General features: G+C 37.6%; 55 protein-coding genes and 3 tRNA genes (1 of these 58 running past the window's edge). 26 read left to right on the plus strand and 32 right to left on the minus strand.

Features of this window, described 5'->3' with window-relative positions; translation table 11 throughout:
* The coding region (locus N9Y32_05350) for a 3-isopropylmalate dehydratase small subunit (protein MDB2590439.1) at window positions 1–210 on the plus strand (210 nt) is incomplete at its 5' end.
* A 6-nt stretch (window positions 211–216) separates the two neighbouring features.
* Window positions 217–807, plus strand: a complete 591-nt coding sequence (gene ruvA, locus N9Y32_05355) for a Holliday junction branch migration protein RuvA (GenBank protein ID MDB2590440.1) — start codon at window positions 217–219, stop codon at window positions 805–807.
* A 152-nt stretch (window positions 808–959) separates the two neighbouring features.
* On the opposite strand, the gene N9Y32_05360 is transcribed toward ruvA, so the two are convergent.
* Window positions 960–4016, minus strand: a complete 3057-nt coding sequence (locus N9Y32_05360; GenBank protein ID MDB2590441.1) for an efflux RND transporter permease subunit — start codon at window positions 4014–4016, stop codon at window positions 960–962.
* A gap of 77 nt (window positions 4017–4093) precedes the next feature.
* On the minus strand, window positions 4094–5899 hold the full coding sequence (typA, locus tag N9Y32_05365) for a translational GTPase TypA (protein ID MDB2590442.1): 1806 nt from the start codon (window positions 5897–5899) through the stop codon (window positions 4094–4096).
* 91 nt (window positions 5900–5990) lie between these two features.
* Between typA and rlmE the strand changes: the two genes are divergently transcribed.
* From rlmE to dinG, 3 genes are read left to right on the plus strand one after another with little or no spacing between them, the layout of a single operon-like run.
* Window positions 5991–6608, plus strand: a complete 618-nt coding sequence (rlmE, locus tag N9Y32_05370; protein ID MDB2590443.1) for a 23S rRNA (uridine(2552)-2'-O)-methyltransferase RlmE — start codon at window positions 5991–5993, stop codon at window positions 6606–6608.
* Window positions 6609–6612: 4 nt separating this feature from the next.
* On the plus strand, window positions 6613–7584 hold the full coding sequence (locus N9Y32_05375; protein ID MDB2590444.1) for a polyprenyl synthetase family protein: 972 nt from the start codon (window positions 6613–6615) through the stop codon (window positions 7582–7584).
* On the plus strand, window positions 7584–9644 hold the full coding sequence (gene dinG, locus N9Y32_05380) for an ATP-dependent DNA helicase DinG (protein MDB2590445.1): 2061 nt from the start codon (window positions 7584–7586) through the stop codon (window positions 9642–9644). The genes N9Y32_05375 and dinG overlap by 1 nt, the downstream gene beginning before the upstream one ends.
* On the opposite strand, the gene N9Y32_05385 is transcribed toward dinG, so the two are convergent.
* Genes N9Y32_05385 through N9Y32_05400 form a run of 4 tightly spaced genes read right to left on the minus strand, consistent with a single transcriptional unit; the run spans window position 9641 to window position 15238 of the window.
* Window positions 9641–11089: a TrkH family potassium uptake protein gene (locus N9Y32_05385; GenBank protein ID MDB2590446.1), complete on the minus strand. Its 1449-nt coding sequence runs from the start codon at window positions 11087–11089 to the stop codon at window positions 9641–9643. The two genes, dinG and N9Y32_05385, sit on opposite strands and share 4 nt — an antisense overlap.
* Window positions 11090–11102: 13 nt before the next feature.
* On the minus strand, window positions 11103–12476 hold the full coding sequence (gene trkA, locus N9Y32_05390) for a Trk system potassium transporter TrkA (protein ID MDB2590447.1): 1374 nt from the start codon (window positions 12474–12476) through the stop codon (window positions 11103–11105).
* Between the two features lie 2 nt (window positions 12477–12478).
* Window positions 12479–13063, minus strand: coding sequence for a response regulator (locus N9Y32_05395; protein MDB2590448.1), 585 nt, complete (start codon window positions 13061–13063; stop codon window positions 12479–12481).
* Window positions 13064–13078: 15 nt separating this feature from the next.
* Complete coding sequence (locus tag N9Y32_05400) at window positions 13079–15238, minus strand: ATP-binding protein (GenBank protein ID MDB2590449.1); 2160 nt, start codon at window positions 15236–15238, stop codon at window positions 13079–13081.
* A gap of 86 nt (window positions 15239–15324) precedes the next feature.
* On the opposite strand from N9Y32_05400, the gene N9Y32_05405 reads away from it, so the two are divergent.
* The 8 genes from N9Y32_05405 to N9Y32_05440 all read left to right on the plus strand — a co-directional run bounded on the left by N9Y32_05405 (window position 15325) and on the right by N9Y32_05440 (window position 23728).
* Window positions 15325–16368: a ribonuclease D gene (locus N9Y32_05405; GenBank protein ID MDB2590450.1), complete on the plus strand. Its 1044-nt coding sequence runs from the start codon at window positions 15325–15327 to the stop codon at window positions 16366–16368.
* Window positions 16352–16882 carry an inorganic diphosphatase gene (gene ppa, locus N9Y32_05410; protein ID MDB2590451.1) on the plus strand — a complete coding sequence of 177 codons (531 nt, stop codon included), beginning with the start codon at window positions 16352–16354 and terminating at the stop codon, window positions 16880–16882. Before N9Y32_05405 ends, ppa begins: the two co-directional genes overlap by 17 nt.
* Window positions 16883–16885: 3 nt before the next feature.
* Window positions 16886–17461, plus strand: a complete 576-nt coding sequence (gene rsmD, locus N9Y32_05415; protein ID MDB2590452.1) for a 16S rRNA (guanine(966)-N(2))-methyltransferase RsmD — start codon at window positions 16886–16888, stop codon at window positions 17459–17461.
* 24 nt (window positions 17462–17485) lie between these two features.
* Window positions 17486–17965, plus strand: coding sequence for a pantetheine-phosphate adenylyltransferase (gene coaD / locus N9Y32_05420; GenBank protein ID MDB2590453.1), 480 nt, complete (start codon window positions 17486–17488; stop codon window positions 17963–17965).
* Window positions 17966–18043: 78 nt separating this feature from the next.
* Complete coding sequence (gene dnaK / locus N9Y32_05425) at window positions 18044–19954, plus strand: molecular chaperone DnaK (protein ID MDB2590454.1); 1911 nt, start codon at window positions 18044–18046, stop codon at window positions 19952–19954.
* 82 nt (window positions 19955–20036) lie between these two features.
* A complete protein-coding gene (gene dnaJ, locus N9Y32_05430; protein MDB2590455.1) occupies window positions 20037–21146 on the plus strand; it encodes a molecular chaperone DnaJ in 1110 nt (369 codons plus the stop codon).
* Window positions 21147–21164: 18 nt separating this feature from the next.
* Window positions 21165–22445 (plus strand): phosphopyruvate hydratase, encoded by a 1281-nt coding sequence (gene eno / locus N9Y32_05435; protein MDB2590456.1) that lies wholly within the window; start codon window positions 21165–21167, stop codon window positions 22443–22445.
* Between the two features lie 35 nt (window positions 22446–22480).
* The gene (locus N9Y32_05440) at window positions 22481–23728 is read left to right on the plus strand and encodes a CNNM domain-containing protein (GenBank protein ID MDB2590457.1); all 1248 of its coding nucleotides are present in this window, start codon (window positions 22481–22483) and stop codon (window positions 23726–23728) included.
* Here N9Y32_05440 and asd read toward each other — a convergent pair.
* Both asd and N9Y32_05450 read right to left on the minus strand, forming a co-directional pair.
* A complete protein-coding gene (asd, locus tag N9Y32_05445; protein MDB2590458.1) occupies window positions 23720–24532 on the minus strand; it encodes an archaetidylserine decarboxylase in 813 nt (270 codons plus the stop codon). The genes N9Y32_05440 and asd overlap by 9 nt on opposite strands.
* Window positions 24533–24550: 18 nt before the next feature.
* A complete protein-coding gene (locus N9Y32_05450; protein MDB2590459.1) occupies window positions 24551–26233 on the minus strand; it encodes a proline--tRNA ligase in 1683 nt (560 codons plus the stop codon).
* Between the two features lie 57 nt (window positions 26234–26290).
* Here N9Y32_05450 and N9Y32_05455 point away from each other — a divergent pair, with 57 nt between their 5' ends.
* A complete protein-coding gene (locus tag N9Y32_05455) occupies window positions 26291–26920 on the plus strand; it encodes a site-2 protease family protein (protein MDB2590460.1) in 630 nt (209 codons plus the stop codon).
* 27 nt (window positions 26921–26947) lie between these two features.
* On the opposite strand, the gene gatB is transcribed toward N9Y32_05455, so the two are convergent.
* The 12 genes from gatB to N9Y32_05515 form a co-directional block, all read right to left on the minus strand.
* Window positions 26948–28378 carry an Asp-tRNA(Asn)/Glu-tRNA(Gln) amidotransferase subunit GatB gene (gene gatB, locus N9Y32_05460; GenBank protein ID MDB2590461.1) on the minus strand — a complete coding sequence of 477 codons (1431 nt, stop codon included), beginning with the start codon at window positions 28376–28378 and terminating at the stop codon, window positions 26948–26950.
* 1 nt (window position 28379) lies between these two features.
* Window positions 28380–29822 (minus strand): Asp-tRNA(Asn)/Glu-tRNA(Gln) amidotransferase subunit GatA, encoded by a 1443-nt coding sequence (gatA, locus tag N9Y32_05465; protein MDB2590462.1) that lies wholly within the window; start codon window positions 29820–29822, stop codon window positions 28380–28382.
* 7 nt (window positions 29823–29829) lie between these two features.
* A complete protein-coding gene (gene gatC / locus N9Y32_05470; protein ID MDB2590463.1) occupies window positions 29830–30117 on the minus strand; it encodes an Asp-tRNA(Asn)/Glu-tRNA(Gln) amidotransferase subunit GatC in 288 nt (95 codons plus the stop codon).
* 2 nt (window positions 30118–30119) lie between these two features.
* Window positions 30120–30704: a hypothetical protein gene (locus tag N9Y32_05475; protein ID MDB2590464.1), complete on the minus strand. Its 585-nt coding sequence runs from the start codon at window positions 30702–30704 to the stop codon at window positions 30120–30122.
* A 20-nt stretch (window positions 30705–30724) separates the two neighbouring features.
* Window positions 30725–31801, minus strand: coding sequence for a 3-dehydroquinate synthase (aroB, locus tag N9Y32_05480; GenBank protein MDB2590465.1), 1077 nt, complete (start codon window positions 31799–31801; stop codon window positions 30725–30727).
* On the minus strand, window positions 31801–34569 hold the full coding sequence (gene ileS, locus N9Y32_05485; GenBank protein MDB2590466.1) for an isoleucine--tRNA ligase: 2769 nt from the start codon (window positions 34567–34569) through the stop codon (window positions 31801–31803). Before ileS ends, aroB begins: the two co-directional genes overlap by 1 nt.
* Before the next feature lie 460 nt (window positions 34570–35029).
* On the minus strand, window positions 35030–35758 hold the full coding sequence (locus N9Y32_05490) for an rRNA pseudouridine synthase (protein MDB2590467.1): 729 nt from the start codon (window positions 35756–35758) through the stop codon (window positions 35030–35032).
* A gap of 30 nt (window positions 35759–35788) precedes the next feature.
* A complete protein-coding gene (locus N9Y32_05495) occupies window positions 35789–36988 on the minus strand; it encodes a tryptophan--tRNA ligase (GenBank protein ID MDB2590468.1) in 1200 nt (399 codons plus the stop codon).
* A gap of 44 nt (window positions 36989–37032) precedes the next feature.
* Entirely contained in the window at window positions 37033–37698 is a 666-nt protein-coding gene (locus tag N9Y32_05500) for a type III pantothenate kinase (GenBank protein ID MDB2590469.1), read from the minus strand.
* A gap of 29 nt (window positions 37699–37727) precedes the next feature.
* Window positions 37728–38528, minus strand: a complete 801-nt coding sequence (locus N9Y32_05505; GenBank protein ID MDB2590470.1) for a folate-binding protein YgfZ — start codon at window positions 38526–38528, stop codon at window positions 37728–37730.
* Between the two features lie 129 nt (window positions 38529–38657).
* A complete protein-coding gene (locus N9Y32_05510; GenBank protein ID MDB2590471.1) occupies window positions 38658–39620 on the minus strand; it encodes a hypothetical protein in 963 nt (320 codons plus the stop codon).
* Between the two features lie 524 nt (window positions 39621–40144).
* A complete protein-coding gene (locus N9Y32_05515; GenBank protein MDB2590472.1) occupies window positions 40145–40729 on the minus strand; it encodes a urate hydroxylase PuuD in 585 nt (194 codons plus the stop codon).
* An 87-nt stretch (window positions 40730–40816) separates the two neighbouring features.
* Here N9Y32_05515 and mutM point away from each other — a divergent pair, with 87 nt between their 5' ends.
* From mutM to N9Y32_05530, 3 genes are read left to right on the plus strand one after another with little or no spacing between them, the layout of a single operon-like run.
* Window positions 40817–41626, plus strand: a complete 810-nt coding sequence (gene mutM, locus N9Y32_05520; protein ID MDB2590473.1) for a bifunctional DNA-formamidopyrimidine glycosylase/DNA-(apurinic or apyrimidinic site) lyase — start codon at window positions 40817–40819, stop codon at window positions 41624–41626.
* Window positions 41623–42033 carry a S24 family peptidase gene (locus N9Y32_05525; protein ID MDB2590474.1) on the plus strand — a complete coding sequence of 137 codons (411 nt, stop codon included), beginning with the start codon at window positions 41623–41625 and terminating at the stop codon, window positions 42031–42033. The genes mutM and N9Y32_05525 overlap by 4 nt, the downstream gene beginning before the upstream one ends.
* Window positions 42033–42251, plus strand: a complete 219-nt coding sequence (locus N9Y32_05530; GenBank protein MDB2590475.1) for a DUF2798 domain-containing protein — start codon at window positions 42033–42035, stop codon at window positions 42249–42251. The genes N9Y32_05525 and N9Y32_05530 overlap by 1 nt, the downstream gene beginning before the upstream one ends.
* A gap of 129 nt (window positions 42252–42380) precedes the next feature.
* On the opposite strand, the gene pgeF is transcribed toward N9Y32_05530, so the two are convergent.
* The 3 genes from pgeF to N9Y32_05545 all read right to left on the minus strand — a co-directional run bounded on the left by pgeF (window position 42381) and on the right by N9Y32_05545 (window position 44357).
* On the minus strand, window positions 42381–43121 hold the full coding sequence (gene pgeF / locus N9Y32_05535; GenBank protein MDB2590476.1) for a peptidoglycan editing factor PgeF: 741 nt from the start codon (window positions 43119–43121) through the stop codon (window positions 42381–42383).
* Window positions 43108–44058: a 23S rRNA pseudouridine(1911/1915/1917) synthase RluD gene (gene rluD, locus N9Y32_05540; GenBank protein ID MDB2590477.1), complete on the minus strand. Its 951-nt coding sequence runs from the start codon at window positions 44056–44058 to the stop codon at window positions 43108–43110. Before rluD ends, pgeF begins: the two co-directional genes overlap by 14 nt.
* Window positions 44059–44279: 221 nt before the next feature.
* A tRNA-Glu gene (locus N9Y32_05545) sits at window positions 44280–44357 on the minus strand.
* Between the two features lie 105 nt (window positions 44358–44462).
* Between N9Y32_05545 and N9Y32_05550 the strand changes: the two genes are divergently transcribed.
* Window positions 44463–44858, plus strand: a complete 396-nt coding sequence (locus tag N9Y32_05550; GenBank protein ID MDB2590478.1) for a cytochrome c — start codon at window positions 44463–44465, stop codon at window positions 44856–44858.
* 140 nt (window positions 44859–44998) lie between these two features.
* Here the strand turns inward: N9Y32_05550 and N9Y32_05555 are convergent.
* Window positions 44999–45073: transfer RNA gene (locus N9Y32_05555), tRNA-Glu, on the minus strand.
* A 19-nt stretch (window positions 45074–45092) separates the two neighbouring features.
* Window positions 45093–45168 (minus strand) — tRNA-Ala (locus tag N9Y32_05560).
* A gap of 79 nt (window positions 45169–45247) precedes the next feature.
* On the opposite strand from N9Y32_05560, the gene N9Y32_05565 reads away from it, so the two are divergent.
* Genes N9Y32_05565 through N9Y32_05585 form a run of 5 tightly spaced genes read left to right on the plus strand, consistent with a single transcriptional unit; the run spans window position 45248 to window position 48096 of the window.
* The gene (locus N9Y32_05565; GenBank protein MDB2590479.1) at window positions 45248–45970 is read left to right on the plus strand and encodes an MBL fold metallo-hydrolase; all 723 of its coding nucleotides are present in this window, start codon (window positions 45248–45250) and stop codon (window positions 45968–45970) included.
* Entirely contained in the window at window positions 45967–46593 is a 627-nt protein-coding gene (gene nadD, locus N9Y32_05570; GenBank protein ID MDB2590480.1) for a nicotinate-nucleotide adenylyltransferase, read from the plus strand. The genes N9Y32_05565 and nadD overlap by 4 nt, the downstream gene beginning before the upstream one ends.
* The gene (gene rsfS / locus N9Y32_05575; GenBank protein MDB2590481.1) at window positions 46590–46928 is read left to right on the plus strand and encodes a ribosome silencing factor; all 339 of its coding nucleotides are present in this window, start codon (window positions 46590–46592) and stop codon (window positions 46926–46928) included. Before nadD ends, rsfS begins: the two co-directional genes overlap by 4 nt.
* Before the next feature lie 6 nt (window positions 46929–46934).
* Window positions 46935–47402, plus strand: coding sequence for a 23S rRNA (pseudouridine(1915)-N(3))-methyltransferase RlmH (gene rlmH / locus N9Y32_05580; protein ID MDB2590482.1), 468 nt, complete (start codon window positions 46935–46937; stop codon window positions 47400–47402).
* A gap of 25 nt (window positions 47403–47427) precedes the next feature.
* Entirely contained in the window at window positions 47428–48096 is a 669-nt protein-coding gene (locus N9Y32_05585; GenBank protein ID MDB2590483.1) for a glutathione S-transferase family protein, read from the plus strand.
* Window positions 48097–48105: 9 nt separating this feature from the next.
* Here N9Y32_05585 and arsC read toward each other — a convergent pair whose 3' ends face one another.
* Window positions 48106–48453 carry an arsenate reductase (glutaredoxin) gene (gene arsC / locus N9Y32_05590; protein ID MDB2590484.1) on the minus strand — a complete coding sequence of 116 codons (348 nt, stop codon included), beginning with the start codon at window positions 48451–48453 and terminating at the stop codon, window positions 48106–48108.
* Between the two features lie 15 nt (window positions 48454–48468).
* On the opposite strand from arsC, the gene N9Y32_05595 reads away from it, so the two are divergent.
* A complete protein-coding gene (locus N9Y32_05595; protein MDB2590485.1) occupies window positions 48469–48990 on the plus strand; it encodes a TlpA family protein disulfide reductase in 522 nt (173 codons plus the stop codon).
* Here the strand turns inward: N9Y32_05595 and N9Y32_05600 are convergent.
* Entirely contained in the window at window positions 48982–49926 is a 945-nt protein-coding gene (locus N9Y32_05600; protein ID MDB2590486.1) for a KamA family radical SAM protein, read from the minus strand. The genes N9Y32_05595 and N9Y32_05600 overlap by 9 nt on opposite strands.
* A gap of 48 nt (window positions 49927–49974) precedes the next feature.
* Entirely contained in the window at window positions 49975–50160 is a 186-nt protein-coding gene (locus N9Y32_05605; protein MDB2590487.1) for a hypothetical protein, read from the minus strand.
* 118 nt (window positions 50161–50278) lie between these two features.
* Here N9Y32_05605 and uvrD point away from each other — a divergent pair, with 118 nt between their 5' ends.
* Complete coding sequence (gene uvrD / locus N9Y32_05610) at window positions 50279–52444, plus strand: DNA helicase II (GenBank protein ID MDB2590488.1); 2166 nt, start codon at window positions 50279–50281, stop codon at window positions 52442–52444.
* Here the strand turns inward: uvrD and N9Y32_05615 are convergent.
* On the minus strand, window positions 52425–53348 hold the full coding sequence (locus N9Y32_05615; GenBank protein ID MDB2590489.1) for an AraC family transcriptional regulator: 924 nt from the start codon (window positions 53346–53348) through the stop codon (window positions 52425–52427). The genes uvrD and N9Y32_05615 overlap by 20 nt on opposite strands.
* A gap of 139 nt (window positions 53349–53487) precedes the next feature.
* Between N9Y32_05615 and N9Y32_05620 the strand changes: the two genes are divergently transcribed.
* Entirely contained in the window at window positions 53488–55008 is a 1521-nt protein-coding gene (locus N9Y32_05620) for an aldehyde dehydrogenase (GenBank protein ID MDB2590490.1), read from the plus strand.
* 60 nt (window positions 55009–55068) lie between these two features.
* Here N9Y32_05620 and N9Y32_05625 read toward each other — a convergent pair whose 3' ends face one another.
* The 3 genes in view from N9Y32_05625 to N9Y32_05635 are tightly spaced (at most 7 nt apart) and all read right to left on the minus strand, a layout consistent with a single transcriptional unit that may run on beyond the window.
* On the minus strand, window positions 55069–55350 hold the full coding sequence (locus N9Y32_05625) for a hypothetical protein (protein ID MDB2590491.1): 282 nt from the start codon (window positions 55348–55350) through the stop codon (window positions 55069–55071).
* A complete protein-coding gene (gene nagZ, locus N9Y32_05630) occupies window positions 55347–56333 on the minus strand; it encodes a beta-N-acetylhexosaminidase (GenBank protein MDB2590492.1) in 987 nt (328 codons plus the stop codon). Before nagZ ends, N9Y32_05625 begins: the two co-directional genes overlap by 4 nt.
* A gap of 7 nt (window positions 56334–56340) precedes the next feature.
* On the minus strand, window positions 56341–57671 hold the 3' portion of the coding sequence (locus tag N9Y32_05635) for an MFS transporter (GenBank protein ID MDB2590493.1). Its footprint extends 214 nt past the window's final position; the window shows 1331 of its 1545 coding nt (coding positions 215–1545); the start codon falls outside the window, past its right edge; the stop codon is at window positions 56341–56343.

The raw sequence follows: 57671 nt of genomic DNA on the forward strand, positions 1-57671 counted from the left end.
GATGAATTATTTGCACTTAAGAGTGAAATCACCATCGACTTAGAAACGCAAACTATTCGTACAGATTCACAAACATATGACTTTGAAGTTGATCAGGAGCGCAAACGTCGACTGATCAATGGCTTGGATGATATTGGTCTTACCTTGCAATATGCCGATGAGATTAAAGCTTTCGAAGTACAATACTTCAAAACCTATTCTTGGATATAGTTAAAAATGATTGGTCGCTTAACTGGAAAAATTCTAGAAAAAAACCCTCCTGAAATCTTGCTTGAGGTTGGTAACATTGGCTATGAAATACTTTGCCCAATGTCCAGCTTTTATGAAATGGGTGATCAAAGCGAAATTACACTGCATACACATTTTCACGTTAAAGAAGATGCTCAGACCTTATATGGATTTATTTCTAAAGATGAAAAAACACTTTTTAGAGAGTTAATTCGCGTTAACGGTATTGGTCCAAAAGTGGCACTTGCGATTTTGTCTTATTTGAATACCGCCTCACTCATGAATGCAGTTGCTAATGAGGATGATGTTTTATTAGCCAAAACACCAGGTATTGGCAAAAAAACTGCACAAAAGCTTATTGTTGAGCTCAAAGATCGTTTGGCTAAGCTAGAACTGCATGGCTCAAATAATCAACTTGTGACAGCCAGTATGAATATCAATCCAAATACTCAAAAAGCCTCCCAAGCTTTACAAGCACTTGGTTTTAAAGCCAAAGAAGCTGAAAAAATGCTAGCAGCTATTAAAGACGACACTCTGTCAACGGAAGAACTCATTCGTAAAGCTTTACAAAATAAGTAAGACTGGTTATAAAATTTTGGAAATAATGCGAATTTTGAAATTTATCCGTTTATTTTAAGTAAAAAAAGCTAGAAAAGGCTTAAAAAGGCTATTTAATAGTCAAAATTCTTAATTTATTACAAAATATTGGATATTTTCAAAATATTAAAAAATTATAAACCAATCCTCTTCTTTTTGAATCTTTCAAGCCATTTAATGATTTCATAATTCATTAAATATAGGCATGGTAATAAGATCATTGTCATCAGAGTGCCAAATAACAACCCGTAGCCAAGTGCGAGTGCCATTGGCTGCAAGAGATGGTCTGTACCACCAAGACCGTAAGCCAATGGGATAATACCTGCCAACGTTGTTAAGCTTGTCAGTACAACGGCGCGAAGCCTATCTTTAACACCTTTAACAATCCACTGATGAATGGTTAGTTCTTCTAAGGCCTTGTCTTTCAAGTAGTTAAGATGCGATACAAGCACTAACGAATCATTCACAATAACACCAACCAGTGCTAAGACTCCTAAAATCGCAAAAAAGCTTAATGCCTCTCCATGCAAAAAGAATGCCCAAATAACACCGATAACTGAAAATGGAATGGCGCTTAAAATTATTAATGGCTGCGTATATGAATTAAACAACAAGACCAGTAACAAGAAAATACCAATAACCGCCATTAAGAACGCTTGCTTAAAGCTATCCATGGATTTCGCGGTTTCCTTAGCACCACCTTCAGAAATAGCTCGCACAGAAGGAAAATTATTATCCAGATCAAGTTGTAGTAAAACCTCTTTCATTACCTCGCTGGTAGATGTCTTTTCATCATTAACACTAGCACTAACCATAATAGATCTAAGGCCGTTATAGTGATTAAAATCAGGCTCACCGATGATTTGACGAATACTAGAAAAATTTACTAGTGGAATGACGCGCCCTTTTTTATTGACTACTTTTAACGATTCTATAAAGACTTCTGATTTTTCCAAATCGCCCAAATAAAGTCGAAAATTAACATCGTTTTGCCCTTCGCGAATGTTGGTCACATCAATACCAGTAAAGGCAGCTCGTAAATATCGATTAACGGTTGAAAAATCAATATCAAGGCGCGCCATTTTTTCAAAATCAAGTTTTACTTCAATTCGATCCTTTCCAGGCTCATCATCTCTATTGACATTATCAACGCCTGAAATATTTAATAAAATTTGCTCAAGTTTATTAGCTGCTTGGAGATTTTCAGAGCCTGCTTGACTGACCAAGTTAATTTCTACATCCTCGCCTTGTGGAGGACCAGGTCTTCTCACTGAAAATTTTAACTTTTCTACTTGGTCTATCTCATTTTTACTCGCTTTTAAATTCTTTAGAATATCTTTGGAGCTTTTATCACGCTCTGAGGCTGGCAATAGTTCAATGGTCATATTTGCCTTGTGTGTAAAATACTTACCCACATCTGACGTCACTGAAACTAAATCATCACCAACAATTCGATCAATTAATGCCTCTACTTGCTTGACCTTAGCTTCTGTATTGTTTAGCGATGAACCAGCGCTCATTGTCATGCGAACGTTAATTGTATCAACGCCCACTGCAGGGAACAAGGTGAACTTCATTTGCGTACTTGCAAAATAAATTGAAATTACCAGAGCTACACTAAAAATTGCTATTATCCAATAGTGAAAATTTAATATCTTGGATAAAAAAACTTCAAATTTGTTTTCAAAATATTCGAACCAATTATGCTTTTTTTGCTTTTCATTTGATCCGGCTAAATGTGCAGGTAATGCGAGTGATACCTCTAAAAAAGACAAGGTGAGTGCAAAAATAATTACCAGTGGAATCACGTAAATAAATTTACCCATCATGCCTCCCATTAAAAACATCGAAGAGAAGGCTAAAATTGTTGTTAAGATTGTTGTCACTACCGGCATAATAACGCGCCTAAAACCATGAGCGGCTGACTTAAAGTTATCTTCACCAGTTTGCTTATAGTGATAAATACTTTCTGCCACAATGATGGAGTCATCCACCACAATACCTAGTACCAAAATCATGGCTGCTAGTGAGATAAGATTAATGGTTTCGCCTGTTGCACCTAATAATGCCACTGTACCTAATAACGATACAGGCAAGCTAACTGCAACCCAAAATGCGGTTTTAAAAGATAAAAATGCACCCAATACTATTAATACTAATAACAATCCGATCAAGCCATTATTGGTCACAATATCTAATCGGTTACGTACGTATTGAGACAAGTCAGATGAATAAAAAATATCTAACTGATTGTTATATTTGCCGCCCGTTTTTTCCATGTACGCTTTAACCAAATCAACTGTGGTTATGACATCAGCTTGTGCTTGTTTTTTTACTCGCAGAACAAAACCTTTTTTACCGTTGACACGGACAATTGATTTTTCTTCTACATTTCCAGACTCAATAACTGCAATATCTTTAAGTCTAACGACCAACCCTTCAAACGTAGATTTAACAATAACCTCGCTGACGTCAGTTGCTGCATCAAATTTAGACAATACAACAATGGTTTTTTCATTTTTATCATTATGATTGCTGCCCACAGTGTAACGCTGATTTCTTTGGGTAATTGCACTCATTACTTGTGGCAAGGAAAGCTCATATTGATAAAGTTTTTCTGGATCAATACGTATTTGGATTTCTTTATCTAAATAACCATCTTTAGTAACTTCTGATACACCTTCGATCGACTCTATCGATTGAGCAATACCATCAACTATGCCTCTTAATTCTGCGTAATCTATTTCTTCGCTACTAAGACTGATTTTTATAATGCTTTTTCGGGAAGTCTTACGGTCTATAACACGTGGTAAATCTACGACCTCTTCAGGTAGTGACTTAATGCGATTAACAACATTACGAACTTCTTGCTTAAGCTCAGATAAATCACTGACATCTTGTGAGAAGGTAATGATAATTGAAGACACGCCTGCTCGAGAGGTTGAGGTAAATTTATCAATGCCTGTGACACCGCTTAATTCATCCTCAATGACATTGGTAATATTTTGCTCGACATCCTCTGGAGAGGCACCTGGATAGCTGGTGACAATTGTCATTACTTCAAAATCTACAGCAGGAAATTGATCACGCTGTATGTTGTTAAGACTAACAAGTCCAAGTGCAATAACACTGATGCTAAAAACCAATGCTAATTTTTTCTGCCTAACTAAAAAATCAAGTAAACCATTCATAACGCAAGATTATACCAAAGGTTTTGAACCTTATACAAGCGTCAAAACCTTATACTTTGATGTGTCAGAAAAATTACTTATCGTGAGCGTTTACGCTCAACTTCCTTTAATAAGCGTTTACGGATACGTGTGTTGTTTGGCGTTACTTCTACCAACTCGTCATCATCAATAAACTCTAAAGCTTGCTCAAGATCTAGCTTGATTGCAGGTGTTAGCGATACTGCCTCATCGGTACCGGAGGCACGAACGTTAGTTAGCTGCTTACCCTTCATGACATTTATCACTAAATCTTTATCACGTGCATGAATACCTACAACCATGCCTTCGTAGACTTCCGTATTATGTTCTACAAAAAACTTGCCACTCTTTTGTAAGTTGAAAATTGCATAAGCAACTGCCTTACCTTGGTTCATTGAAATTAGTGAGCCGTTTGCACGCTGACCAATGTTGCCTGGCTTTTGAGGCTTGTACGCATCAAAAGTAGAGTTCATCAAGCCTGATCCAGTTGTTGCTGTTAAGAACTCTGTTCTAAAGCCAATCAAGCCACGTGCAGGAATATTAAAGTCAAGCTTAACACGGCCATTTCCATCAGGTTGCATATTGGTTAGCTCTGCTTTACGCTCACCTAATTTTTCCATGACCGTACCTTGATGCTGAGATTCAACATCAACACTTAAGTCTTCAAATGGTTCACAGGTAACGCCATCAATCTCTTTTAAAATAACTTGAGGACGGCCAACAGCTAATTCAAAGCCTTCGCGACGCATAGTTTCAATAAGTATTGATAAATGAAGCTCACCACGACCAGATACTAAAAACTCTGATGGATCTTCTGTGTTTTCAACACGAAGTGCAACGTTATAGATAAGCTCTTTATCTAGACGGTCGCGAATGTTTCTTGAAGTAATATACTTTCCATCTTGGCCAGCAAATGGCGAATCGTTAACTCTAAAGGCCATTGATACAGTTGGCTCATCAACACTTAGTGGTGGCAATGCTTCTATAGTTTCAGGATCACAAATAGTATCTGAAATTGAAAGACCTTCAATGCCTGTAATACAAGCAATATTACCTGCCTCAGAAGAGCCAACATCAATCTTTTCTAAGCCTAAAAATCCCTGTAAATTAGCGATTTTAGCTTTTCTCTGAACGCCATCTGCACCCACAACAACTACTTGTTGGTTCTTTTTAATGGTACCACGAGTAATACGGCCAATGCCAATAGCACCGACAAATGATGAATAATCTAATGCTGAAATTTGCATTTGCAATGGTGCGTTAACATCGACTTCTGGCGCAGCTACTTTTTCAACAATAGTTTCAAACATTGGAAGCATATCGCCTTCACGCACGTCGTCTTCCAATGTAGCATAGCCATTAATACTTGAAGCGTAAATAATAGGGAAATCTAGCTGCTCATCAGTCGCACCTAGTTGATCAAATAAATCAAATACTTGGTCGATTACCCAGTCAGGGCGAGCTGCATCTTTATCAATCTTGTTAATAACAACAATTGGATTCAGACCTTGATCAAATGCTTTTTTAGTCACAAAACGCGTTTGCGGCATTGGCCCTTCTTGTGCATCTACTAATAGTAATACCGAATCAACCATTGATAATACACGCTCAACTTCACCACCAAAATCGGCGTGTCCCGGGGTGTCAACAATATTAATATGGTAATCTTTCCACTTAATCGCTGTATTTTTAGAAGAAATCGTAATGCCGCGCTCTTTTTCAAGATCATTTGAGTCCATCATACGGTCTGTTGACTCAAAGCGCTCCTCGAAAGTTTCTGATTGCTCCAATAGTTTGTCAACCAATGTCGTTTTACCGTGGTCAACGTGGGCAATAATGGCAATATTTCTAAGTTTAGTATTCATGCGTTTGAGGGTGATTCGAAAAAGACACTATTATCCCCTAACTCTCCTATAATATTATCATTTATTAATGTGAATCAATCACTTAAGACTTATGGGTAAAAAAAGTTCTTCGGGTCGTTGGATGAGTGAGCATTTGAGCGATGAATACGTTAAAAAAGCTCAAAAAGAAGGGTATCGATCTCGAGCCGTCTACAAACTAACAGAAGCAGTTGCTAAAGATAAGTTTATCAAGCCTGGTGATCGGGTTCTTGATTTGGGTGCCGCTCCTGGTAGTTGGAGCCAAGTGGCTATCAACATGGTGGGTAATAGCGGACAAGTAATTGCAAGTGACATCCTAGATATTGATCCCATTGATGGCGTTGATTTTCTTTGTGGTGACTTTACTCAAAATTCAGTCTATGAAGAGCTTTTAGCTTTAACAGAAGGTAAAAAAGTTGATGTTGTTTTAAGTGATATGGCACCTAATATGAGTGGCCAGCTCTCAGTTGATATTCCTAAATCTATGTATTTATGCGAACTCGCACTTGATATGGCTATTAAAACAATAACACCAAACGGGACTTTTTTTATCAAAGTTTTTCAAGGCGCTGGATTCGATGAATATGTTAAATCTTGTAAGGTGGCTTTTAACAAAGTTATTATTCGTAAACCTAAAGCATCAAGATCACGATCTAAAGAAGTATATTTACTGGCAAATGGATTAAAATAGTCGGATGAAATATTTTGACGACATCCAGACGCTACTAAAAGAAGATTTAGCACAAACAGATGTTTTATTACATTCACGCCTAAGCTCTAATGTTGCTCTGATTAACCAGGTCAGTAGTTATATTATTAGCGCTGGTGGCAAGCGTCTTCGCCCACTATTACTATTATTATGTGCGCGTGCCACTCACTACCAAGGTGAGCATCATCGTTTAATGGCGGTAGTGATTGAGCTTATCCATACTGCCACTTTGTTGCACGATGATATTGTCGATGAATCATCAATACGACGTGGAAAAAATACCGCTAATGAGGTTTGGGGAAATGCTGCCAGTGTTTTGGTGGGAGATTTTTTATATTCAAGGTCGTTTGAAATGATGGTTGAGCCAGGCTCAATGAAAATCATGCAAATTTTATCTAAAGCCACTAATGAAATTGCCCAGGGTGAGGTTTTACAATTACTCAATTGTAAAAATTCGACTCTAACGCAAGATGAATACTATCAAGTAATCGAACGTAAAACTGCGGTACTTTTCCAAGCAGCAACACAAATTGGTGGCATTCTTTCAGAAGCAAATAACACTCAAGAGCAGGCTTTAAAAGATTACGGCTTACATTTAGGCAATGCTTTTCAAATTATTGATGACGTTTTAGACTATGAGTCAGATAGCGACACCATGGGTAAAGAAGTGGGTGATGACTTAAGCGAAGGTAAAACCACTCTACCAATGATCTACGCTTTGGCAAATACATCAGGTGCGGACAAGCAATTACTAGAAGATGCAATTAACAATGCTGATAACACCAAGATTACTAAAGTGGTACAAATATTACAATCAGTTGATGCCTTTGGATACACTCGTAAGCAAGCAAAAAAATCTGCAGATCTAGCTAAATCCTCATTAGACAGTATTGATCCATCGCCTTACAAAGATGCGTTAATTCTATTATGTGATTTATCTTTGGCACGTAAGTCATAGTGTTATCTGACGAACTTAAAGCTCAAATTCGAGATTCATTTATTACGTTAAAGTCTGATATGTCGGATTTTATCGTGCGACCTTCGCAAAACAAAATGATTGCTGAAATCTCTAAAACCTTATGTGGAGATTATCAAAATTCTAATAAAATTTTATGTGTGGAAGCGCCTACAGGAACAGGGAAAACTTTCGCCTATCTTCTTAGTAGTATTCCCATTGCCAAGGCCAATAAAAAGAAATTAATTGTCTCTAGTGCGAATGTTGCCCTACAAGAGCAGCTTTTATTAAAGGATATCCCTGAGGCTCAAAAATATTGTCAAGTTGATTTTGAATATGCCTTAGTCAAGGGAAGATCTCGATATGTTTGCATTCGAAATCTAATCAATCTGTGTGAAGATAGCACTTCAGACGACGGGCTTTTTAATTCAGATTTATTATTTGATGAGCCTCCCGGTAAATATCAGTTAGAAGAAATGGGTGAACTTTTGGAGGATTATTCTGCCAAGAAATGGAGCGGTGAGATTGACGATCTAATGCGTGCACCTGATCATAGTATTTGGCAAAAAATTAATTGTAATCGCTTTACTTGTACTGCAAAAAGTTGTGAGTTTTATCAAGATTGTGCTTTTTTCAAGGCTCGTAAGCAAATCACCAAGGCAGATGTAATCATTGCCAACCATGATTTGGTATTAGCAGATTTGGCTTCAGGAAACACAGTACTGCCTGACGTTGATGATTCGATCTTTATTTTTGATGAAGCGCATCACTTAAGTAGTAAGGCGCTATCGCATTTTTCACTGAGTACGGGCACTGAATTCATTAAAACTAGTATTCGCCAAGCCAAAGGTGTGAGTGATCAAATATGCAAAATTACTGAGCAAGATGTGCCCGATATTAATATCAAGCAAATTGATGATTATTTATCTGATCTCAATATATTGCTTAAAACCCTAGATTTTGATGAAGATATTTATTTATTTGATCAAGGTATGGTCGATCAACCTATTAAAGATATCGCAAAAAACCTATTCATTGGTATTGTTAACATACAAAATAAATTTTCTACATTAAGAGAATCTTGGTCTAATTATCTGAAAATAAAAGTTCTAGATAAAAGCATTAGTGACACAATTAATACCGCTAGTGGCGAATGTGAACAACACCTTGCAGGCATTGTAGAATTGCTATCTTCTTTTTTAAAAAGTGATGATAATTCTCAATCTCCTCATTCTAGATGGATTGAAAAAAATACATTGGCTAATAAAAAAATTAACTATAGTCTATTTAGTGCGCAAACAGACATATCTAGTAATTTAGATGCGCTAATTTGGTCGAAAGCTTCTGGCGCAATCCTTACCTCTGCAACTTTATCATCATTAGGCAGTTTTGATCGACTCAACAAGCAGCTAGGGCTTAAAAAATCTGAGAATCAGTATTTACGCTTACCCTCTCCTTTTGTATTTGACCAAGTTGATTTTATTATTGCTAAATTTAAAGCTAACCCTACTCAAGTGTTTGATCATACCAAAGAGGTTGCCAGTCAGCTTCTTAAGCGGATTGATACGCAGGAAGGTACTTTGGTTTTATTTGCTTCCAACAAGCAAATGCAAATGGTAGCCGATATGATTGAGAAAAAACTCGACTGTAGTCTTTTCATTCAAGGTGAGTACCCAAAAAAAACTATCTTAGAAAAGCATATTAATCTGCGAAAAAATGGCGAAGGTAGTGTCATTTTTGGACTAGATAGCTTTGCTGAAGGTGTTGATCTTAAAGGTGACAACCTAACTCACGTTGTAATTGTCAAACTGCGATTTAGCGTACCCACATCGCCAATCGATAAAACCTTAGCTGACTATTTACAATCTCAAAATAGAAATCCATTTATGGAGATTTCTTTGCCTGACGCATCGCTAAGATTGATACAAGCTTGCGGCCGATTAATTCGCACTGAAACTGATACGGGAAAAATTACTATTTTTGATAATCGTTTAGTGAGTAAATTTTACGGCAAGCAGTTATTAGCTGCCTTACCAAACTACAACGTCGTTATCGAATCTTAAAAACGCCAAAAAGCTCTATGTAACAACGCCATTAACGTTAAGATTTCTAAGCGCCCTAACAGCATTGAAAAACTCAAAATCCACTTGGCACTCTCACTAATAGAGCCATAATTTTCTGCCACACTCCCCAAACCTGGACCAAGGTTATTAATACTTGCAGTAGCTGCTGAGAAAGCACTAACTTGATCCATACCGGAAAACATGAGCGCCACTAGAATGAAAACAAAAGCAATGACAAAAAGTGAAAAGAATCCCCATACTGAAACCAAGGTGCTTTCGGCAACGCTTCGTTGATTTAGCTTGATATTAATCTGTGCATTAGGATGGATAAATTTTTTGATTTCTTTCATGGCAAGCTTAAACATTAAAAGCACTCTAACCACCTTAATACCACCGCCTGTTGATCCAGCACAAGCACCTATAAAACTGGCAAAAATGAGTAGTACTGGAAGCATAAATGGCCATAATGAAAAATTGGTAGATGCAAATCCGGTAGTAGTTGCCATTGAAATACTTTGAAAAACACCATATCTAAGCGCATCTTCTGTTGTTTTATAATAACCCTCATTCCATAATTCGATTGAGATTACTAAGCTTAAGGCACTCAATATTAAGACATAGGCCTTAAATTCAGAATCCTTAAAAAATTCTAATATATTTTTCTTTCGCCAAACAAAGAAATGCAGGGAAAAATTAATACCAGCTAAAAACATGAACATAATGGCTACTGATTCAATAGCGATAGAGTCAAAATATCCAATAGATAAATCATGGGTAGAAAATCCACCAATAGCAACAGTGCTATAACTATGTCCGATAGCATCAAACACGCTCATTCCTGCCCAATAATAAGCCAATGCACAAACAAGTGTGAGGCTTAAGTAAATTTTCCACAATGCTTTAGCAGTCTGTGTGAGTTTTGGGGTTAGCCTATCTTTAGAAATTCCACTAGACTCAGCATGATATAACTCCATACCACCAACACCTAGCATGGGTAGAATAGCCACCGCCAAAACGATAATACCCATGCCACCAAGCCATTGCAGCTGTTGACGGTAATACAAAACAGCTCTTGGCAAATCATCAAGGCCTGATAAAACAGTCGCACCTGTTGTTGTTAAGCCTGACATTGACTCAAAAAATGCATCTGAGAAAGTCATATGCAAAGACTCTGACAGTAAAAAAGGAATTGTTGCAAATAGTGACAAAACAAACCAGAAGCTCACCACCACTAGAACACCTTCACGAATTCTAAAATCTTTAGTGGATTTTCTAAAAGGCAAATAGAGTAATAATCCGCTGGTTAACGTGAGTGCAAATGCTGTTAGAAATGATGAGGCTTCATTTTGTTGATAAATCAGGTCTACAACAACAGGAGGTAGTTGAGTTAAACTAAAGACCATCAGCAGTAAACCAATAGTTTTAAAAACAATACTAAATTGCATAATTTATCCCAGTTTAGTCAAAATAGCCTGCAAACAACTCTTCAACTTCATGAATTTTGTTCACATCTGTTAATACTAAAAGCACATGATCATCTTCTTTGATCACTACTTTTCTTGAGCCCATAATAACTTCATTATTACGCACAATAGAACCCACAACTACACCATCAGGTAGTTTAATTTCTTCAATAGATCGACCCACCACATCTGAATGGTCTTTATCACCATGAACAATCACTTCAATCGCTTCTGATTTACCCTGGCGCAATGAATGCACCATCATTGTATCCCCTTTACGAATATGAGCGAGGATGCCACTGGTGGTAATTTGATCTGGCGAGATAACCATATCTACATCTTCACTCTGTTCTGCTAAATCTTCATAAACATTTCGCTTAACAAGAGCGATTGTCTTATGCGCACCAAGACGTTTTGCCAAAATAGAAACGATAACATTGATCTCATCAGAATCAGTAAGAGCTAAAAATAAATCTGTATTTTCGATACCCTCTTCCAATAACAACTCTTCATCAGAAGCATTGCCTCGAAGCACCAATACATTTTCTAATTCATCGGCAATTTCTTTAACGCGATCTTTATCCATTTCGATAATACGAACTCGATGATTTGCTTGTAAGTGTTTGGCTAAATTAAGACCAATACGTCCACCACCGGCGATAATAATATTTTTATAGGCTTTATCTAGTCGTCTAAACTCTTTAAGTACCTTAGAAACACTGCTTTTTTTAGTAACGAAATAAACACGATCACCGTCTTTAATTACCGTGTCTCCATAAGCGGGGATTGCTCGACCATTGCGATACAAGCTCACAATACGCATGCGTATTTTAGGCAAATGCTTATGTAATTCCTTAATAGGATGGCCAACAATAGGGGTGCCGGCATAAGCCCTAGTTTCAACCAATTGTACCAATCCATTTTCAAATTCAAATACTTGCTCAGATCCGGGCTCTTCTACCACTCGCTTAATATAGTTAGTCACTAAAATTTCAGGCGTAATCACAAAATCAATAGGGACAGCATCATCAGAAAATAACTCTTTTCGATGGAGGTATTCTGCAGTTCGTATACGGGCAATTTTTTTATTAACCTGGTAAAGTGTATGTGCCATTTGACAAGCAAGCATATTATCTTCATCAGATTTGGTCACAGCAATAACCATATCCATATTGCGAATATCAGCCTCTTCAAGAATATTTGGATAAGAAGCCTGACCACAAATCGTTTTAATATCTAGATGACGCTGGAGATCAAGCAAGTTGCTTTCAGCTTTATCAATAATAGTAACATCATTGTCATTATCTTCACTTAAATATCTAGCCAATGTCGCGCCAACTTGTCCAGCACCTAAAATTAAAATTTTCATAATTAAGCCTTGTTTTTATCGATCCCTAAATCTTTTAGTTTTCGGTATAGCGTTGTTCGCTCCAATCCTGCTAATGCAGCAACTGTTGCAATATTGTAATTATTTTTTTGTAAATGATAATCAAAATATTCTTTTTCAAAAATATTTCTCGCCACCTTCAAAGGTGCGTCAAAATCGATACCTGTAATACTATTGCCATCACTCTTTAAAAAAGCTTGTTCTGACAAAATTCTTCGCACAAATGGCAAAATGTCATGCAAGGGTTTTTTCAAAAAATCGGCCGCGCCAAGTTTAATAGCCTTCACCACATCTTTGTGCTCCGCATGGCCAGACATCATCACAATGGGTGTTGAAAAGCCCATTCGAGTCCACTCTTCTAATAATGACATGCCGTCTTGGCCTGGCATCCAAACATCCATCATAACTAAGTCAAAAGACTGCTGCGCAATAAGTGTTTTAGCCTCTTGTGCGTTAGCTGCCATACTTACCTGATAATTGACATCTTCTAAGGTATCCATAATTGTTTCTGCATTAATACTTTCGTCATCAATAATAAGAATTTTTCCGATAATGCTTTTGTCGTTCATTGCGTTGTCCTTTTTTTATACTTGATAATCAAATTCAATAGTAATCTTAGCACCATGTGGCTTCACATTAGCGGCAAATATTCGCCCATCATGCTGCTCAATAATATTTTGCACTATGGCCATTCCCAATCCACTCCCCTTAATTTTTGTTGTGACATAAGGCTCAAAGACACGGTCTAGCACCTCCTCATTAAAACCTTCACCATTATCTGTTACGATTAGACGAACTAAGTGTTTCTTAGGCAGATATCGAGTAGAAATCTTCACCAAAGTTTGGTTATTAAACGGCGCTTCTACTGAGTTTTTAATCAAATTAATCAAAACCCTGGAAAGGCTAACTGCGTCTAATAATAAAAGTGGAATATCGTCCGCTAAATCAAAATCAATATCCAGATCTTCTTGCGAGTCATATAAAGAAATTGACTGGTTAACAATCTCATTTAAATGACTTAACTTACGTTCGATTTTAGGCGTGTTGGCATAATCAGCAAACGCACTAACCATAAGATCCATTGACTTCACTTGATTAATAATCGTGTTGGTGGTTTTGTCAATCACCTCTAAATCTCGGCCTTCTAATGACTCCATGAATCGATTGCGCAATCGTTGCGCTGAAAGTAAAATTGGCGTCAATGGATTCTTAATTTCATGCGCCATACGAATTGCCACCTCTCCCCAGGCCGCTTTCTTTTGTGCACGATTAAGTTTAGAGATATCTTTAATGATAATCACATAGCCTAATGTTTCGCCATGGCTTTCAAGTATAGCGCCCTGGCACGATAACAATAAGTGACGATCTAATGAAGTTAACTCAAGATCCTCATTCCATTCTCTATTATTCGCTTTAAATTTTTCTGCTGTTAACTTGAACAGAGAATCCAGTTTTGGATACTTATCACCGATTTTTGAACAATTGCCGCCAATAAAAGATTGTTCATCTTCAATATTAAACATTTCACCAATAATCGGGTTAATGAGTCGAATATTTTTATGTTGGTCTAACGCAATAACGCCATAAGAGTATTTAAGAATTGTTTCTAAATAAATGTTATGGGTATCTAAACCTTCTTGGGAGGATTTAATCTTGCTTGACATGATATTAAATTGATCAATCAACAAACGCACATCATCAGTATCTTTACTCTGCTCAATACGAACATCATAGTTACCTTGGGCGACTTCTCGAGTGGCAAGTGATAATTTATTAAGTGGTCTCATGAGTTTTTCAATCATACGAAAAACCAGCATCAATGCACTTAGGACTGCTAACAATATGGTTGAAGAAAAATCAATCATGAATCGCTGCTGGGTGATTGAAGTATTTAAGCTAAAGTTGATATCTTTAGTACGCTTATTAAAAGCGCTAACTTGCGATAAAAAGCTCGAAAGTCCAGGATCTGTTGCATAGACCACATCAACCGACGAGAAGTTTTTTTCTGGCGTTCTAGTTAAGTAACGGGTTGACATTTTAACTTGAGCAACATTCGTATTTTCATCTACAAAAATCATAACTGGCTGTATTGCAGGCAAGGACTGGTCGTCTATAGCCATACAATCAGAAATATCAGCTGTTTTAGCGATAATTTCTGCTTGATCATCTAACAGGGAAATTTGACAAGCCCAACCTTTATCAATTAAGCCATCTAAAAAAACTTGCATACTTTGGGAATATGTTTCTGACTCTTTCTTAAAATTACCAAACGAAGTGATTAGAGTTAATACGCGTTTAGTTTGCTCGGTATAGCGCTCAATTCTAACCTGGTCGATACCCACATATAAACCATCCACTTGTTGAATAAAGCCTTTGCTAAAACTATCAAATGCTTTTTCTGAGTCGGCTACGTTATTCTGAATTGTTTGAAACGAAAACATATAAAACGACAGTACCGGGACAATCACAAGAATAGGAACAATCTTAATAAATGACCATGTAAATTTAGAGCCAACAATATCCTTACCTATGTCACGCTTTAATCGATTTACATCTGTATAAATATAGTAAGCAGCTATCACACTTAATATGATGTTATAGGACACTAAATAAGCCCACCAGCTACTAATCAACTCCGGATTCAAGCCTAAGTAAAACGTGCCTGAAATAGATGTTAAGAAGACTACTGCCCAAAACCAGACAGGTGGTGATTTTATAAAGCTTTTTTGTTGACGAGTAGTCATTGACTGTTCTTAAATGATTAGCTAATTATTCAGAATTATCTCATAAATAAACCGACAGTATCGCTACTTGTTGCTAAAATACAACAATGATACAAACGCAACAGCAGTTAACCGGTTTTTTAAACGCCATCAAGACCGATACACATTTAGCAATTGATACCGAATTCAAACGTATTGATACTTTTTATCCTATCTTATGCCTGGTGCAAATAGCTACAAAAAACGCTGTTGATTGTGTCGATATTTTAGCTGTTGAAGATCTTGAGCCGCTTTTTGACAAGCTTTACCAAAAAGATAGTGTTTGGATTGTTCATGCTGCTCGTCAAGATATTGAAGCCTTATATTATTTATCTAAAAGACTTCCAAGCCAGCTCTTTGATACTCAAATTGCTGCTCACTTTCTTAATCATCCAGCTCAAATATCTTACCAAAATCTTACTGAAATCTTACAAGGAGTTCTACTAGATAAAGCTTACACGAGATTGGACTGGACCACGCGCCCTCTGCCTGAAGAAGCTATTGAATATGCACTTGATGACGTACGTTATTTGATTAAAAATTACTCACAACTGATTGAGCAACTAACCCAAGAACAAAAGCTTGACTGGCTAATGGCAGATGGCTTAGAATTATCAGATATCAACTTATACCTGCCAAATCTTGATCAGGCCTGGAAAAAAGTTAAAGGCTTATCACGACTCCCAAAGAGTACTCATCAGAAAGCCGCACATTTAGCGGCTTGGAGAGAGGATCAAGCCATCAAGAGTAATAAGCCTAGAAAATGGATTATGAGTGATGATCAATTAATCAATTACAGCCTTAACAAAACAAAAATGTCTGATCAAGATAAAACAACCTTTGGTGATTTTTTATCTCAACAATTGCAACTCACACAACAGCGTATTCAAGTCGATGTTCATCAAGTACCCACCAAAAGTGAAAAAAATCAAAAAAATGAACTGCAAATACTCATTAAAAAAATCGCAGTTCAGTATAATCTAGATGAAGCAATCATCGCTAATGGTAAAACATTAATGAAATTTATTCGTAGCGATCAATCCGTCAACTTTTTTACTGGTTGGCGCTATCATATTTTAAAAGAGGAGTTGGAAAATGCAAAACAGTCTTAAACCCGTATCAGCAGGAAATATACCCGATGAAATTAATGTTATTATTGAAATCCCGGCACATTCATCGCCAGTAAAGTACGAAATCGATAAAGAAACTGGTGCTATGTTTGTTGATCGCTTTATTTCTACACCAATGTTCTACCCATGTAACTATGGTTTCGTGCCAGAAACATTAGCAGATGATGGCGATCCAGCTGACGTATTGGTAATTACTCCTTATCCACTCATTCATGATTCAGTCATTACAGCTCGTCCAATTGGCGTTCTACGTATGACTGATGAAGCAGGTAAGGATTCAAAAATTTTAGCTGTACCGACTGATAAGCTTTGTAAATCATACCGCAATATTAAAGGTATTGATGATGTAGATGCAACCCTTAAAGATCAAATCGAACATTTCTTTCGTTACTACAAAGATTTAGATGATGGCAAGTGGGTTGAAATTGATGGTTGGGGCGATGCTGCTGAAGCAAAACAAGAACTTCAAGAATCTTTTGATGCATTCAAGCCTTAGTCTTTGATTCAAGCCACCAACAATTTTCAAATTATTGGTGGTGAGCATCGAGGTAGAAAGTTTAACTTTCCAGATGCGCCAGGGCTAAGACCCACACCTAACAAAGTTCGAGAGACCTTATTCAACTGGATTCAGTTTCAGTCTAGTAATAAGGTTTTTTTAGATTTGTTTGCAGGTAGTGGCGCACTTGGTTTTGAAGCTCTTTCTCGAGGTGCTAAAAAAGTTATCAGCATCGAAAAAGACTCGAGCGCTTTTAAGAGTTTAGAAAAAAATCGGAAAAACCTAAGATCCGACAAAATTCAAATTATTAATGCTGATGCTTTGGACTTTTTAAGCAATAAAACTACGCAAGTCTTTGATTTTGTCTTACTTGACCCGCCTTTTCATCAAAAATTACTAGAAAAAGCGCTAAAAAAGCTCTCAAAAGGTGGTTTTTTAGCATTAGGCAGTCAAATATATATAGAATCTGAATTTGAAATAACTGATATTTTCTTGAATCAAGAAATTTCGCAAAAAATCAAAATCAACAAACAAAAGCGCTCAGGACAAGTACACTACTGCTTAATTGAAGTATTATGAATCTAATTCACTACTAAATTTCTTATGACAAAAAAAATCGCTATCTATCCAGGCTCATTTGATCCAATTACCAATGGTCACATTGATCTTATCAAGCGTGCAAGCAAACTATTTGACGAAGTTGTTGTTGGTATTACTCAAAATAGTAAAAAAACAGCTTTCATAAACATTGATGAACGTATCAGCTTATCTAGCGAAATTTTAAAAGATATTGATAATGTCAAAGTACTAAGCTTTAATACATTGTTAGTAGACTTTGCTAAAGAACAGAATGCTCAAGTAATCTTGCGTGGATTGCGAGCTGTGAGCGACTTTGAATATGAATTTCAATTGTCTGGTATGAATAAACACCTAAATTCAAATATTGAAACTCTGTTTATGACGCCAGCAGAGCAATATGCCAACATCTCTTCTTCACTGGTTCGAGAGATTTTATCTCTTGGCGGTGATATCAGTCACTTTGTCCCTAAATCGGTCGAAATCTTACTAAAAGAACGTCTTTAATTTTTTTACCTTTTTCTGCTTGAATTAGAAATACTCACCCCTATATAGGGTGTATATCAAATTACAAGGAGCAAAAAAATGTCAAAGATTATAGGTATTGACTTAGGAACAACTAATTCATGTGTGGCCATTATGGATGGTGGCACGGTTAAAATTATTGAAAACTCAGAGGGTGATCGTACCACCCCATCAATTGTTGCCTTTCCAAAAGATTCTGACGAAGTTCTAGTTGGTCAATCAGCTAAGCGTCAAGCGGTCACAAACCCTGAAAATACATTGTATGCAATTAAGCGTTTAATTGGTCGTCGTTTCGATGAGGATGCTGTTCAAAAAGATATCGATCTTGTTCCATATAAAATTGTTAAAGCAGACAATGGTGATGCCTGGGTTGAAGCTAATGGCAAAAAAATGGCTGCTCCTGAAATCTCAGCAAAAATTATTGGTAAGATGAAGAAAACAGCTGAAGACTACTTAGGTGAAACAGTCACTGAAGCAGTGATCACTGTTCCAGCTTACTTTAATGATTCACAGCGTCAAGCGACTAAAGATGCTGGCAAGATTGCTGGTCTTAATGTTAAGCGTATTATTAACGAGCCAACAGCGGCAGCATTAGCTTATGGTGTTGATAAATTAGTCGGTGATAAAACAGTTGCAGTTTACGATTTAGGTGGTGGTACATTTGACGTATCTATCATTGAAATGGAAGATGTTGATGGTGAAAAACACTTTGAAGTGTTATCAACCAATGGTGATACATTCCTAGGTGGTGAAGATTTTGATCAGCGTATTATGGATTATTTAGTTGATGAATTTAATAAAGAGCAAGGTGTTAATCTTAAGAACGATCCAATGGCACTTCAGCGCTTAAAAGAAGCGGCAGAAAAAGCTAAGATTGAATTATCATCTTCTGAGCAAACAGAAGTTAACCTACCTTATGTAACGGCTGATGCTTCTGGCCCTAAGCACATGAATATTAAGATTACACGTGCTAAATTAGAATCATTGGTTGAAGACTTAATTAAGCGTTCAATTGATCCATGTCAAACAGCATTAAATGACGCTGACCTTTCAGCAAGCGACATTGACGAAGTTATTATCGTTGGTGGCTCTACACGTATGCCAAAGGTACAAGAAAAAGTAAAAGAATTTTTTGGCAAAGAGCCTAAAAAGGATGTTAACCCTGATGAAGCAGTTGCTATGGGTGCTGCCATTCAGGCAGGTGTATTAGGTGGTGATGTTAAAGATGTATTGTTACTTGATGTCACCCCGTTATCTTTAGGTATTGAGACAATGGGTGGCGTAATGACTAAGCTTATCGAGAAAAATACAACCATTCCTACGAATGCTTCTCAAACTTTTTCAACAGCAGCAGATAATCAATCAGCAGTAACAGTTCATGTATTACAAGGTGAGCGTGAAATAGCCAGTGCCAATAAGTCACTAGGTCAATTTAACTTAGAAGGTATTGATTCAGCACCTAAAGGAACGCCACAAATTGAGGTTACCCTAGATATTGACTCTGATGGTATTTTGAATGTTTCTGCTAAAGATAAAAATACTGGCAAAGAGCAATCAATCACAATTAAAGCCTCTAGTGGTTTAAGTGATGAAGAAGTTGAAAAAATGATTAAAGATGCTGAAGCAAATGCTGATGAAGATAAGAAATTCCAAGAATTAGTCACTTCTAAAAATATGGCGGACTCTTTAATTTATTCAACTAAGCAAACATTAGAAGAACTTAAAGAAGAAGTTTCTGAAGATGAAAAAACAGCTATTGAAGCAGCAATTAGCGAACTTGAAGAAGCTATTAAAAGCGATGACAAAGAAGCAATTGATGCCAAGTCACAAGCATTAACGCAGACAGCTCAACCATTAGCTGAAAAAGCACAAGCTAAAGCTGGTGCAGCAGATGGTGGAGCTTCTGAAGCAACCGATGCAGGTGATGATGTAGTTGATGCAGATTTTGAAGAAGTTAAAGACGACAAGTAATCTTTAAAATATAAATTAATCACTAACCTTCTTCAGATCTATGCATTTGAAGAAGGTTTTTTAACTTTACATAAGGTAGTTCATGTCAAAAAAAGATTTTTACGACGTTCTAGGTGTTGATAAAAACGCAGATAAAAAGCAAATTAAAAAAGCTTATAAGCGACTAGCGATGAAACATCACCCCGACCGAAATACAGATAACAAGGAAGCGGCTGAAGAAAAATTTAAAGAAATTCAAAAAGCTTATGCTATTTTATCTGACGAACAAAAACGACAAACCTATGACCAATTTGGCCATGCTGGTGTTGATGGTAGCGCTGGCGGTGGTTTCGGTGGTGGCGGTGGCGGCTTTGGCGGAGGTGGTTTCGGCGATATCTTTGGTGATATATTTGGCGGTGGTGGTCGCCAACAGGCTGATAATCGTGGCTCTGATTTACGCTACGATTTAGAGATTGACCTCAAAGAGGCAGCTGAAGGGACTACGGTCAAAATTCGAATTCCTAAAAATGAAACTTGTGAGCCTTGTTCTGGAACAGGCGCCAAACCGGGTACCAGTGTTAAAACTTGTGCTTCATGTGGTGGCGTAGGTCAGGTACAAATGCAGCAAGGGTTTTTTACAGTTCAGCGCCCTTGCCCAACTTGCTCTGGTACTGGTCAAAAAATTGAATCTCCATGTGGGTCATGTCGCGGTCAGGGTGTAGTTCGCAAGCAAAAGACCCTATCAGTTAAAATCCCTGCCGGGGTTGATACAGGAAATCGCATTCGCCTTAGTGGTGAAGGTGAGGCCGGTGTTCGCGGTGGACAAAGCGGTGATTTGTACGTAGAAGTGCATGTTAGAGCGCATGAAATATTTCAACGCGAAGGTAACGACTTATATTGCGAGGTACCAATCGATTTCACCACAGTGGCATTAGGCGGCTCAATTGAAGTGCCAACACTGGGTGGAAAATTAAAAATTAAAATTCCAGCAGGGACTCAAACTGGCAAACAATTTAGACTAAGAGGCAAAGGTATTACCGCTATTCGTCATGGTGGAACTGGTGATTTAATTTGTCAGGTTAAAATTGAAACGCCCGTTAACTTAAGTAAAAAACAAAAAGAACTTTTAGAGGAGTTTTCAGGTACCTGTAGCAAGAAACATCATCCTGAATCAGACTCATTTTTTGGTAAAATGAAATCATTCTTCGAATAAAAAACAATAGGAACCAGCGTGAAAATTAAGCAAATTAAAGCAAGAGAAATCTTAGACTCTAGAGGAAACCCCACCATTGAAGCAGACGTTATTCTCGATGACGGCACTATTGGTAGTGCTATGGTACCGTCTGGTGCATCAACGGGTCAACGAGAAGCTTTAGAATTACGCGATGGGGATAAATCTCGTTACTTAGGCAAAGGTGTTTTAAAGGCAGTAGAATTTGTCAACACTGATATTAATGAGGCCCTAATTGGCTTTGGTATTGAAGACCTTGGAAAGATTGACCAAGCTATGATTGATTTAGATGGCACTGAGACCAAATCACGACTTGGTGCAAATTCAATTTTAGCGGTATCTTTAGCGTCAGCTCATGCTAATGCAAATAGACAGCATAAGCCATTGTATGACTCTCTTGATCAAGGTGATGATTACAAGCTTCCCGTGCCTATGATGAATATTATTAATGGTGGCGAGCATGCTAATAATAGTGTTGATATTCAAGAGTTTATGATTATTCCTGCTGGGGCGCCAAGTTTTAAAGAGGCGTTACGCTATGGCGCTGAAGTGTTTCATCACCTAAAATCTGTTTTAGAAGCTCAAGGTATGAATACTGCTGTTGGTGATGAAGGTGGTTTTGCACCTGACCTTGCTTCTAACGAAGATGCACTTAAAATTATCTTAGAAGCGATAAATAATGCAGGCTATGTTGCTGGTAAAGATATTTTTATTGGCATTGATGCAGCGAGTTCTGAATTTTATGAAAATGGTATGTACAATTTAGTTTCTGAAAATAAATCCTTAAACTCTCAAGAGTTTGTTGATTATCTAGCCAATTGGGTTGAAAACTATCCTATTATTTCAATCGAAGATGGTATGGATGAAAATGATTGGGAAGGCTGGGATTTACTTACCAAAAAAGTTGGTGATAAAGTACAACTAGTGGGTGATGATCTTTTTGTGACCAATAGCAAAATTTTAAAACAAGGCATTGATAACAATATTGCCAATTCAATCTTAATCAAAGTTAATCAAATTGGTACTCTTACTGAAACTTTCGCTGCCATGAAGATGGCTGCAAAAGCAGGATACACATCGGTTATGTCGCATCGATCTGGTGAAACTGAAGATACAACTATTGCTGATTTAGCAGTAGCAACTGGTTGTGGCCAAATTAAAACAGGCTCTTTATCACGCTCAGACCGATTAGCAAAATACAATCGCTTATTACGTATTGAAGAAGAATTGGGCGCCAAAGCAATTTACACAGGACTTGATGCTTTTAAACATTTGAATTAAACTAAGCTTTAATTCATTTAATACGCCACAACTTATTGGAATCACTTTCGACTTTCTGGCTTAGTATCTTGTTATTTGGCTTGATACTAGCCTCTGCTTTTTTCTCATCTGCCGAAACTTCAATGATGGCAATTAATCGCTATCGCCTAAAAGCTTTAAGTCTGACTAATAAAAATGCAAAAAGAACTGAGCATTTACTTCAGGACACAGATCATCTAATTGGCACCATCCTTCTCGGCAATAACTTTGTTAATATCTTTGCCTCTAGTATTGCAACTATTTTGGCTATTAAACTCTGTGGAGAAGACTCTATTGTCTTAGCATCATTAGCACTTACTTTTGTAATTTTGGTATTTGCAGAAACCACACCCAAAACTTTTGCAGCTAAAAACCCTGAGAAAATCGCCCTCCCTGCTTCTATAATTATCAAATTTTTGATTAAGCTATTCAAGCCTTTTGTTTGGACGATTGCACAACTTTCAAAGCTCATTCTAAAGCTTTTCGGTATTCATGCTGATCAACAAAATCACAATATTAGTTCTGAAGAGTTACGCATGGTGGTGAGTGATGCAAAACCCATCATTGCTTCGAATTATCAAAAAATGTTACTTAATATTATCGACCTAGAAAAAGTTAAAGTTGAAGATATTATGATTCCTAGACATGAGTTAATTAGTGTGGACATCAATAAGCCTGATGAAATCCTAAAGCAACTTGAGCGCATTCAGCATACACGCCTACTTACTTACGATAATTCTAGTGACAACATCACGGGTGTTTTACACATGAGAGATGTTGTAAATCTCTATGCTAAGGGAGAATTTAAAATAGATAATGTTTTATCGCTAGTTCGTGCTCCATATTTTGTGCCTGAAGGGACTTCTCTTGCACATCAGCTTGAGCATTTTCAAACACAAAAAAGACGTCTAGGTCTTGTTGTCGACGAATATGGAGAGGTTCGAGGTTTAATTGTACTCGAAGATATCTTAGAAGAGATTGTTGGTCAATTTACTTCAAATCAAAATGAGCGCTTTGATGAAGTTAGTCTACAAGAAGATGGGAGTTATTTGGTTGATCCTAGAATAAGTATGCGAGAGTTAAATGCACTGCTTAGTTCAAAGCTTTCAACCTCGAAAGCTAAAACTTTAAATGGCCTTATTTTAGAAGAGTTACAAGCCATTCCAGAGCGCGACGTTAGTCTAAAAATTGGGGAAATATTAGTAGAGATCTTGCAAATTTCTGATAAGACCATAAAATTAGTTAGGCTTACTAAACTAGATTAAAGACTCGCCCATTCGAACAATCTGTCCAGCACTCAAATTTAACTTATTCTCTTGATTTGGCATTAACATAACAATGGTCGAGCCCATATTAAAGCGCCCCATTTCCTCACCTTTTTTAAGCTCAATATTTTGATTTGTATAGTCAAAATTCTGAACCTTCTTCTGATAAGGTGGATTAATTTGACCTTCCCAAACTGTCTGCATAGAGCCCACAAAGATAGCGCCCACTAGTACAAAAGCACATAAGCCAAACTGAGTTTGGAAATAGCATACAACTCGCTCATTTCTTGCAAAAAGATTATCAACACCTTCGGCAGTGGCCTTATTTACCGAAAATAAGTCACCAGGAATATAATCCATGGATACTAACTTGCCGTCAAAAGGCATATGAATACGGTGATAGTCTTTGGGTGATAGATAGATTGTAGAAAAGTAGCCTGACTCAAATTGATCCGCCCTATAATCCCCACCAAGTAAGGCCGAAACAGTATAGTAATGATTTTTTGCTTGAAAAATAGTCGCGTGACTAATCTCACCAGATTGTGACACCGCTCCATCAACAGGGCATACAATATTAGCAGAACCAATTTCACGCGCCTCTGGTTTTAACGCGCGAGTAAAGAAATCATTAAAGTGCTGATAATCCTCTACTTTTTCACGAACCGCTTCAGATAAATTTACCTGGTATGACTTAACAAACCAATGTGTAAATTTATTTTTAAGCCAAACATTTTCAAGTCGAGCGAAACGGAACATAAGCTTTGATAGCGCATGCTGGGGAATAATATATTGCCACCAAATCATAATTCTTCCTTAAAAAATCTAGTTTAGTTGAGATTGAATAAAAGCTAACGCTTCGTCATAGTTAACTTCAAGCTTTTGCGCATTATTTCTTGCCTTATATTCAACCATGCCATTATCAGCATGTGTATCACTAAGAACAATTCGATGAGGAATACCTAATAATTCCGAGTCTGCAAACATAATACCTGCTCGCTCTTTTCTATCATCTAATAAAACCTCAATACCTTCATCTAAGCATTGCTGATATAAATTATCGGCCAAATCCTTAACTCGAGTAGATTTATTGTAATTAATTGGCACAATAACAACTTGGAAAGGTGCAATTGCCTCAGGGAAGATAATACCTCGATCATCATGGTTTTGCTCAATCGAGGCTGCAATAACACGAGTAACACCAATACCATAACAACCCATGGTGGTGGTGACAGCCTTGCCTGATTCACCAATCACATTAGCTTTCATGGCTTTAGAGTATTTATCACCTAACTGAAAAATATGCCCGACTTCTATACCGCGTTTAATAATTAATTTTCCTTGACCATCTGGAGATTTATCCCCTTCAATGGCATTACGTAAATCTGCCTCAACAAATTCAATATCTTGCCAATTTACACCTGTGAGATGCTTATCCCACTCGTTAGCGCCACAAACGAAATCACATAAAGCGCTAGCTGAATAATCAACTATAAGCTCGATATCTAAGCCTTTAACGCCAATAAAGCCTTTTTTCAACCCTAACGATTTAATATCATCATCAGAAGCTAATTCAAATTCACCCAATAAATTCTGCGCTTTAATTTCATTAAGTTCGTGGTCACCTCGAAGTGCTAATGCTTTGAACCCACCTGCCAATTTAATAATTAAAGTTTTAATGCAGATTGATTTTTCAACAGATAAAAAATCAGCTACTTCTTCAATACTGGTTTTTTTCTTAGTTAAGATTTCATTTTCTTGGGCTTTAGACGAACACATATTGGCTTGCTTAGAAAAAGCTACTTTTTCAATATTAGCAGCATAGTCAGACTCATCTGAAAAACAAATAGCATCTTCACCACTTTGTGCCAATACATGAAATTCATGCGACGCATCGCCACCAATAGATCCTGAATCTGCCAACACTGCACGATAATCTAAGCCTAGGCGATCAAAAATATTACAATATGTTTGATGCATTGCATCATAAGTTTTCTGCAACGACTCTTGATCTAAATGAAAAGAATAAGCATCTTTCATGATAAATTCACGCGAACGCATAACGCCAAATCGAGGACGAATTTCATCCCTAAACTTTGTTTGAATTTGATAAAAACTCATTGGTAATTGCTTATAGCTTCGAATGTATTGAGCCGCTAAATTGGTGATTACTTCTTCATGAGTTGGACCCATACAAAATTCTCGACCATGACGATCATTAAAACGCAGTAACTCTGGACCATACTCATCCCAACGCCCTGACTCTTGCCAAAGCTCGGAAGGTTGTGTTACTGGCATTAATACTTCTTGGGACCCTGCTTTATCCATTTCTTCACGAACAATGGCTTCCACTTTTTTAAGTACTCTCACTCCCATTGGCAGGTAAGAATACAAACCAGAAGCTAGCTTAGAAATAAGACCGGCTCGAATCATTAACTGATGTGAAATAATTTTAGCGTCATTTGGCGCTTCTTTCTGAGTTGGAATTAATAGTTGTGTGGTTTTCATATAAAATGAAGTGATGGTTTTAAATAATTGTGTTAATTTTACCCGAGCAGCCTTATTATGATTGAGATTCAAACACTATTAATTTACGCCGTCCCTGTCTTGTTTGCAATTACGGTTCATGAAGCCGCACATGGCTGGGTAGCCTCTCTGTTAGGGGATCATAGTGCAAGAATGATGGGCAGAGTCACCCTTAATCCAATTAAGCATGTCGATCTGGTTGGTACAATTATTGTTCCGGCTTTTTTATACTTTACTGCCGGATTCATTTTTGGCTGGGCAAAGCCTGTTCCTGTTAATTTTAGAGCCCTTAGGTCACCAAAAAAAGATATACTTTGGGTAGCAATTGCCGGCCCTATGAGTAACTTTATCATGGCGACATTATGGCTGATTGTTATCTTTGCCGCCATCAACACTGGATCTCAATTCTTGGCAGACATGGCGCAAGTTGGCATTCAGATAAATTTATTACTAGCAGTATTAAACCTACTACCGCTCCCCCCTCTTGATGGTGGTCGCGTTGTGAGCTCACTACTACCGCAAAAACTGGCTTATCAGTATGATCAATTAGAGCCTTATGGTTTGTTTATATTGCTTGGTTTATTATTTTTAGGCGTCTTTCAAACTGTTATTTTACCGATAGTCAAACTCATTCAAAATTGGGCTTATACTTTAGTTGGTCTGATTTAAAACAGCTTATAAAAAGTAAGTCTTGAATTAGCTTAATTTCTTTCTAAGCAGTTGGTTGAGTAATTTTGGATTAGCCTTGCCTTGGGAAGCTTTCATCGCTTGTCCGACAAAAAATCCTAAGATTTTTTCATTTCCTGACTTAAACTGTTCAACCTGAGGTGCATTATTGTCAATTATTTCATCAATAATTGCTTCAATTGCACCTGTATCAGTTACTTGTTTAAGACCTTTGGACTCAATAATAGCATCTGCAGAACCATCACCATCCCACATAGCTTTAAAGACATCTTTAGCAATTTTTCCTGAGATAGTGTCGTCACCAATACGTACAATTAATTGTGACAAGTCGTTTGCAGATATAGGAGAATTTTCAATATCCAGCTGATGCTTATTAAGCGAAGCAGACAACTCTCCCATCACCCAATTTGCGCATAACTTGGCATTTTTTTCATTATCTTTGAGCATAGTTTCAAAATAATCTGCCAAAGACTTTTGTGATGTTAGTATATCTGCATCATATTCGTTTAAACCTAATTCAGCTATAAATCGCGCTTTTTTCTCTACTGGAAGCTCAGGTAGGCTAGCCTTAATAGAAGCTATCAGTTCATCAGTAATTTCAACAGGTAATAAATCAGGGTCTGGGAAGTAGCGATAATCGTTCGCTTCTTCTTTTGAGCGCATAGAACGAGTCTCATGCTTAACCGCATCATATAAACGCGTCTCTTGGACCACCGAACCGCCCTCCTCTAAAATATCTTGCTGACGCTCCACTTCTAAATTAATAGCACGTTCTAAAAATTTGAACGAATTGATGTTTTTAAGCTCTGCTCGCGTTCCCAACTTTTCTTGACCCATAGGACGAAGCGAAACATTGGCGTCGCAACGAAATGAGCCTTCTTGCATATTACCATCACAAATACCAATATATTGCACTAAAGCATGAATTTTCTTAGCATAAGCCACTGCCTCTTTGGCACCACGCATATCTGGCTCTGAAACAATTTCAAGCAGTGGCGTGCCAGCACGATTTAAATCTATTGCTGTATATTCATTAAACATGTCGTGCACTGACTTGCCTGCATCTTCTTCTAAATGAGCACGTGTCACGCCAATTACTTTAGTTTCATCACCTATTTTAATCTCAATTTCACCTTCACCAACAATCGGCAAATCCATTTGTGAGATTTGGTATCCCTTAGGTAGGTCAGGATAGAAGTAGTTTTTTCGATCAAAAATATTACGCTGGTTAATATGCGCATTAACTGCTAAACCAAACTTAATGGCTTTATTAACAGCTTCTACATTCAATACAGGCAACACACCTGGCAAGCCCAGATCAACTGCACAAGCTTGAGAATTTGGTGCCTGGCCAAACTGCGTACTGGCAGATGAAAAAATCTTAGATTTAGTACTTAACTGGGCATGAATTTCCAAGCCAATAACTGTTTCCCATTCCATGTTAATTCTCCTGTGGCATCTGCTGATGCCAATCAGTTTGTTGTTGGAACTGGTGGGCAATATTAAGTAATTTTGATTCAGACCAATAGTTACCAATCAGCTGCAAGCCAACTGGTAGTTTATTGGAGAATCCTGCCGGGATACTCATACCAGGTAAGCCTGCAAGATTTGCACTGAGCGTGTAAATATCAGCCAAATACATAGATACTGGATCTTTTACTGAGCCCAAATCAAATGCGGTTGTTGGAGATACAGGCCCCATAATGACATCAACCTCACCAAAGGCTTTTTTAAAGTCCTCGCTAATTAGATGGCGTGTTTTTTGGGCCTTTAAATAATAGGCATCGTAATAACCTGCTGATAAAGCATAAGCACCAATCATAATTCGGCGTTTAACTTCAGCGCCAAAAGCCTCTGAACGTGAGCGTAAATATAAATCTTCTAAATTTTTAGGATTATCACAACGATAGCCATAACGCACACCATCAAGTCGTGACAGATTTGATGAGCACTCACAAGGTGCGACAATATAATAAGTAGGAATAGCGTAAGCAGAATTAGGCAGGGAGATCTCTTTAACAGTTGCACCCATGGCCTCAAACTCTTTGACTGCATTCATAACCTGAGATGCCACACCATCATCCAAACCTTCAGAGAAAAACTCCTTAGGTAGGCCGATGGTTAAACCCTTGATAGAATCATTCAAATTAGCCGTATAATCTGGCACTTCTTGCTCAGCAGAGGTCGAGTCTTTTTCATCAAAACCAGCCATTGCATTTAAAACAATAGCCGCGTCTTGAGCTGTTTTAGTCATCGGCCCTGCTTGATCTAAGCTCGATGCATAAGCGATCATGCCATATCTAGAAACACGTCCATAAGTTGGTTTTAGGCCTGTGATGCCGCACAAGCTAGCAGGCTGGCGAATAGAGCCGCCCGTATCTGTTCCTGTAGCAAAACAGCTTAACCCACCTGCTACAGCAGCTGCCGAGCCACCCGATGATCCGCCTGGAATTTTATCGGTATTCCATGGATTTTTAACGGCGCCATAAAACGAGTTTTCATTACTCGATCCCATGGCAAATTCATCCATATTAACCTTGCCCAACATAACTGTGTCGGCCTGATTTAGTTGATGAGAAACTGTAGCGTCATAAGGTGAGATAAAATTATCCAGCATTTTAGAGCCAGCTGAGGTTTTAACCCCTTTTGTGCAAAAAATATCTTTATGCGCATAAGGAATACCTGTCAGAATATTAGCACTACCTGCTGCGATTTTTTCATCAGCCATTTGTGCTTGACTCATGGCCAATTCATCAGTCACCGTGATAAAGGCGTTTAAATCTGACTGCTTAATTCGATCTAAATAATGCTGAGTAATCTCTACCGATGAAAATTCTTTATCTTTAAGGCCTTGCGCAAGCTCAGCAATGGTTTTCTTATGGATGCTCATCTTATTCGATCACCGTTGGCACTAAATAATGTTTATTGCCCGTTTTTGGCGCAATAGATTGAAATAAATCTGCTTGGTCATGCTCGGTTACTACATCTGCACGCAGGCGCTGAGTCATGTGCAGTGGATGAGCCATAGGCTCAATATCGTCTGTATTAATAGCGCCTAGCTGCTCAGCCAAGCCAAGAATAGCGTTTAAATCTTTGGTGTTTTCTTGAAGTTCACCAGCGCTTAATGACAAACGCGCCAAATAAGCAATTTGAGTAACTTGCTGTTCAGACAACGACATAATTACAACATTGGAATCTTGTTAAAGATTCTAAGTGGCTTAGAGAATGAAGAGCGTAATATGTTTAAATCACGTTGCATCCATTGCATAGAAGTTTGCATATCTGTCATATTTTTGTTCATTTCTTCCATATTAATAAGCATTGGCTCTAATGAATCCATTTTCACGCTAACATGCGTTAAATCAACCGCAATAGAATCTAATGCATTTAGTTTTAATGCAATGACGTCCATATTTTTACCAACCTTTGAAAAGCTCTTTTGCATTTGAGCGACAGATGTCGTCATTGAATTAACATTATTTGAAAGTTTTTCAATACTACCCACCATGGATGACATGTTGCTAGCCATTTTTGGATCCATAGCATCAGCAAGGCGTGTCATGTCAGTGGTGATTGTATAAATAACAACAAAGAAGCCCATGATAATTGCACTAAAAACAGCCAAAGCTGGCAAGAACATACGTTCGAATTTTGAATCAGTGCGCTTATCTGCATTTTCGAGCATTTTTTCCAAATCAGAAATGCTTGAAGTAATCATCACTTCATCGTCTTTGATTGGTGCTTTTTTTTGCTTACTATCTGTCATTTACTACCCTTATATTATGGTTAACAAAAATCCCCAATTACTTGATCTAGCTTCTCTTTTTGATACTTATCACTGATGTATGATTCACCTAATTTTTTCATTAAAATGAGTCGAATATTGCCATCAATCACCTTCTTATCAACGCTCATAGCTGATAAGAACTCAGAAGCGCTAATTTTACCGTCTACACTGATTGGTAAATTAGATTTTTCTAATAAATCTTGAATTTCAGATACCTCTTGGCTAGTTAAATCACCTTCTAGTTGTGATAGTTTCGCCGCCATTAACATCCCTACAGAGATCGCTTCACCATGTAAAAATACCCCGTAGCCTAGTGTATTTTCAATAGCATGGCCAAAAGTATGACCTAAATTTAATAAAGCTCTTTTGCCAGATTCCAACTCATCTTGGGCAACAATATCAGCTTTATCTGAACAAGATTGATATACTGCTTGAGTGATCAAATCCTTATCTCTATTCATTAAATTATGGATATTATCTTGTAAAAATTTTAAAAAATCACGATTTCCTAGTAATCCATATTTAATAACCTCAGCCATGCCTGCTGCATACTGTCTATCATCCAAAGTATCCAACGTATCAACATCGATTAGTACACATTTTGGCTGATAAAATGCACCAATCATGTTTTTTCCTAAAGGATGATTAACGCCTGTTTTTCCGCCGACACTAGAGTCAACCTGAGAAAGTAGTGTGGTTGGAATTTGAATAAAATTTACACCGCGCTGATAGCTACTAGCAGCGAATCCTGTCATATCACCAACAACACCGCCACCCAAGGCGATTAGGGTACATGAGCGGTCAAAACGATTCTCCAATAAAGCATCAAAAATTAAATTCACTGTGTCCAGTGTTTTATATTGCTCGCCATCAGGCAAAACAACATCAGCCACTTTAAATGAACCAAATAATGACTTAATCTGCTCTAAATAAAGAGGGGCTACTGTTGTATTGGTAACAATCATTACCTGCTTACCAGTAATGTGCTTAGTGAGTAATTCTGCCTCAGATAATAGCGCCTGACCGATATAAATCGGATAAGATTTAACGCCTAAATCAAGCTGTAGTGTCTTCATTAGGCGTACTCTCGCTTTTCACCATCACCAGCAACATTCTCAATGCAACGGCCGCACAATTCAATATGCTCAGCATGCTGACCAACATCTTCACGATGATGCCAACAGCGCACACATTTTTCATTTTCTGATTTACTCACTTTAACAAATACACCTTCTAATGCTTCAATACATTCATCAGTTTTGTCAATCAATGGATGAATACGTGCATCTGAAGTAATAAACACAAAGCGAAGTTCATCGTCTAGTTGATCTAAAGCTTGATAAATTTTCTCATCACAATACAAATCAACTTGCACATCTAACGACGAACCAATCGTTTTGTCACTTCGCATGACTTCCATTTGCTTACGAATGAATGGGTTAATATTTCTAGCAGTATCAATAGCAATATTTTCATAACCCACTGACAGTTCTTCATACCATTCGCTTAAGAAAATACTTTGTGATTTTTCATTAGGCATATTTTGCCAAATTTCCTCAGCAGTAAATGACAACACAGGAGAAAGCCAACGAACCATTGTCTCAAGAATATGATTAAGCGCTGTTTGGGCGCTTCGTCTTGCTCTAGAATCTTCTTGAGTGGTGTATTGTCTGTCCTTGATGACGTCCAGATAAAATCCACCCAAATCATTGCTACAAAAATTTAGAATAAGTTGCATGGCATGATGAAAATTATATTGCTCATAAGCTTTTAAAATTTGCACTTGTAGGTCTGCTGTTGTAGACACAATCCACTTATCTAAATCTAGCATATTATCAAACGCGATTGCATTTTGTACTGGGTTAAAACCACTAGTATTTGCCAGCATAAAGCGCATGGTATTACGAATACGTCGATAAGAATCTGCTGAACGATTTAGAATTTCATCAGATACAGTCATCTCACCGGTGTAATCAGTAGAAGCAATCCATAAGCGTAAAATATCAGCGCCTAAATTGTTCACTACTTTTTGTGGGCTCATCACATTACCCAACGATTTGCTCATTTTCTTACCGTCTTTATCAACGGTAAATCCGTGGGTTAATACTTGCTTATAAGGCGCCTTGCCGTTGATTGCTACTGATGAAATAAGAGATGATTGGAACCAGCCTCGATGCTGATCAGAGCCTTCTAAATATAAATCAGCAACATCAGACAAGCCTGTCCTAGCTTTAAGAACAGCAAAATGACTCACGCCAGAATCAAACCAAACATCTAATGTGTCAGTGGCTTTTTCATAATCCTGCGCATCAGCCCCTAATAAATCTTTAATATCTGTTTCAAACCAAGCCTCAATCCCTTCTTTTTCAATCATTGCTGAAATACTAACAAATAATTCTTGAGTATTTGGATGCAGCTGCCCTGTTTGTTTATGAGTAAACAATGTGATTGGAACACCCCAAAATCTTTGACGCGAAATACACCAATCAGGGCGATTACCCACCATCAACTCGATACGCTTCTTGCCCCAATCTGGAATCCAGTCTACCTTTGGAATTTCTGCATTAACCGCATCTCTTAATCCATTGTCCTGCATAGAGACAAACCATTGTGGTGTAGCTCTAAAAATAACCGGTGTCTTATGTCGCCAGCAATGAGGGTATGAATGTAACAATGGCGCATGTTTAACCAGCGTATTAGTTGACTTTAAAATTTCAATAACACTGGCGTTTGCTTTAAAAATAAATTGACCAGCCAATAGCTCGGTATCGTCAAAAAATACACCGCGGCCATCAACCGGACAATTAACAGGTAAGTCATATTGTTTACCAACAACAAAATCTTCTTGTCCATGCGCCGGCGCGGTATGAACTGCACCAGTACCGGCATCAGTAGTTACATGCTCACCTAAAATAATTGGCACTTGCTTGTCGTAAAACGGATGTTGTGCTTGCAAACCTTCTAGATCACTACCGGTAAAAACTGCAGAAGTGATATTAGCTTGAAGCTCATAACGTGCTAAAGCATCTTGAGCTAAATCTTGTGCTAACAATAAATACTCATCACCAGTATCTGCTAATACATAACTCATTTCAGGGTGAAGAGCGACAGCCTCATTGGCAGGGAGTGTCCATGGTGTTGTGGTCCAGATAACCACAAAAACTGGCTTATCAACCTTAAATATACTGCTATCAATAATGCGAAATTTAACATCAATAGCATCTGATTGCTTATCTTTGTATTCTACTTCAGCCTCTGCCAAAGCTGAGCCACACTCAGTACACCAGTGAACAGGTTTATAGCCTTTAGATACATGGCCGTTGTCAACAATTTTCCCTAAGGCACGAACAATGTCTGCTTCGTACTGGAAGTCTTTGGTTAAATATGGATTATTCCAGTCACCTAAAATACCCAAACGCTGGAAATCAAGCTTTTGTTTAGCGACTTGAACATCGGCATATTTTCGACATTCCGCTCTAAATGAATTGGCATCAATTTTTACCCCAGCCTTACCCTTCTTTTTTTCAACATTTAGCTCGATTGGCAAACCATGGCAATCCCAGCCTGGCACATAAGGCGCATCAAAGCCAGATAAAGACTTAGATTTAACAATAATATCTTTTAAAACTTTATTAACAGCATGGCCAATATGAATGTCACCATTCGCATATGGAGGGCCGTCATGTAATGTAAATTGAGGCTTACCTTGATTATGCGCACGGATTTGACCATACAAATCATCGTCTTGCCATTTTTTAAGAAATCCACCTTCACGATTTGCAAGATTTGCCTTCATGGCAAACTTAGTGGCAGGTAGGTTTAAAGTAGATTTGTAATCAGACATTAGCACTAAAAAGTATAAAAACTAAAAAACACCATTATACGTGATAGGCTTGGTTTTTTGAAAACGAAAATTAAGAGTTAAGCATGATATATAGCTATTTTATCAATGACAAGTAAAGCTTTAAAAAACAACCAGTACGCCTGAAGATGGTGCAAAAATTGCCACCACTCTCAATATTTTATTGATGTTTAATTATCTCGAAATTGTGGCTAAGAAAATAACCTAGAATTAATCAAATTCTAGAGAGTTATTTTCTAAAGATTTTAAATCGTCTACCAATAACAAAAATAATAAAGCTAACAATTGCTAATGCAACCATTAATAGGCTCATGTAAAACACCGTATCAGCGTTAAGTTCGTTCATAATCATTGTCGTTTTCCTGTTTTCTTTTTAACAACAGCATTCTATCAACAATGTAGGAATAAATATTTGACCTAGGTTAACTTTTTAAATATTAGCCTAGAGTTTGGCCGCATCAAGCAACAATCTAACCTGTCCAGGTTTTAAATAGTCATATTCATTAGCTCTAAGATTTTCAGGCAGGCGAATTTCACCATAACGAATACGGATTAAACGTGACACTTTAAAACCTAAAGACTCCCAAAGTCTTCTAACCTCTCGTTTTCTACCCTCTCTAAGCACCACTTTATACCAACGATTAGCGCCTTCACCACCCCCAATAGTTACTCTAATAAATTTAGCAATTCCGTCGTCCAATTCAACACCGGTGGTTAGCTGTTTAATATCTTCACTTTCCACTTGACCTAATACTCGAACAGCATATTCTCGATCAATTTGCGAACTTGGATGCATGAGTTTATTGGCCAAATCACCATTATTAGTAAACAACAACAAACCAGAAGTATTAAGATCCAAACGACCCACCATAACCCATCTAGACTCTTTAGGAAGTAAGCTATAAACACTCTTGCGCCCTTCATCATCTTTATTAGAGCAAATTACACCAGCTTGTTTATTAAGAATAAGTACTTTAGTTTCTTCTTCTTTATAACGCTCAAGATCAATACTTCTGCCATCAATTTTTACCTTATCGGTTATCTCGCACTTGTCGCCAATTTGAGATGTCTTATTATTGACCTCAATACGCCCTTGCTCAATAAGTCTTTCAGCCCATCGACGTGAGCCATAACCTGCTGTTGCAATTAGTTTTTGTAGTCTTTCAGCCATAATAAATTTCTTGTAATTTGTTAGTTATAATTAGTATGTAATACCCATTGAATCTCTCACTTCTTCCATGGTTTCCTTGGCGACACCTCGTGCTTTTTGAGAGCCTTCATGAATAATTTGTTTAATTAAATCTGGATCTGCTTGATACTTAGCAATACTCTCTTGCATAGGCATAAGCTCAATCTGAATCGCTTTAATGACCGGCTGTTTACATTCCACACAACCCATCTTAGCATTCGTGCAACCATCAACAACCCAGTCACGCGTCTGGCTATCTGAGTATATTTCATGCAATTGCCAAACAGGGCATTTATTCGGATCACCTGCATCAGTCAGTTTAATACGCGCAGGATCTGTTGGCATGCGCTTAACTTTAGCCTCAATTTCTTCAGATTTATCTCTTAAAGAAATAGTATTGCCATAAGACTTACTCATTTTTTGCCCATCTAAACCTGGCATTTTTGATGCCTTGGTGAGTAAAGATACTGGCTCCGGCAAAATAATTTTTCCAGTGCCCTCAATATAGCCTGCTAAACGCTCAAGATCACCCAGGGTGATATTTTGCTGCTCTTGTAGTAAAGCTTGAGCTTTAACTAAAGCTTCATCGTCACCCGTTTCTTGATAAGCCTTGCGCAATGAACGGAATAACTTAGCTGGTTTTTTGCCCATTTTGCCAATAGCGGCTTTGGCTTTTTCTTCAAAATCTACTTCACGACCATAGATATGATTAAAGCGCCTGGCGACTTCACGAGTCAGCTCAATGTGTGCAACCTGATCTTCACCAACTGGCACCAAACCAGCTTTGTACATCAAGATATCTGCACTTTGCAATAAAGGATAGCCTAAAAATCCATAGGTACCGAGATCTTTAGTTTGCAGCTTAAGTTGTTGATCTTTATAAGAAGGTACGCGCTCAAGCCAGCTTAGTGGCGTGGTCATGGATAATAATAAATGCAACTCAGCATGCTCTGGCACTTTTGACTGAACAAAGATCGTTGCTGTATTTGGATTAATACCAGCTGCAAGCCAATCAACCACCATTTCTATCACATTTGCTTCAAGATCAATTTTGTCTGAATAATGCGTGGTAAAAGCATGCCAATCAGCTACAAAAAAGTAAGAATCATACTCATTTTGTAGCTCAAGCCAATTTTTTAATACACCGTGAAAATGGCCCAAATGCAGCTGACCTGTTGGTCGCATGCCGGATAAAACTCGATTGTCTTGCATTGCTCTAGCGTTAAGTTAATTAACGCGCATTATACCAAGGCTGTCTAAGCTTGTGCGTAAAGCGCAAGCCCGTCTAGAACTAAATTTGGTTTGATTTGAGTTTGCTGATTGAGCCTAATCCCAATCATCTTGGCATCACCACCTGTTAGGATAATTTGTAAATCACCATACTGATTCAGATAGCTGTTAATTTGCTCATTAATCACACTCATCAGCATCTGTGCTGTGCCATATTCCCAGGCATCAGTCGTATTGTTAGCGCTCTGGCGCAACAACAACTGTTTTGATTCACTAGAAAATTGCCCAAAACTACGGCGTAAAACACCCAAGCCCGGCATAATTAATCCGCCTCTGTGTTGGCCATCAGCAAGCACCAAATCAAACGTCAGTGCACTACCTGCATCAATAATAAGGCATGTTTGATTAAAATACTGATCCATGCTTGCAATCATTGCCAAGAAACGGTCCACTCCTAGATCTTGGGGCATTTCATAGGCTGAAATAAATCGCCCAAAAGCTGGTTCTGATTCAACAAATACTGTATTTTTTAAGCTTTTTAAAATAGATCGATCACCAACACAGCTGACAAAAATTTGATCAGCCTCGGGTAGAAACTCAGCACTAAAGTCTGAAATTAAAACAGACTCATAGCCCCCATCAAACAGCCATTTAATGGCGGTATTGCCAATATCTATAAATAAATTAGGCATATGCCAATACAATGCTTAGTAATACAGATCTATCCACGGATTATCCTGGTGAGTTTAGCACCCTGTGCATCATTAAGTGTAATTTGATCATCCTCATGCGCAATTTCTATCGTAGCCAGGCATAATGATTTTGCGTCTAATTTTACACGACGCACAACAACGCCTGACGCTTTAGCTGAGCTTGAACTCAAAGCAAATAGCTTATCACCTACCTTTAAATCATCTTTACACTCAAACATGCGAAGTCTGCGCTTAGATTTACCTAGATAATGCAAACGTGCCACCACTTCCTGGCCAGGATAACAACCCTTGGTAAAACTTACACCTACTTCATCAATATCCAAATTTAACAACTGCGGTACAAATTGCTCAGAAGTGTCTAGCGTTACTTCAGCTATACTATTTTCAACACAAGATTTTTCCCAGATATTCTCATCCACCAACTCAACAGCATCTAGCGTTTCAACCAAGGCCACAGACTGCTGATTATTAAGCTTAAAAGCACCCTTAAAATCTTCATCAATAATACCCAGCTGGATCATGTCATTACTTAAATCACTAATCTGTACATCTGACATCATCTTAAACATGGTTAGTCGTTTAATGATTACATCCGCTAAATCTATCGGAAATGACAAATAAAAGCTTTCATTTTTTTTCATCACCCAGATCAGCGCAATAATCTTACCCTGATGCTGACAATAAGCATTTAGCTGAACAACTCCTTGTTCTAAAGTATTGATATCATTAGAAAATTGGCCTTGTAAAAAGCTTTGGACATCTTTTCCAATGAGCTCTAAAAGGGTTCGATGGTTTAATTGACAGATCATATTCTTAAGATAGATAAAAAACACCTATTTTAAACCAATTTTCATTAGACGAAAAAAAACCCCAGACCAAAGTCTGAGGTTTTAAGTACTTAACTTAAGAAGTTAAGTTAACTGTTTTCTAAATAAGATTTAGAATTTAACAGATAGCTCAAGATCTAAAGTTTCAGAGTCGTTTGCAGTAGCATCACCATCAACTTCAGTGTATGTTGCTTCAAAAGTTGCGCCACCAGCTAATGCACGAGTAGCAACAAACTTCATTACGTCAACATCTTTAGAAGCTGAGAAATCATCAATGGTAATTAACTTAGCTTGAATAGTGTTGCCAGCAACAGTAGTCTTAAGACCAAAACCAGAGATATCATCACCAGCAGCCATACCTGTAGCACCGCCAACATTGTATGCAGCAGCATCACCAAGGTATGAATCACCAGAAATAACTGCAGCAGAATCTGCATCAACCTGTGCATAAGTTAGCTCAACACCAGAAACTGTTGTTGAAACTTGAACTGACTGCTTATCAGCGTTAGCAGTATTGCTATCTAAGTTATGAAATGCAACATTTACACCAGCGATATCGCCAGAAATCTTAACTTGATCTTGGTGAGATTCATTCTTGAATGAAACATTTGCACCAGCAACAGTACCTGCTAAAGTAACACCTGTACTTGCATTAGCAGTTTCGCCAGTTACAGTAACTGAAACACCAGCCATTGAAGTTGCTAATGAGTACTGTCCAGATGCACGATCAGTATCTTTTGACATTAATGAGTCAGAACCATTCCAAGTACCAGACTTAATAGTTACATCAGCAACCTTAGTTTGCATCCATACATCTTCAGTAGTAAATTTAGAACCTTCAGTATTATCACCGTCAGTTTCGTCTTGGTTGAATTCCATATGAACTGAAGTATCGCCAGACTGACCTTTTACATATAAGTTAGTCTCATGCTTAACATGGTTAGTTACAGTAGTACCGTTACCAGCATCTTTGTTAGTGTAGTTTACTTTCATTGCACCAGAGATAGAAATGTCAGCCATTGCAGCTGTACCCATAGTTGCTGCAACTGCAGCGATTAGTAATTGTTTTTTCATTTTAAAACTCCTAAATTTATAATTTATGCTAGATTGCTCTAGCGCTTTTCTCAACAATGTTGTCAAGATGGTGCGTATTATAAGGATATGATTTTAAAAGTCAACACTTATTTGCAAAAAAAATACAAAAAAATGCAAATATACTACAAATAGAGTGCTTTTAACCCCCTAAAACCCTCTTTAAAGCCTTTTATGGCGCTGTTTTAACGGTTTTTTTACCTAAATACTACATTTGTGTAAAAATATTGCAAAAAAGCCAAATGACTATAAAACCTTGTTAATAATGGATTTTTGATTGGGTTTAATTGTTATTTATCTTATACATATAGATTGTAAATATTTAAAACCTCAAAAGTCGGACGAAAAAAAACCGAGAACAAGTCTCGGTTTTTATATCACTAATAGTTTTTAATTTTTAGTTAAATTCGAGGCGGAGGTTTTATTTAGTGCCGGCGTGTACATAATGTACACAACAAGCTAAGTAAAATAATCCAACAAAGAAGTTAGCAAAAATTAGAATCTATTTATGCGTGCCATGCAATCATGGTTAACAGCATTGGTATCGACAGTATCACATTAATGCTTGAAGCCAAAGCAGCATTCTTCTTAGCCGTTGCAATTTGCTCAGCAGTTGCCTCTTTCATACCTAAGATCTTTTGCTGGTTTGGCCAGATGATGAACCAGACGTTAAACGCCATGATTGTACCCATCCATGTACCTAGACCGATAACCTGAAAACCTGGTGCAAGCATGTATGCATTTGCAATCGCACCTTGAACGCCAAGCAATACTAAACCTAGAATTAAAGTTGTAGCGGCTGCCATACGAAACCACAGTAGCGCACGCGGAGCAATGTACTTACCAATTGCTGCAGGACCTGGGCCATCAGTATCAGCTAATGCTTGACCCATAGCTGGAACTTGAACGAAGTTAAAGTAGTATAAAAGACCGATCCAAATAATACCTGCAAACACATGTAGCCACACTGTCATACCGTAGTGACTTAGATTTTGAGCTTCTGCAACATTACCTTTAAAGCTAAAAAATAAAATAATTGATAAAACAAAACCCAATAGAATTTTGTTTTGTACTGAATTAATAAAACCCATCTTTCTCTCCGTTGTTGTAAAGTTGACTATTATAATAGGCTATTTAGTTGATGTAAGTCAATTTTAGTTTTTTACTTATCTATATGTATGCCTGAACTACCTGAAGTTGAAACCACCAAAAATGGCTTGCTACCGCTTATTAAACATCAGCGCATTACTCATGCGATTCGCCATCGGGCTAATTTGCGCTGGGAGATCCCTAAAGAGCTCAAAACTATCCTAGCTGGCCAAGTAGTTAATGGCATTGATAGACGTGGCAAATATTTGCTTATTCGTTTTGATGTGGGGACGCTTATTATCCATTTGGGTATGAGCGGCTCTATTAAAGTGGTGGATAGTAGTGAGGTGCTTCGCAAGCATGATCATTTTGAATTAATCTTTGATAATAACAAAAGCATGCGTTTGAATGATCCACGGCGCTTTGGTGCGGTGTTATTTTCAAAAGATGGCTCACACCCACTGCTTGATAATTTGGGGGTGGAACCACTGACCTATGATTTTAGCGAAACATACTTATATATAGGGTCTCGCAAAAAAGTGCAGAATATTAAGGCCTTTATTATGGATAGCAAAGTGGTTGTGGGTGTGGGGAATATTTACGCTTGCGAGTGTTTGTTTGCCTCAGGTATTGATCCGACACGTGCGGCAGGTAGTATTTCTAAGGCGCGTTACAAAAAGCTTACCCAAAATATTAAACAAATTTTAGAGCGTGCGATTAAAGCCGGCGGCACAACTTTGCAAGATTTTTCGCAAGTGGATGGCTCGCCTGGATATTTCGCACAGACTTTAAACGTGTATGGGTGTGAAAACAAGCCGTGCGCTACATGCGGTGGTAAAATAGCAAGAATTACACAAAACCAACGTTCAACTTTTTATTGTAAAAACTGCCAATCATGAGTGATATCGATACCCCACAAGAATTATTTGAAAGCAACTGCGCTATTAACTCCGAGCCGTTTGCACTGCAAAATTTAGGAAACTACATGGAGCCTGAGTTTAGTGAAAACTGTATTGTGATTATTGATCCGGGTATGGCCGTTCATAATCGTGCCTACGCCGTTGTGCGCTATGAAAATGATATGTATTTCCGCCAATATATTGAACGAGGTGGTGATAAATTTTTAATACCTTTAAATACACAGCATGACGAAATTCAGCTTAACGGCGAGTTTGAGGTTGTGGGCTGTGTGATTCAGCAAAAACAGCGTAAGCAAAAGCCACTGCATTACTACCATCTTAATAAAGAGACTAAGAGTATGGATTTTAGTATTAGTGGTAAAGTTAAAGCCAAAGAGGAGCAGTAATGGAAAAGAAAGTGCACTTAATTTTTAGTATAGCCATGTCCTTGTTTATGGTGCTAGTCATGTCTTTTGTTGTTACTTATAAGAATGTCGGCTGGACAGATCAAACTATTGATTTATGGCTATCAAGCTTCTTTTACGCATGGATCGTTGCCTTCCCGCTTATTTACATATTTGCACCAATCTTTAAAAAAGCTATTGTCAAATCTTTAAGCAAATAACTACCCAATCAACTCATAAGAGTCAATTTTTCTTATATCGCGGCGTAACAAAATGAAAAATAGGCGTTTACTTATAGTAAATAACTATTTTGAGACTTTGCTAGAACAAAGAAATAAGGGAAATTAAACTTATGAAATCCAAATGAGGTGTGCCATACGCCCTGATTGCGCACCATCACGGCGATAGGAGAAATACTTATCTTTTTGCTTGAAGGTGCACTCATCACCACCTGTGATTGATTCAACACCCAAACCTTTTAAAATAATTCTAGCTGCCTCGTAAATATCCAGCTGATATTTGTCGTCTTTTGGTGTGAATGCATCTTTGAGTTTTACCTCTTTACCAATGAACTGCTGATAAACCTCATCACCCACCGTAAATGCCGTTTGAGAAATAGCAGGACCAAAGTGGGTTAGTAAATTAGTATCGCTAAACTTAGCAATGGTAGATTCAATCACGCCATTTAATACACCCTTCCAGCCTGCATGAACCACGCCTACTTGCGTACCATATTGGTTAGAGATAAAAATTGGCAAGCAGTCCGCAGTTAGCACTGCACAAACTACGCCCTTTTCTTGTGTGATAACGGCGTCACCGATACACTCAGCACTTGAAGCTTCCAAGCAAATATTAGAATGAGTCTGCTCTAACCATTTAGGCTCACTAGGCAAGCTATACGCTTGAATAAGTTGCACTCGATTGCGTGCCACTATTTGTGCATTATCATCAACATGCATGGCTAAATTAAAATCAGCATAGCCATTTTCAGCTGACAAATTCTTAAGCGGATTGTCCAAATAACGCATGGTGGAAACCACTTGTACGTTATCTGGAAAGCCAAATTGCTGTTTGTTGCTAGATAGGGTCAAACTTTGCTAACGCTTTAAGTAAATCATCCAAATCTTTTGGTAATGGCGCCTTCCAAGACATTTCTTCGCCAGAAATAGGATGCATTAATGTGAGCTTTTTGGCATGCAAAGCTTGACGATTAAAACCTTTTAAAACATCTTTTAATTCTTCTTCAGCTTTTTTAGGAAAGCGTATTTTTCCACCATACATCGGATCTGCAATCAGTGGATGTTCAATATGCGACATATGTACACGGATTTGGTGAGTTCGCCCGGTTTCCAAAATACATTTAACATGCGTATGGTGCTTAAATCGATCAATCACTCGATAGTGTGTAACCGCTTGTTTACCCTCGCCCTCTTCAACTACAGCTTGTCTGATTCTATCTTTAGGGTCACGACCAATAGGCGCATCCACCGAACCACCAGAAATCATATGGCCATAAACAATGGCAGAATATTCGCGCGAAACTGCGTGCGTTTGCAACTGCTCAACTAAATTTTTTTGTGCCAATTCACTACGCGCTACCACCATTAAACCCGAGGTATTTTTATCTAAACGGTGAACAATACCGGCACGATCAAGTGTGGCGAGTGCTGGTTCATAATGAAGTAGTGCATTAGCAAGTGTGCCTGTCCAATTACCTGCACCTGGATGTGTGACCAAGCCAACTGGTTTATTCAATACGATAATATCGTCGTCTTCATACACCACGTCAATAGGAATATCTTCACCTAGCCAGGCATTAGACTTTTCTTGGATGATGGACAAAGCAACCACTTCGCCACCTAGTACCTTCTCTTTGGCTTTAAAAGCTTTGTCGTTCACCAGTGCCCTACCTGAACGCACCCAGCTGGTAATCTTAGAACGTGAATAATCAGGCAGCATGGTGGCTAAAGCGCTATCGATGCGTTGGCCAATTAGGCGATCTGGAATAACAATGTTTAATAAGCTCATGGTCGATATTTTACTTAGTAATCGTCAACCATCTATGATGTATTTTTATATTTAACATGGTAGAAGTTAAAAAGACGATGAAAAAAATAAATTTGTAACTATAGGTATTTTTTCTGTCTGCAAAGCAAATTGCTGAATTCTTAATTGAGTATAGCGACCTTCTATATGATTGAAAGAATTTAGCGGTTTAACATCACAAAAAAGAAGAAGTCGAAGTAATTTGGCGTCGCGTAGGAGATTTGAACTCCTGTTACCAGGATGAAATCCTGGGGTCCTGGGCCGGACTAGACGAACGCGACAAAACTATTTTAATTGAGATTGCCAAGAGTAATAGTAATTTTTTTTATTATTATATTATTATATTATTATATATAATAGTTTTTTTAAATAAAAAGAAGAAAACTATGAAAATACAAATCACAGGTATTACCGCCGCTATTTTTTTGATGAACAACGTCTTTGCAAGTGATGGAAAAGAGTTGTATGGACAATTATGTGCCAGCTGTCATACGCCAAACGCTAGTGTTAAAATTGCGCCGCCAATCTTTGCCGTAGTTGACCACGTGCGACAAGCTTATCCACAAAGAGAGGATTTTATTGCTCAAATTATTGAATGGGTTGAAGAGCCAAAAGCGGAAGTAGCCTTAATGCCTGGTGCAATTCGTAAATTCAATATTATGCCAAAATTAGGCTATAGCCAGAATGATGTAGAAGAAATCGCAGAATATTTATTTGACAAAGATACTGTTTTGTCGAAAGAATACAAGGAGCATAAAAAGAAAGGTCACGGAAGTAACTAGACTCAGATTAGCGCTATTTGATGGCAATTTTAAATATTATTCATCTGGAAGTGTAAGTTAACTACCAACAAGCTTCTAGATGTCAGCAATAGTGAAGACGAAAAAAAACCTGATTTTATTAAATCAGGTTTTTTAGTGTATGGCATCGCCTAGGAGAATCGAACTCCTCTTACCAGGATGAAAACCTGGGGTCCTAACCGATAGACGAAGGCGACATAACATTTCTACTACTACTGGTGGAGCTAAGCGGGATCGAACCGCTGACCCCGTCGCTGCCAGCGACGTGCTCTCCCAGCTGAGCTATAGCCCCAAAACTTGGTGCGTAGCAAAAGAGGTAAATTATAATGCTGAAGTTAAATTAGTCAAGCTATTATTGGTAAAATAATTGTATGAAACTACAAACCTTTGAAGAAAAAACTTACTCACTTGATATTATGTATCACCTGGGTACTTATGAAAACTCTATTCACTTTATTTTTGATCATGATAGTAAAACTTGCGCCATTATTGATCCTGCTTGGCATGCTGATCTTTTTATCAACTATGCTAAAGATAAAGGCTACAAGATTACTGATATTTGGCTAACCCATTGGCATGGAGATCATACCAATGCAGCGGATGAAATTGCACAAAAGACTGGCGCCAAAATCACTGCTGGTATTAATGAGCTACCTTATTTAGATATTAAGAATGATTTAGCAACCGTTAATGACGATGATGTCATTAGCCTTGGAGGTACTACTGCAAGAATTATCAATACGCCTGGGCATACGGCTGGTGGTATTTGCTATTTATTAGATGGACATATTGTTGCAGGCGATACATTGTTTGTTTATGGTGCTGGCCACTGTAGCCTTCCAGGTGCAAGTATTAAGGAACTTTATGACTCTATGCAAAAGCTTAAAAAGGTTGATGATAATGTCATGCTTCATTGTGGACATGATTATGGATGCAAAATTAACACCACGATGGCTGAGCAAAAATCTGGCAATGCGTATTTACTATTAGATAGTGAGGCTGACTTTACCAGTTTCGTACAGGGTATGTCGCAAGGGCTGGTCGCCTATCCGACTGAAGCACTGACTTTAAAAGAAGTTAAAGCCATGCTATGATTGGATTTTTTGGGGGTTCGTTTGATCCTGTGCACTTTGGGCATTTAAATAATGCACAACAGCTTAAAAATGAGCTTAACTTGTCTGAGCTATTTTTAATGCCATGTCGAGAGCCTGTTCATAAAAAAACACCAACCTTTTCCACAGAGCAGCGCCTTCAAATGCTACAAATGGCCATACAAGACTTTCCAGAGCTTAGCCTGGATACTCGAGAAATTAACAGAAAAAGTGAATCTTATAGTGTTGACTCGCTAAAAGAAATTGCACTCGAGCTTCCAGAAGAGGTTATTTGCTTGATTATTGGCATGGATAGCTTTAACCAATTATCTAGTTGGAGAGACTATCAAAAATTTCATCAATATTGTCATTTGATAATTCTAGCAAGACCTGGGGAAATAAATGAGCAAAATTATGCTGGATTTACACTAACCCAAAACTCTAAAGATCTTCCTAGCAAAAGCGCAGGTCTAGTTTATTTTGCAAAAACAGACCTTTATGATGTTTCTTCAAGTGATATTCGCGGTATTCTGTTTAAAACTTCGCAAGAGGGTAAAATACACGCACAACAGAGCTTGGATGAATTAATTCCAAAGCGTATTATTAACTATCTACAAAAATTATGAGCCTAAACCTAGAAGAGCAACTTAAAGTTGTCACAGATACTATTGACGAATTAAAAGGCGAAAATGTCGTCACCCTTAAAGTGCTTGACCAAAGTGCTGATATTGAAGCTATTGTTGTTGCAACAGGTCGCTCTGTTCAGCATGTTCGTGGTATTGCTAATAACATTAAAATTGAAGCTAAACGCTTAGGTATGAAAGTATCTGGTATTGAAGGCACCGAAACTGGTCATTGGGTATTGGTTGATTTAGCAGAAGTAGTTGTTCATTTGATGACTGAAAAGACTAGAGAATTCTACAAACTAGAAAGGCTTTGGTCTGGCGCTGAAAACGACTAAAAGTCAATGAAGATTAACCTGGTTGTAATTGGCAAAAAAATGCCAGATTGGATACAAACTGGGATTAATCATTACCAAAAACAACTCCCCACACAACTCAACTTTAGTCTCATTGCATTAGAGGCTCAAAAGCGCAAAGGTAAAAACATTACGCAAATAAAAGAGTTGGAGGGTGAATTAATTCTTAAAGCAGTTAAAGACTCTCATCTTGTAATTGCTTTTGATGAGCATGGAAAACAGCATACAACCAAGACTATTGCTCAAAATTTGAGTAATTGGCAGCAAAGTGGTGATACGATATCGCTTATTATTGGTGGTGCTGACGGCTTAAGCGATACGGTTAAATCTCATGCTAATCTGCTCTGGGGATTATCAAATTTAACACTGCCTCACTCGATGGCCAGACTGCTGGCGGTTGAGCAAATTTACCGAGCACACTCATTATTAACAAATCATCCTTATCATCGAGAATAATCAACCATTAACTAAAGGAAATAAAATGAAATTAGAACTCATCAGCTTTAAACTTTGCCCATTTGCACAGCGTGCAATTATTTCTCTAAATATCCAAAATCATGATTTTGAGATAACTTATATTAACCCAATGGACCCACCTGACTGGTTTAAGGAAATTTCTCCTAATGGAGAAGTTCCCCTTCTTAAAGTGGACGATCAAGTTGTATTTGAGTCCTTGGTGATTACTGAATTTATTGAAGAAATTAGCCAAACAAGCTTCCATCCTAAAGATGCTATTCAGCGTGCTAATAATCGCGCCTGGATCATCTTTTCAGGTGACCTGCTAGGCGATATGTTCGGTATTGTTACCGGTGATGAGAAAAAGTTCAATACCTCTAAAGCTTCGCTATTTACCAAACTAGCCAAGGTTGAATCAATTAAAGGCTCTGAAAAATTCTTTAATGGCGATGAATTTAATATGATTGATGCCGCTTTTGCGCCTATTTTTATGCGCCTAGCTTGGATTAATGAATTTACCAACAACGCGCTATCACTTGCAGAATTTAATAATTTAAATGCTTGGAGTGAGGCGATTTTAGAAGTTGAAACTGTCAAAACTTCTGTTGTCGATGGGCTAGATGATGTTTATTATTCCAATATAGAAGGACGTGAAGGTCATCTTTCTACTCTTTTAGTAGAAGAAGATTACTAAAGTCATTTATTAAATGATCGCTAGAATGTTTTCTGGAGGTCTACCAATGGCAACGCCTTTATCTGTTCGAACAATTGGACGTTCTATTAAAATCGGATTATCGATCATAGCTTGAATTAGCTCATCTTCATTCAGTGATGTATCATCTAAGTTATTCTCTTTATAGGCTGTTTCAAAAGTTCTCATTAGGCCTCTTGCATCGGTTTTAAGCTCGCTCATCAAAGCTTTTAACTCATCAAAGCTTGGTGGAGACTCTAGATATTTAATTATTTCAAAATCCAGGTCTTTTTCTTCTAAAATGTCTAGTGTTAATCTAGATTTTGTACATCTAGGGTTGTGGTAAATTATTGTGCTCATATTAAAAAGGTTGTTATGAAAAAAATTATTATTATACTCTCTCTACTTGCTGGCTTTAATAGTGCGCATGGCATGACTGTTGATCAAATTGTGGACGCTGCTAAGGTTGCTCAACAGCAAGATAAACAAATTATAGCACCTAACTTTTCTTTGATTGATACCCAAGGAAATATCCACACCAATCAATCAACCCAAGGAAAATATCTAGTGATTAATTTTTGGGCAACCTGGTGTCCGCCTTGTTTGAAAGAAATTCCTGCTTTCGTAGAGTTCTATGAGAACAATAAAGATCGAGTTTTAATCCTTGGACTAGACTACGAGCAAGCTGATAAAAAAGCCATTGAAGAATTTACTGACACCTTTATGGTTAACTACCCAATAGTCCTGTTTGACGAACATAACAGTCCTCAGTTTCCTAATTTTGGTGAAGTAATTGGCATGCCAACTACTTATGTTTACAATCCAAAGGGAAAGTTAGTTGATTTTAAAATGGGTGAAATGGATATTGAATCTTTGAAAAATGCTATTTCAAAGTAGCCAACTTTTTGAAGATTTACCCTCATCTCTAACCAGTCTTGGTACGAGATAACCACTTAATTCAGATTTTAATCGTTGGTGTAATTTAAGCGCCACCTCATCTTCAATGAAATATCTTTCAGCGCCTGATACAGGATCCAGCATATGCAAGTAATAAGGCAAGATTCCAACTTTAAACAAATCTAGACTAAGTTTTTTTAATGTATCAATATGGTCGTTTACCCCTTTTAAGAGTACTGCCTGATTAAGTAAAGTTAAATCTTTTAATTTGGTAATCTGCTGAACAAATCCTGCTGATAATTCTTGCGAGTGATTGACATGAAAAACTATTACCACTTTTAATCGAGTTGATCTAAGTAAATTAGCTAGCTCCGAAGTAATTCTACTAGGCATGACTACTGCACTGCGAGTGTGAATACGAATGGCATTAATATGTTTGATATTTTCAATATTGTGAATTAGCTTTTTAAGTTTATCATCACTTAAACTTAAAGGGTCTCCACCGCTTAGTATGACTTCATTCACTTTTTTATCTGCTTGTATGTATTGCTCAATCTCATTCCAATTACTCATTGCATCATGCTGTGTGTAATTAAAGTTTTGTCTAAAGCAATATTGACAATGAATAGCGCATACTTGGGAGGTGATCAATAGTACTCGATTAGTGTACTTATGGATGAGTCCAGCTACCGGTGAATTTTCTTCATCATTCAAAGGTGACTTGCTAAAGCCCATTAGATCTATGCTGGCTTGTGGCATAACTTGCTTAAGCAGTGGATCATCAGGGTTATTTTTATCAATCAGTTGGGCATATTCCAAAGGGATTTTAATAGGAAAATTTGAATCTTCGAATGCTTCGATATTAAAAAAATCATTACTGATTTTTGCACCTTTTAGCACTTTTCTAGCTTGTTGATTCCACTGAGCCATAGACATAAAAAAGCCCCGTCAGGGGCTTTTATAATTCGTTTTTACTTGAAGCTATTAACAGAAGTTAGCGAAGTTTTCATCTGTATGCTCTTGGCCATCTTCATAACCTGATTCATACTCGCTTGTTCTTCTTTGCTCTTCAATTTCAGGATTACCTAGGAAGCCTGCAACCCAACCTTGAATATAGTTGTCATTTACGCCCATTTCTTCCATTTTTTTAACGCCTTCATAGTAAGTCATTGCTAATACTCCTTAAATAATGTTTATAATTTTGCTGCTTACATCAGAGCTTTTTTTCAACTGACATAAGATAAAGGTAATATTATAACCATTTAATTTCATAAGGTAAGAAAAAACGATGAATTTATCAGAAATAATCGACGGCTTAAATGAAAAACAATGCCAATCGGTTGAGCTTGAAGGTGCCCAAAATGCACTCATACTAGCGGGTGCAGGCAGTGGAAAGACTCGAGTCTTAACACATAGAATCTCGTATTTGGTTACTCAAAAAAATATTCATACGGACTCAATATTAGCGGTAACTTTCACAAACAAAGCTGCAGCCGAAATGAGAGAAAGGCTCTCCACTCTTTTAAGAAGGCCTATTCAAAGTATGTGGGTTGGCACTTTTCATGGCCTTGCACACCGTCTATTACGAACGCATTATGAAAAAGCTGGACTTACATCGGGTTTTCAAATATTAGATGCACAAGATCAATTTCGGATCGTTAAGCGTCTAATGAAAGAGAATAGTATTGATGAGTCTAAGTTTCCAGTTAGAAAGGTTCAATGGTTCATCAATCAACAAAAAGATGAGGGTGTTAAAGCGCAAGATGTTGACCCTGGTTACAACTTCTTTATTAAGAAAAGTCTTGAGGTTTTTGTATTGTATGAAGCGCATTGTCGTGCCAATGATTTAATTGATTTTGCTGAACTATTAGTTCGAAGCTATGAGCTACTTAAAAATAATACTGAGCTTCTTGAGCATTATCAAACCCGTTTTTCGCATATTTTAGTAGATGAATTTCAAGATACTAATACTGTTCAATACAAATGGATTCAGCAATTATTTAACGGCAATAATCAAGTATTTTGTGTCGGCGATGATGATCAATCTATCTACGGCTGGCGAGGTGCAAAAATTGAAAACATTACCAAGCTAGAAACTGATTTTGCACCCATTCAAACTATTCGACTTGAGCAAAATTATCGCTCAACTGGCCACATCTTGTCGGCTTCGAACGCTTTAATTGCTAACAATACTAATCGCATGGGTAAGTCTTTGTGGACCGATTCTGGCAATGGTGATTTAATTGATGTGTATGAAGCACGAACTGAAACTGACGAAGCAGATTATGTCATTCGCAATATTCAAAAACTGATTAAGGATGGTGATCGCGCTAGTGATTGTGCTATTTTGTATAGATCCAATGCACAATCAAGAGTATTTGAAGAGGTATTAATTAAATACAATGTGCCTTATATTATTTATGGCGGTTTAAGGTTTTTTGAACGCGCTGAAATTAAAGATGCATTAAGTTACTTACGCTTAATTGAAAACACTGCTGATAATGTTGCTTTTGAGCGGATCGTAAATTTCCCAACACGAGGCATTGGTAACGCTACGTTAGAAAAAGTTCGTGAATTTGCTCGTGATCAGCATACCAATTTATTCCAAGCAGCTCAAGAGGTTTCGTCTACTTTACCAACACGAGCCGCTAATGCATTAAATGGTTTTGTTGAGCTTATCGATCAAATGATTGATGATAGTAAGCATCTTGATTTAAGTGAGAAAGTTGCTCATTTGCTTAGTGCATCAGGAATTATGAATCATTATGCTAATGACAAAACTGACAAAGCGGGCAGTAAAAAAGAAAACCTAGAGGAGTTAATCTCTGCTGCCAAACAATACAATCATGAAGAAGATAGTGAGATGAATGAAGTCGTTGGTTTTATTTCTTTAGCATCACTAGATTCTGCTGGCAATGCCAATGCACCTGCGGTTGATAACGTACAGCTCATGACTATTCATTCAGCCAAAGGCTTAGAGTTTCCAAATGTATTTTTAGGTGGATTAGAAGAAGATTTATTTCCATCAAGACAATCTAAAGACGAGCCGCACCTACTAGATGAAGAAAGACGCTTATGCTATGTTGGCATGACGCGCGCTATGAAAAAACTAACCTTATCATTTGCTATTAAGCGTTTTTTACATGGGCAGTCTTTGTATGCCTACCCTTCAAGATTTTTAGATGAAATACCCAGTGAATACGTTAACAAAGTTAAGGCGAAATTTGGCGCAACACAAGCTAACTATTCTGATAATGATATCTATAACCAAGACATTGAGCCTGTAGCAAATGGTCAATTATCAGTAGGTGCAGGGGTTAAACACGCAAAATTTGGTTATGGCTCAGTGCTGAATTTTGAGGGCGAGGGTGATAGCGCTAGAATTCAAATTAAATTTAAATCAGCAGGCACAAAATGGTTAATTGCCAGCTATGCTAATTTAGAGTTTGTTTAGTTTTCTGATATTGACTAGGTGTACAGCCATAAAACTGACTAAACCTTCGGCAAAAGTGGCTAGGATCATTAAAGCCAGTACCATAGCAAACGCTAGTAATTGACTGACCTTTTTGTAACATGCCTGCTGCCATTTCTAGCTTGAGTTGCCAGTAAAAATCGCCAGGTGTGCACCCTAGATGATTCTTAAACGCAGTATATAAAGCACTTCGACTCATGCAAGCTTTTTGCGTCAACTGATTAATCTCAAAAGGCTTGGTAATGTTATGTTTAAGATAATCTATCACCGTGGTCATACTGTCAAAGTCTGGCATATGGTGTGCATAATTTAACAATAAATCTCTACTTTGCTGTCGAAGTAAACGAGTAACTAACTCGGAAATTCCAAAGCCTACTAAAACCTCTTTATCTGGATGATTATTTGTGAATAAGCAAACCAGTCGATTAAGTAGCTTTTGAGTATCAGCCGTATGATGCAAGTGAATGTTCTCAGGTTGGTATTCCCAGCTTTTGCCAATTCCATTGGAGGGAATTAAGTCTTGCATTTTATCAGAAATCGCATCAATCCTATCTTTAGATATTTCCACCGTTAGACAGGTTGTGGGGGAATCCTCTTGCGCTTCTGGAAAATCAATCTCAACACAACCTTTTGGCTTTATGACATAAGACTCATGGGGTAAGAATATTTGAGACTCTGAATTTTCAAGATTATGCATGACTTTTTTACCCGTGATCATACCGCAATACATTACTTGATCAGCGCTTAACGAAACTCTGCTTGCTTGTCGATAAGTGTCATAGATGCTTAACTCACTATCAGGACCTAGAAACGAAATCTTATTTTCAATCAATAGCTTTCTATTCTTATACCTTTCAAAAGGTGTTATATCTAAATTTTTTTTCACAATTAATAGTTGTTAAGTCGTAAGTCTATTTTTTAACCTTTTTTATACTGTGAGTCAAGTCTTTTGGACTCTGGATCCAGATTGTTAAAAAAAACATATCTATACTATAGTTCAAACTTAATAAAAAAAGGGGAATATTATGATTTACGCACAACCTGGCTCAGAAGGCTCAGTTATTACATTTAAAGCACGCTATGAGAATTATATTAATGGAGAGTGGATGCCTCCTGTTAAAGGGGTTTACTTTAACAATATAACACCTGTTACAGGAGAAGTTTTTTGTGAAATTCCTCGGTCAACTTCTGAAGATATTGATTTAGCACTTGATGCAGCTCATGTTGCTAAAATTACTTGGGGTAAAACGTCAGTAACAGAAAGATCAAATTTGCTATTAAAAATTGCTGACAGAATTGAGCAAAACCTTGAAATGTTAGCAGTTGCAGATACTTGGGACAATGGTAAAGCAGTTCGTGAAACGCTGGCAGCTGACGTGCCGCTTTGTGTTGACCATTTTCGCTATTATGCCGGCTGTATTCGATCTCAAGAAGGTACCATGGGTGAACTAGATGAAAACACAGTCTCTTATCAATTTCATGAGCCACTTGGTGTAGTTGGACAAATCATTCCTTGGAATTTTCCACTATTAATGGCAGCTTGGAAGCTTGCACCAGCATTAGTAACAGGTAATTGTGTCGTATTAAAGCCTGCTGAGCAAACACCTGTATCAATTTTAATACTCATGGAGATTATTGGTGATTTATTACCACCAGGTGTTCTAAATGTTGTCAATGGATATGGTACAGAGGCTGGAAATGCACTCGCCACTAGCAAACGTATTGATAAAATTGCTTTTACTGGATCAACACCAGTAGGTTCACATATTTTAAGATGTGCTGCTGAAAATATCATACCTTCAACTGTTGAATTAGGTGGTAAATCTCCAAATATATTTTTTGAAGATATTATGCAACAAGATGATGACTATATTAGTAAATGTGCCGAAGGTGCTGTACTGGCATTCTTCAATCAAGGAGAGGTTTGTACTTGCCCTTCACGTGCCTTAATCCAAGAAAGCATTTATGATGAATTTATTGCTATTGTAATTGAGAGATCTAAGCAAATTATTCGTGGAAACCCTCTCGATACAGATACACAAGTAGGCGCTCAAGCTTCTCAAGAGCAGTTTGACAAAATCATGGATTATATGGATATTGGTGCTAAAGAAGGTGCTGAGTTGATATTGGGCGGGGGTGTTGCTCAGGTTGGTCCTGAATTTGGAAATGGCTATTATGTTGAGCCAACACTACTTAAAGGTAAAAATGATATGCGAATCTTTCAAGAGGAAATTTTCGGCCCTGTTGTGTCTGTTACCACCTTTAAAGATGAAGCCGAAGCTTTGGCCATTGCCAATGATTCTGAGTTTGGATTAGGTGCAGGTGTTTGGACTCGTGATATAAACCTGGCTTACCGAATGGGTCGTGGAATTCAGGCTGGACGTGTTTGGACGAATTGCTACCATTTATACCCTGCACATGCTGCGTTTGGTGGCTACAAGAAGTCAGGTGTAGGGCGTGAAACACACAAGATGATGCTCAATCATTACCAACAAACTAAAAATTTATTGGTAAGTTATAGTACTAGCCCTCTTGGATTTTTCTAAAAAAATAACCTTAAAGAAGGCTAAATAATTTAAAAACCGCATCCATTGATGCGGTTTTTTTTAATTTAAAGTTTTCTTTAAATCATCAATAGAAAAACTTTGAACAGTTTGTTCGTCAGTATAAACTGGCTTCATTTTAGTATGAGTACCAGCTTGTTTTTCAATTTCAGTTTGACGAGAAGTAACAAGATTTAAACAATCAGTAATCATTTTTTGTGTGTTTTCAGTCAATGGATGACGCAGGCCTGGCTTGGTCATGGTGTCTTTTGCAACTGAGATTAGGGTTTTTCTCATGGCACTTAGCATTCTAACTTCTAAATCGGGTGTATTGGTATCACTCATAATAAGCTCTTAATAGTTTCTAAATGTTGTAAGTGGGTTATTTTATCGGATTTATACCTTCTATTACCTTGCATTGATTGTAGCTTTTCATTCGAACCCCAATCTTGATCAATGACCTCTAATAGCATCTCTGGATGATTGCAAATCAACACCATATCACAACCACTATCTAGGGAAATTTTCACACGGTCTTTAATATTCTCAATAAATAAAGCGCCCTGCATTGATAAATCATCACTAAAAACAACCCCATCAAAACCCAGCTTACTTTTTAAAATATCTTGAATCCAAACATTAGAAAATCCTGCAGGCTTATCATCTACCTTTGAATATATTACATGTGCAGGCATAACTGCATCAAGACCTTCATCAATCAAATCTTTAAAAGTCACCATGTCTTGGTAAATTTCTTTTGCAGGACGCTCATCAATTGGCAAGTCTATATGTGAATCTAATGAGACATATCCATGCCCTGGAAAGTGCTTACCAACACACTTCATTCCAGCTCTATGCATACCTATAATTAACGCCTGTGCTAATTTAACAATTGCATCAGGATTTGAGTGAAATGCGCGGTCTCCAATCACTGAAGAATTACCATAATCCATATCAAGCACAGGTGCAAAAGAAAAATCTACATCAATTTCTAATAACTCATACGCCAGAATAAAGCCACATGAACAAGCATATTTTATTGCTTTTTTGGGCTTTTTATCGTAAAGCTCACCCAGCTTTGACATGGCTGGCAGATGCGTAAATCCTTCTTTAAAACGCTGAACTCTTCCACCTTCATGATCAACAGAAATTAAGATATTTGGATTAACCGCTCTAATGGAGCTAATCAGCTGCTTAACTTGATCAATCGATTCAAAGTTACGGCTAAATAAAATAACACCGCCAATACTGGGTTTTGCTAATTGTGCTTGTTCTAACTCTGTCAATGTCAGTCCTGACACATCCATCATGATTGGTCCTAGATTCATAGTTTCTCTAATTGATATAAGGTTTCACTTTGTACACTAAATACAAAATAGGTAACCCGATTAAGGTGGTTATGATAAAAAATTGACTATAGCCAAATGCTTCAACAATACCACCCGAATAGCCGCCAAAAATTTTGGGTAGAAGTGTCATAAGCGAGGAGAAAATGGCATACTGAACGGCAGTAAATTTAATATTAGTCAAGCTAGATAAGAAGGCAATAAAGGCTGCACTAGCCAATCCAGCAGACAAATTATCCATGGTAATAGTTACATAAAGCCAAGTTATATTGTGGCCAACATTTGCCAAAACAATAAAAAGTAAATTGGTTAGCGCAGAAAGTGCTGCCCCCAAGAATAACACCCTAAACACACCCCATTTGATTGCCATTAACCCGCCTAAAAACCCTCCAGCGATGGTCATAAATAAACCAAAGGTTTTAGACACGGTGGCAATTTCTATTTTCGTAAAGCCCATATCTTGATAAAAGATATTAGCTACAACGCCAAGCACAATATCACTAATACGATATAAGCCAATAACCGCTAATAACAACACAGCAACACTCACTCCATATCGGCTAAAAAAATCTTTAACAGGGCTAATGTAAGTATTATTAACCATAGATTTGTTGACCACCTTAAGTTTGATCAACAGTCGAGTGGCAATATACGCTCCTGTAATGGCCAGTATCAATCTAATCGCACCAACAATAAACCCAGCCAGATGTTTGTTAGTAAAAATTTCCGTTAAGTTTGATTTAAGCGTTTTAACCAGCTCTGCACTAAAAATAAAGGTAGCGATAAATGCTGCCACTACGACTAAAAATAAGGCAAAAAATCGAACGTAATCTTGGGTGGAGTATTGCTCTTCACGGCGACTATGGTTGGGCTCCTTGACTAACAAGGTGGTTACCACGCCCACCATCATAACCATAATCATAACTAGATAAGTATTAGACCAGGCCGAAAAACTATACAACTCTTTGGTGGATCCAAAATAACTGGCTAAAAATAAACCACCTGCACCAGCCGCCAACATGCCAATACGATAGCCTGCAACATAAGTTGCTGAAAGCATAGACTGCATGTTCTTATCAGCTGACTCAATACGATAAGCATCAATAACAATATCTTGAGTCGCTGATGAAAAGCCTAATAAAACTGCACCATAAGCCATAATAGTTAAGCTATCAACGCCGGCTTTTGGATCAACTGACGACATTAGTAAAATTGAACTCATGATTGCTAGTTGTGAAACCAGCATCCAGGCACGACGACGACCTAATAGTTTAGTCAGAATCGGCAAAGGTAAGCGATCTACTAATGGCGCCCAAACAA

Source organism: Candidatus Thioglobus sp., assembly GCA_028228555.1.
Lineage (GTDB): Bacteria > Pseudomonadota > Gammaproteobacteria > PS1 > Pseudothioglobaceae > Thioglobus_A.

What these genes read in the sequence shown, in the direction of transcription:
- gatC (MDB2590463.1), bottom strand. Translation starts at nt 30,117, where the DNA reads ATGTCGTTGTCTGAACAGCAAGTTACTCAAATTGCTTATTTGGCGCGT.
- typA (MDB2590442.1), bottom strand. Translation starts at nt 5,899, where the DNA reads ATGAATACTAAACTTAGAAATATTGCCATTATTGCCCACGTTGACCAC.
- N9Y32_05525 (MDB2590474.1), top strand. Translation starts at nt 41,623, where the DNA reads ATGAGTGATATCGATACCCCACAAGAATTATTTGAAAGCAACTGCGCT.
- rsfS (MDB2590481.1), top strand. Translation starts at nt 46,590, where the DNA reads ATGAGCCTAAACCTAGAAGAGCAACTTAAAGTTGTCACAGATACTATT.
- N9Y32_05505 (MDB2590470.1), bottom strand. Translation starts at nt 38,528, where the DNA reads ATGATCTGTCAATTAAACCATCGAACCCTTTTAGAGCTCATTGGAAAA.
- ileS (MDB2590466.1), bottom strand. Translation starts at nt 34,569, where the DNA reads ATGTCTGATTACAAATCTACTTTAAACCTACCTGCCACTAAGTTTGCC.
- gatB (MDB2590461.1), bottom strand. Translation starts at nt 28,378, where the DNA reads ATGGAATGGGAAACAGTTATTGGCTTGGAAATTCATGCCCAGTTAAGT.
- mutM (MDB2590473.1), top strand. Translation starts at nt 40,817, where the DNA reads ATGCCTGAACTACCTGAAGTTGAAACCACCAAAAATGGCTTGCTACCG.
- N9Y32_05490 (MDB2590467.1), bottom strand. Translation starts at nt 35,758, where the DNA reads ATGGCTGAAAGACTACAAAAACTAATTGCAACAGCAGGTTATGGCTCA.
- N9Y32_05450 (MDB2590459.1), bottom strand. Translation starts at nt 26,233, where the DNA reads ATGAAAACCACACAACTATTAATTCCAACTCAGAAAGAAGCGCCAAAT.
- N9Y32_05400 (MDB2590449.1), bottom strand. Translation starts at nt 15,238, where the DNA reads ATGACTACTCGTCAACAAAAAAGCTTTATAAAATCACCACCTGTCTGG.
- rluD (MDB2590477.1), bottom strand. Translation starts at nt 44,058, where the DNA reads ATGAGCTTATTAAACATTGTTATTCCAGATCGCCTAATTGGCCAACGC.
- coaD (MDB2590453.1), top strand. Translation starts at nt 17,486, where the DNA reads ATGACAAAAAAAATCGCTATCTATCCAGGCTCATTTGATCCAATTACC.
- N9Y32_05605 (MDB2590487.1), bottom strand. Translation starts at nt 50,160, where the DNA reads ATGACTTACTATGAAGGCGTTAAAAAAATGGAAGAAATGGGCGTAAAT.
- N9Y32_05385 (MDB2590446.1), bottom strand. Translation starts at nt 11,089, where the DNA reads ATGCAATTTAGTATTGTTTTTAAAACTATTGGTTTACTGCTGATGGTC.
- N9Y32_05515 (MDB2590472.1), bottom strand. Translation starts at nt 40,729, where the DNA reads ATGGGTTTTATTAATTCAGTACAAAACAAAATTCTATTGGGTTTTGTT.
- N9Y32_05455 (MDB2590460.1), top strand. Translation starts at nt 26,291, where the DNA reads ATGATTGAGATTCAAACACTATTAATTTACGCCGTCCCTGTCTTGTTT.
- N9Y32_05585 (MDB2590483.1), top strand. Translation starts at nt 47,428, where the DNA reads ATGAAATTAGAACTCATCAGCTTTAAACTTTGCCCATTTGCACAGCGT.
- arsC (MDB2590484.1), bottom strand. Translation starts at nt 48,453, where the DNA reads ATGAGCACAATAATTTACCACAACCCTAGATGTACAAAATCTAGATTA.
- N9Y32_05500 (MDB2590469.1), bottom strand. Translation starts at nt 37,698, where the DNA reads ATGCCTAATTTATTTATAGATATTGGCAATACCGCCATTAAATGGCTG.
- nadD (MDB2590480.1), top strand. Translation starts at nt 45,967, where the DNA reads ATGATTGGATTTTTTGGGGGTTCGTTTGATCCTGTGCACTTTGGGCAT.
- dnaK (MDB2590454.1), top strand. Translation starts at nt 18,044, where the DNA reads ATGTCAAAGATTATAGGTATTGACTTAGGAACAACTAATTCATGTGTG.
- aroB (MDB2590465.1), bottom strand. Translation starts at nt 31,801, where the DNA reads ATGAAGACACTACAGCTTGATTTAGGCGTTAAATCTTATCCGATTTAT.
- dnaJ (MDB2590455.1), top strand. Translation starts at nt 20,037, where the DNA reads ATGTCAAAAAAAGATTTTTACGACGTTCTAGGTGTTGATAAAAACGCA.
- N9Y32_05595 (MDB2590485.1), top strand. Translation starts at nt 48,469, where the DNA reads ATGAAAAAAATTATTATTATACTCTCTCTACTTGCTGGCTTTAATAGT.
- N9Y32_05600 (MDB2590486.1), bottom strand. Translation starts at nt 49,926, where the DNA reads ATGTCTATGGCTCAGTGGAATCAACAAGCTAGAAAAGTGCTAAAAGGT.
- ruvA (MDB2590440.1), top strand. Translation starts at nt 217, where the DNA reads ATGATTGGTCGCTTAACTGGAAAAATTCTAGAAAAAAACCCTCCTGAA.
- nagZ (MDB2590492.1), bottom strand. Translation starts at nt 56,333, where the DNA reads ATGAATCTAGGACCAATCATGATGGATGTGTCAGGACTGACATTGACA.
- N9Y32_05395 (MDB2590448.1), bottom strand. Translation starts at nt 13,063, where the DNA reads ATGAACGACAAAAGCATTATCGGAAAAATTCTTATTATTGATGACGAA.
- N9Y32_05475 (MDB2590464.1), bottom strand. Translation starts at nt 30,704, where the DNA reads ATGACAGATAGTAAGCAAAAAAAAGCACCAATCAAAGACGATGAAGTG.
- uvrD (MDB2590488.1), top strand. Translation starts at nt 50,279, where the DNA reads ATGAATTTATCAGAAATAATCGACGGCTTAAATGAAAAACAATGCCAA.
- rlmH (MDB2590482.1), top strand. Translation starts at nt 46,935, where the DNA reads ATGAAGATTAACCTGGTTGTAATTGGCAAAAAAATGCCAGATTGGATA.
- N9Y32_05565 (MDB2590479.1), top strand. Translation starts at nt 45,248, where the DNA reads ATGAAACTACAAACCTTTGAAGAAAAAACTTACTCACTTGATATTATG.
- N9Y32_05625 (MDB2590491.1), bottom strand. Translation starts at nt 55,350, where the DNA reads ATGAGTGATACCAATACACCCGATTTAGAAGTTAGAATGCTAAGTGCC.
- ppa (MDB2590451.1), top strand. Translation starts at nt 16,352, where the DNA reads ATGCAAAACAGTCTTAAACCCGTATCAGCAGGAAATATACCCGATGAA.
- N9Y32_05495 (MDB2590468.1), bottom strand. Translation starts at nt 36,988, where the DNA reads ATGCAAGACAATCGAGTTTTATCCGGCATGCGACCAACAGGTCAGCTG.
- rlmE (MDB2590443.1), top strand. Translation starts at nt 5,991, where the DNA reads ATGGGTAAAAAAAGTTCTTCGGGTCGTTGGATGAGTGAGCATTTGAGC.
- N9Y32_05405 (MDB2590450.1), top strand. Translation starts at nt 15,325, where the DNA reads ATGATACAAACGCAACAGCAGTTAACCGGTTTTTTAAACGCCATCAAG.
- N9Y32_05360 (MDB2590441.1), bottom strand. Translation starts at nt 4,016, where the DNA reads ATGAATGGTTTACTTGATTTTTTAGTTAGGCAGAAAAAATTAGCATTG.
- trkA (MDB2590447.1), bottom strand. Translation starts at nt 12,476, where the DNA reads ATGAAAATTTTAATTTTAGGTGCTGGACAAGTTGGCGCGACATTGGCT.
- N9Y32_05375 (MDB2590444.1), top strand. Translation starts at nt 6,613, where the DNA reads ATGAAATATTTTGACGACATCCAGACGCTACTAAAAGAAGATTTAGCA.
- asd (MDB2590458.1), bottom strand. Translation starts at nt 24,532, where the DNA reads ATGATTTGGTGGCAATATATTATTCCCCAGCATGCGCTATCAAAGCTT.
- N9Y32_05620 (MDB2590490.1), top strand. Translation starts at nt 53,488, where the DNA reads ATGATTTACGCACAACCTGGCTCAGAAGGCTCAGTTATTACATTTAAA.
- N9Y32_05550 (MDB2590478.1), top strand. Translation starts at nt 44,463, where the DNA reads ATGAAAATACAAATCACAGGTATTACCGCCGCTATTTTTTTGATGAAC.
- N9Y32_05530 (MDB2590475.1), top strand. Translation starts at nt 42,033, where the DNA reads ATGGAAAAGAAAGTGCACTTAATTTTTAGTATAGCCATGTCCTTGTTT.
- N9Y32_05510 (MDB2590471.1), bottom strand. Translation starts at nt 39,620, where the DNA reads ATGAAAAAACAATTACTAATCGCTGCAGTTGCAGCAACTATGGGTACA.